This window comes from Nitratireductor sp. GZWM139 (genome assembly GCF_030068685.1).
GTDB lineage: Bacteria > Pseudomonadota > Alphaproteobacteria > Rhizobiales > Rhizobiaceae > Nitratireductor > Nitratireductor aquimarinus.
Genome location: NZ_JAMQML010000023.1, coordinates 1 through 42,560 on the forward strand (window position 1 = coordinate 1; position 42,560 = coordinate 42,560).

The 42,560-nt window shown below is 53.4% G+C and carries 49 protein-coding genes and 1 pseudogene; 25 read left to right on the forward strand and 25 right to left on the reverse strand.

Annotation, left to right across the window (positions count from 1 at the left end):
* Window positions 1-1,781: 1,781 nt before the first annotated feature.
* Window positions 1,782-2,921, reverse strand: a complete 1,140-nt coding sequence (gene trfA, locus NDI72_RS20415) for a plasmid replication initiator TrfA (protein ID WP_283801649.1) — start codon at window positions 2,919-2,921, stop codon at window positions 1,782-1,784.
* A 147-nt stretch (window positions 2,922-3,068) separates the two neighbouring features.
* Window positions 3,069-3,413 (reverse strand): single-stranded DNA-binding protein, encoded by a 345-nt coding sequence (locus NDI72_RS20420; protein ID WP_283801628.1) that lies wholly within the window; start codon window positions 3,411-3,413, stop codon window positions 3,069-3,071.
* A 99-nt stretch (window positions 3,414-3,512) separates the two neighbouring features.
* On the opposite strand from NDI72_RS20420, the gene NDI72_RS20425 reads away from it, so the two are divergent.
* The 20 genes from NDI72_RS20425 to NDI72_RS20520 all read left to right on the forward strand — a co-directional run bounded on the left by NDI72_RS20425 (window position 3,513) and on the right by NDI72_RS20520 (window position 18,717).
* Entirely contained in the window at window positions 3,513-3,896 is a 384-nt protein-coding gene (locus NDI72_RS20425; RefSeq protein ID WP_041646689.1) for a transcriptional regulator, read from the forward strand.
* Window positions 3,897-4,147: 251 nt separating this feature from the next.
* Window positions 4,148-5,107 (forward strand): P-type conjugative transfer ATPase TrbB, encoded by a 960-nt coding sequence (gene trbB, locus NDI72_RS20430; RefSeq protein ID WP_014579515.1) that lies wholly within the window; start codon window positions 4,148-4,150, stop codon window positions 5,105-5,107.
* 25 nt (window positions 5,108-5,132) lie between these two features.
* Entirely contained in the window at window positions 5,133-5,558 is a 426-nt protein-coding gene (gene trbC, locus NDI72_RS20435) for a conjugal transfer system pilin TrbC (RefSeq protein WP_014579514.1), read from the forward strand.
* 2 nt (window positions 5,559-5,560) lie between these two features.
* Window positions 5,561-5,872, forward strand: coding sequence for a conjugal transfer protein TrbD (locus NDI72_RS20440; protein ID WP_008929954.1), 312 nt, complete (start codon window positions 5,561-5,563; stop codon window positions 5,870-5,872).
* The gene (locus NDI72_RS20445) at window positions 5,872-8,409 is read left to right on the forward strand and encodes a VirB4 family type IV secretion/conjugal transfer ATPase (RefSeq protein ID WP_283801650.1); all 2,538 of its coding nucleotides are present in this window, start codon (window positions 5,872-5,874) and stop codon (window positions 8,407-8,409) included. Before NDI72_RS20440 ends, NDI72_RS20445 begins: the two co-directional genes overlap by 1 nt.
* The gene (locus NDI72_RS20450) at window positions 8,409-9,191 is read left to right on the forward strand and encodes a conjugal transfer protein TrbF (protein ID WP_269129290.1); all 783 of its coding nucleotides are present in this window, start codon (window positions 8,409-8,411) and stop codon (window positions 9,189-9,191) included. Before NDI72_RS20445 ends, NDI72_RS20450 begins: the two co-directional genes overlap by 1 nt.
* 17 nt (window positions 9,192-9,208) lie before the next feature.
* Window positions 9,209-10,114, forward strand: coding sequence for a P-type conjugative transfer protein TrbG (trbG, locus tag NDI72_RS20455; RefSeq protein ID WP_283801629.1), 906 nt, complete (start codon window positions 9,209-9,211; stop codon window positions 10,112-10,114).
* A gap of 2 nt (window positions 10,115-10,116) precedes the next feature.
* The gene (locus tag NDI72_RS20460; RefSeq protein ID WP_283801630.1) at window positions 10,117-10,626 is read left to right on the forward strand and encodes a conjugal transfer lipoprotein TrbH; all 510 of its coding nucleotides are present in this window, start codon (window positions 10,117-10,119) and stop codon (window positions 10,624-10,626) included.
* A 3-nt stretch (window positions 10,627-10,629) separates the two neighbouring features.
* Entirely contained in the window at window positions 10,630-12,057 is a 1,428-nt protein-coding gene (locus NDI72_RS20465; protein WP_269129287.1) for a TrbI/VirB10 family protein, read from the forward strand.
* Window positions 12,058-12,075: 18 nt separating this feature from the next.
* The gene (trbJ, locus tag NDI72_RS20470) at window positions 12,076-12,837 is read left to right on the forward strand and encodes a P-type conjugative transfer protein TrbJ (protein WP_269129286.1); all 762 of its coding nucleotides are present in this window, start codon (window positions 12,076-12,078) and stop codon (window positions 12,835-12,837) included.
* 9 nt (window positions 12,838-12,846) lie between these two features.
* Window positions 12,847-13,074: an entry exclusion lipoprotein TrbK gene (trbK, locus tag NDI72_RS20475; RefSeq protein ID WP_269129285.1), complete on the forward strand. Its 228-nt coding sequence runs from the start codon at window positions 12,847-12,849 to the stop codon at window positions 13,072-13,074.
* Between the two features lie 11 nt (window positions 13,075-13,085).
* Window positions 13,086-14,936, forward strand: a complete 1,851-nt coding sequence (gene trbL / locus NDI72_RS20480; protein WP_283801631.1) for a P-type conjugative transfer protein TrbL — start codon at window positions 13,086-13,088, stop codon at window positions 14,934-14,936.
* 19 nt (window positions 14,937-14,955) lie between these two features.
* Entirely contained in the window at window positions 14,956-15,438 is a 483-nt protein-coding gene (locus NDI72_RS20485) for a hypothetical protein (RefSeq protein ID WP_283801632.1), read from the forward strand.
* 11 nt (window positions 15,439-15,449) lie between these two features.
* Window positions 15,450-16,085, forward strand: coding sequence for a lysozyme family protein (locus tag NDI72_RS20490; protein ID WP_283801633.1), 636 nt, complete (start codon window positions 15,450-15,452; stop codon window positions 16,083-16,085).
* Window positions 16,082-16,810: a TraX family protein gene (locus NDI72_RS20495; protein ID WP_283801634.1), complete on the forward strand. Its 729-nt coding sequence runs from the start codon at window positions 16,082-16,084 to the stop codon at window positions 16,808-16,810. The genes NDI72_RS20490 and NDI72_RS20495 overlap by 4 nt, the downstream gene beginning before the upstream one ends.
* 13 nt (window positions 16,811-16,823) lie before the next feature.
* The gene (locus NDI72_RS20500) at window positions 16,824-17,249 is read left to right on the forward strand and encodes an OmpA family protein (RefSeq protein WP_014579501.1); all 426 of its coding nucleotides are present in this window, start codon (window positions 16,824-16,826) and stop codon (window positions 17,247-17,249) included.
* Between the two features lie 18 nt (window positions 17,250-17,267).
* A complete protein-coding gene (locus NDI72_RS20505; protein ID WP_283801635.1) occupies window positions 17,268-17,537 on the forward strand; it encodes a hypothetical protein in 270 nt (89 codons plus the stop codon).
* A gap of 24 nt (window positions 17,538-17,561) precedes the next feature.
* Entirely contained in the window at window positions 17,562-17,816 is a 255-nt protein-coding gene (locus NDI72_RS20510; RefSeq protein WP_283801636.1) for a hypothetical protein, read from the forward strand.
* A 4-nt stretch (window positions 17,817-17,820) separates the two neighbouring features.
* Window positions 17,821-18,327 carry a hypothetical protein gene (locus NDI72_RS20515; protein ID WP_283801637.1) on the forward strand — a complete coding sequence of 169 codons (507 nt, stop codon included), beginning with the start codon at window positions 17,821-17,823 and terminating at the stop codon, window positions 18,325-18,327.
* An 84-nt stretch (window positions 18,328-18,411) separates the two neighbouring features.
* Window positions 18,412-18,717, forward strand: coding sequence for a helix-turn-helix domain-containing protein (locus NDI72_RS20520; protein ID WP_283801638.1), 306 nt, complete (start codon window positions 18,412-18,414; stop codon window positions 18,715-18,717).
* 20 nt (window positions 18,718-18,737) lie between these two features.
* Here NDI72_RS20520 and NDI72_RS20525 read toward each other — a convergent pair whose 3' ends face one another.
* Both NDI72_RS20525 and NDI72_RS20530 read right to left on the reverse strand, forming a co-directional pair.
* Complete coding sequence (locus NDI72_RS20525) at window positions 18,738-19,361, reverse strand: recombinase family protein (RefSeq protein WP_283801639.1); 624 nt, start codon at window positions 19,359-19,361, stop codon at window positions 18,738-18,740.
* An 8-nt stretch (window positions 19,362-19,369) separates the two neighbouring features.
* The gene (locus NDI72_RS20530; RefSeq protein ID WP_269129278.1) at window positions 19,370-19,501 is read right to left on the reverse strand and encodes a hypothetical protein; all 132 of its coding nucleotides are present in this window, start codon (window positions 19,499-19,501) and stop codon (window positions 19,370-19,372) included.
* 143 nt (window positions 19,502-19,644) lie between these two features.
* On the opposite strand from NDI72_RS20530, the gene NDI72_RS20535 reads away from it, so the two are divergent.
* Together NDI72_RS20535 and NDI72_RS20540 are read left to right on the forward strand one after the other, a co-directional pair.
* A complete protein-coding gene (locus tag NDI72_RS20535) occupies window positions 19,645-19,998 on the forward strand; it encodes a hypothetical protein (RefSeq protein ID WP_269129277.1) in 354 nt (117 codons plus the stop codon).
* A 25-nt stretch (window positions 19,999-20,023) separates the two neighbouring features.
* The gene (locus tag NDI72_RS20540; protein ID WP_258508751.1) at window positions 20,024-20,872 is read left to right on the forward strand and encodes a 3'-5' exonuclease; all 849 of its coding nucleotides are present in this window, start codon (window positions 20,024-20,026) and stop codon (window positions 20,870-20,872) included.
* Between the two features lie 206 nt (window positions 20,873-21,078).
* Here NDI72_RS20540 and NDI72_RS20545 read toward each other — a convergent pair whose 3' ends face one another.
* The 8 genes and pseudogenes from NDI72_RS20545 to traJ all read right to left on the reverse strand — a co-directional run bounded on the left by NDI72_RS20545 (window position 21,079) and on the right by traJ (window position 31,968).
* Window positions 21,079-21,333 (reverse strand): hypothetical protein, encoded by a 255-nt coding sequence (locus NDI72_RS20545; protein WP_014579491.1) that lies wholly within the window; start codon window positions 21,331-21,333, stop codon window positions 21,079-21,081.
* A 15-nt stretch (window positions 21,334-21,348) separates the two neighbouring features.
* Complete coding sequence (locus NDI72_RS20550) at window positions 21,349-24,510, reverse strand: zincin-like metallopeptidase domain-containing protein (protein WP_283801640.1); 3,162 nt, start codon at window positions 24,508-24,510, stop codon at window positions 21,349-21,351.
* A 36-nt stretch (window positions 24,511-24,546) separates the two neighbouring features.
* A pseudogene (locus NDI72_RS20555) lies at window positions 24,547-24,756 on the reverse strand (hypothetical protein); the annotation flags it as partial.
* Between the two features lie 5 nt (window positions 24,757-24,761).
* Window positions 24,762-26,822, reverse strand: a complete 2,061-nt coding sequence (locus tag NDI72_RS20560; RefSeq protein ID WP_220979276.1) for a DNA topoisomerase III — start codon at window positions 26,820-26,822, stop codon at window positions 24,762-24,764.
* Between the two features lie 17 nt (window positions 26,823-26,839).
* Complete coding sequence (gene traF / locus NDI72_RS20565; protein WP_220979277.1) at window positions 26,840-27,376, reverse strand: conjugative transfer signal peptidase TraF; 537 nt, start codon at window positions 27,374-27,376, stop codon at window positions 26,840-26,842.
* A complete protein-coding gene (locus NDI72_RS20570; RefSeq protein WP_014579486.1) occupies window positions 27,373-29,280 on the reverse strand; it encodes a type IV secretory system conjugative DNA transfer family protein in 1,908 nt (635 codons plus the stop codon). The genes traF and NDI72_RS20570 overlap by 4 nt, the downstream gene beginning before the upstream one ends.
* Entirely contained in the window at window positions 29,277-31,565 is a 2,289-nt protein-coding gene (traI, locus tag NDI72_RS20575) for a TraI/MobA(P) family conjugative relaxase (RefSeq protein ID WP_283801641.1), read from the reverse strand. The genes NDI72_RS20570 and traI overlap by 4 nt, the downstream gene beginning before the upstream one ends.
* A 31-nt stretch (window positions 31,566-31,596) precedes the next feature.
* Window positions 31,597-31,968, reverse strand: coding sequence for a conjugal transfer transcriptional regulator TraJ (traJ, locus tag NDI72_RS20580; RefSeq protein WP_269129272.1), 372 nt, complete (start codon window positions 31,966-31,968; stop codon window positions 31,597-31,599).
* 346 nt (window positions 31,969-32,314) lie between these two features.
* On the opposite strand from traJ, the gene NDI72_RS20585 reads away from it, so the two are divergent.
* From NDI72_RS20585 to traM, 3 genes are read left to right on the forward strand one after another with little or no spacing between them, the layout of a single operon-like run.
* Window positions 32,315-32,746, forward strand: coding sequence for a TraK family protein (locus tag NDI72_RS20585; RefSeq protein WP_283801642.1), 432 nt, complete (start codon window positions 32,315-32,317; stop codon window positions 32,744-32,746).
* Entirely contained in the window at window positions 32,746-33,471 is a 726-nt protein-coding gene (locus NDI72_RS20590; RefSeq protein WP_014579482.1) for a PRK13886 family protein, read from the forward strand. Before NDI72_RS20585 ends, NDI72_RS20590 begins: the two co-directional genes overlap by 1 nt.
* On the forward strand, window positions 33,471-33,908 hold the full coding sequence (gene traM, locus NDI72_RS20595; protein WP_014579481.1) for a conjugal transfer transcriptional regulator TraM: 438 nt from the start codon (window positions 33,471-33,473) through the stop codon (window positions 33,906-33,908). The genes NDI72_RS20590 and traM overlap by 1 nt, the downstream gene beginning before the upstream one ends.
* A 50-nt stretch (window positions 33,909-33,958) precedes the next feature.
* Here traM and NDI72_RS20600 read toward each other — a convergent pair whose 3' ends face one another.
* The 13 genes from NDI72_RS20600 to NDI72_RS20660 form a co-directional block, all read right to left on the reverse strand.
* A complete protein-coding gene (locus NDI72_RS20600) occupies window positions 33,959-35,203 on the reverse strand; it encodes a phosphoribosyltransferase (RefSeq protein WP_283801643.1) in 1,245 nt (414 codons plus the stop codon).
* A gap of 105 nt (window positions 35,204-35,308) precedes the next feature.
* Window positions 35,309-35,653, reverse strand: a complete 345-nt coding sequence (gene kfrB / locus NDI72_RS20605; protein ID WP_283801644.1) for an IncP plasmid survival protein KfrB — start codon at window positions 35,651-35,653, stop codon at window positions 35,309-35,311.
* Between the two features lie 166 nt (window positions 35,654-35,819).
* On the reverse strand, window positions 35,820-36,851 hold the full coding sequence (locus NDI72_RS20610) for a DNA-binding protein (RefSeq protein ID WP_283801645.1): 1,032 nt from the start codon (window positions 36,849-36,851) through the stop codon (window positions 35,820-35,822).
* A 143-nt stretch (window positions 36,852-36,994) separates the two neighbouring features.
* Window positions 36,995-37,138 (reverse strand): hypothetical protein, encoded by a 144-nt coding sequence (locus tag NDI72_RS20615; protein WP_020933273.1) that lies wholly within the window; start codon window positions 37,136-37,138, stop codon window positions 36,995-36,997.
* 80 nt (window positions 37,139-37,218) lie between these two features.
* Window positions 37,219-38,241 (reverse strand): transcriptional repressor gene korB, encoded by a 1,023-nt coding sequence (locus NDI72_RS20620; protein ID WP_269129355.1) that lies wholly within the window; start codon window positions 38,239-38,241, stop codon window positions 37,219-37,221.
* Entirely contained in the window at window positions 38,238-38,996 is a 759-nt protein-coding gene (locus NDI72_RS20625) for a ParA family protein (RefSeq protein ID WP_269129354.1), read from the reverse strand. Before NDI72_RS20625 ends, NDI72_RS20620 begins: the two co-directional genes overlap by 4 nt.
* Window positions 38,996-39,292: a transcriptional regulator KorA gene (locus NDI72_RS20630; protein WP_041646701.1), complete on the reverse strand. Its 297-nt coding sequence runs from the start codon at window positions 39,290-39,292 to the stop codon at window positions 38,996-38,998. The genes NDI72_RS20625 and NDI72_RS20630 overlap by 1 nt, the downstream gene beginning before the upstream one ends.
* Window positions 39,293-39,410: 118 nt before the next feature.
* Window positions 39,411-39,761: a KleE stable inheritance protein gene (gene kleE / locus NDI72_RS20635; protein ID WP_014579473.1), complete on the reverse strand. Its 351-nt coding sequence runs from the start codon at window positions 39,759-39,761 to the stop codon at window positions 39,411-39,413.
* 132 nt (window positions 39,762-39,893) lie between these two features.
* Entirely contained in the window at window positions 39,894-40,130 is a 237-nt protein-coding gene (gene kleA, locus NDI72_RS20640) for a stable inheritance protein KleA (protein WP_283801646.1), read from the reverse strand.
* A 151-nt stretch (window positions 40,131-40,281) separates the two neighbouring features.
* Window positions 40,282-40,536, reverse strand: coding sequence for a hypothetical protein (locus NDI72_RS20645; RefSeq protein ID WP_014579471.1), 255 nt, complete (start codon window positions 40,534-40,536; stop codon window positions 40,282-40,284).
* Entirely contained in the window at window positions 40,529-41,605 is a 1,077-nt protein-coding gene (locus NDI72_RS20650) for a klcB (protein ID WP_283801651.1), read from the reverse strand. The genes NDI72_RS20645 and NDI72_RS20650 overlap by 8 nt, the downstream gene beginning before the upstream one ends.
* Before the next feature lie 40 nt (window positions 41,606-41,645).
* Window positions 41,646-42,080, reverse strand: a complete 435-nt coding sequence (locus NDI72_RS20655; protein ID WP_283801647.1) for an antirestriction protein — start codon at window positions 42,078-42,080, stop codon at window positions 41,646-41,648.
* Window positions 42,081-42,201: 121 nt separating this feature from the next.
* A partial coding sequence (locus NDI72_RS20660) for a hypothetical protein (RefSeq protein ID WP_283801648.1) occupies window positions 42,202-42,560 on the reverse strand: 359 nt, incomplete at its 5' end.

The window sequence follows — 42,560 nt, forward strand, 5'->3', positions numbered from 1 at the left end:
TTATAATAATAGGGCAAAATGCCCTATCTTGTCAAGGGCAAATTGCCCTAATTGATGGGTGGACCGAAAAAAAGGGGACGCGCCCCTTAGCTCCAGTTCCGCCACATACGGTTTAGTTCCAGGCTTCGGCCTCGCCACTGCTCCCCTAGCGCCTTAGTGGCCGCAGCTCTGTAGTTAATCCGCGTATGGATAGTGCATCCAGCTATAGCGTGCTTAATGCTGTCGTAACGGTCGAATGCTAGAGCTGTTTGGTAGCCAAACCGTTCAACACAGCGGCGATCCAGACTGGCCCGAACTCGCCCGCCCATTCGTTCCCACTCCCGAAACATTTGCATAAAAGTTTTCTGTTTCATAATGCCCCCTTGGCTGGTAGGGCAGGCTTTCGCCCGCCCCTCAAATGTCAATGAAAGTCAGGCTCAGCGCCGCATTCGACACAACCGGCCTCGTAAGGATCGGCCCCAGCTTCTCCGCATTCGTTGCAAATCCAAGTTGACTCTTCTGGCTCGGTAGCAACGCGGCTGAATCGTCCGCTCTTGGAGTCCTCCAACCATTCGCCCTCGCTCTCAAGCTGGAATGTGAACGTGTGACCGGCACGGCAGGTGCCTTGCCACGGTGTTTCTGGGGTGTCGGTATCTTGGGGAACAGGAGTGCCGCAAGTAGGGCACAGGGGGCGTGTTAGATCAGGGGTGTAAGTGTAAATCGTCATCGGAAATTCTCCGGTTGTTGACCTTGGCGACTTGCCCGGCCTTCTGTTTATAATAATAGGGCAAAATGCCCTATCTTGTCAAGGGCAAATTGTCCTACAAGCCCCATTTTTAAAGGGTTTCATTGACATTTGAGGGGCTGATTCAAGCTCCGATCTGGCCGCCTCCTTTCCTTGGCGTACAAACAANTCCTACAAGCCCCATTTTTAAAGGGTTTCATTGACATTTGAGGGGCTGATTCAAGCTCCGATCTGGCCGCCTCCTTTCCTTGGCGTACAAACAAACGAACTTCCCAGCTTGCTTAATAGTTTAGGATTGCCTCAGAGGCTCCAGGGGGCACGGCCTTTGACAATCGGGGAGTCCAGAGGGGCGGTAGCCCCTTTGGGCATAGCGCAGCGTAAACGCACGATTCAATGGGGTGAGGACGCGAAGCGGCCGAGGGGCTTGCCCCTGGGGGGATGGGAGGGAGCGAAGCGACCGGGAGGGATTGAGAAGGGGGGTTTCCCCCCCTTCGGGGGCCGGTTTTCGCTTTTCGGTTTTTTCTCGCCAAATGAGTATTTTTCGCCCAATTGGTTATAAATAAATGGTTATATTATTGGTATATAAAGGGTTAAAAGAAGGTTAGAGGGGCTAAAAAACGATTATAACGCTCTGTTTTTATTGGTTTTTTTGGATTACCGCCGCCCCTCAAGTGTCAATAAACCCGCCCCTCAAGTGTCAGTATTTTGCCCCTCAAGTGTCAGTAAACCCGCCCCTCAAGTGTCAATAGGTGCGCCCCTCAAGTGTCAATAGCGTAACGGGGTTACTAACAGGGTTATACCTATGAAATGTGGATAACTCTTAGCCAAGGTCTGGCTTTCGCCAGGTTTGGACGCCAGGGAAGGGGTGTTTTTCAAGCAGGCCCCTCAAGTGTCAGTAGTGCGCCTAGTCCGCTGGCCCCTCATATGTCAACTAACGCCCCTCATATGTCAACCAACAATATTTATCCCCATTGCCTACCCACAGGCTTAGCCCCTCATAAAGCAACAAAAAAGGGGCCGCAGCCCCTTTGTTCTCGATGCGTGGCCATGATGGCCATCAGCTTCGCTTGCAGTGCAATTGTTCCCCGGCAACCCAAGCATGGGCAACAAGGCCGCTTTCTCTCAGCTCGTCACACGCAGCCCCTACCTGCTCCCGCCACTTCTTAGCCCTGGTTGATTCTGAGCCGCACATAAGCCGGAAGGTTTCTAGTTTCAACGGGAACGGCTCCTTGTGTGAAGCAAAGTAATCGAACATACGGCGGGCCGTGGGGGACAGCTTACGGTACTTGTCCCAAATAAAGCGGGAATAGTAATCACCAGCGAACAGCACAACCATTTCTTCATCAATCATGACCTGGCATCGAGAATTGCGCTTGCCTCGATCAAGGACACGAAACCGGCTGATTAGTGACAGTGACTCAAGCCGTCCAACCCGTTTGGATTCAAATTGCATGGCCGATGCTTGCAGCCGTGACAAACACTCTTCGGCCTTTTTGTAATAGCGGCCATTGATTGACCATCCCAAGTCCTTACACAGCTCATAGAATGTAAAGCTGATAGGGTCGCCAATAGGCGAACGCTTGGAATACTCCATGACCTGTTGCCATACCAGCTCGTCATCCTCCGCCCGTAGCTCTACGCCTGTGTAAGTAATATTCACATCGTCACCGATGCTATAGATAGGCTCGTTTTGCAGGGCCAAGCGGGGCGCTCGCTTGTTCCGGACAGTGAACAACGCCGAGCGGGCGTAGTCGTTCGGCAGCGCCCGCATGTGATCGCCCCAAGGGGCAATATCGAACAACGATAGCTGAGCGTCTTTGATCTCTTGTTTAGTGTGTTTTAGCAACGCCGCTTGTCGGGCTTCGTCAACCTTCGAGGCCAGTGCATCCGTCGCGCCTTTTTTTCGCCCTGGCTTCTTGTCGCTCATGGTTTCTCCCTTGGCAGCAGGGGCCGGGTCGCTGGCCTCCGTGGTGTTCTGTTCGGTTTTGGTCGTATCAGAAGGGGCAGGCGCTTCGGGTTCAGGAATACCCGGCAGGGTAATCGCCTCGCCTATAGGGCGAAGCTCTGCTTTTGCTGATGACCTTCGATGATATGCTGTTCTGCTTGCTATCTCAGCAGCTTTTTCCAACTCAATGCCAGCATCAACCAATTTGCGGATATATTTGTTTTTAAGCAGTTTGGTTTCACGCTCTTGCATAGAAGCAGCATCGCGCTCGGCCATATCTTTCGCTTTATCTGGTTCAACGCCACTATCAATCAGCTTTTGGATGTATTCATGCTTGTTAAAGTTATCTGCCATTTAGTGCCCTCCTGGGAACACCCCGGCTAAGCCGGGGCAACCGCCTTACCCCTGTTGTCCTTCCGGGGCTTTTGTATCTAGGTAATCAATTTTTTCGGCAATGAAATCGGTGCCAAACTCGGTTTTGCCATCTTTCTCAAAACGAGTGTTTTCAATACGGCCCTGAACAAACACCTTGGAACCTTTCCCCAGGTATCGGCCTGCGTTGTCGGCTATCGCGCCAAAAGACTTGATGCGAAAAAAGTCTGTCTTTTCTTTCTTGTCAGTTCCCTTACCCCATGCACTGTTAACAGCGATGTCAAAAATTGCACGACTGCTGCCGCCTTGGCTGTTATGTAGCTCTGTATCACGGGTAAGATTTCCGATAAACTGAAACATGTTGTGGCTCATGGTAGAGTCTCCTTTCGTTATGACAAGGGGGAGTATAGCTATACTTTTAAACCAAGTCAAAAACTTTAGCGGCTAAAATCAGCCTACAAGAGAGGCAAGGTGTACAATTTCATCTTCTTTACTAACGTGCTGCGCATCCTAGACGAGCGGCACATGACCAAAAACGAGCTTGCGGAACGCTCTGGCGTTTCCATTTCGTTTTTGTCGGATTTAACAACGGGTAAGGCTAATCCGTCACTGAAAGTGATGGAAGCCATAGCGGCAGCCCTTGAAACGCCGCTTCCTCTTCTCCTGGAGTCAACCGACTTGGATCGGGCAGCACTAGACGCATTAGCGGGCGGGAAAATGCCAAATAGCTTGCCAGCAGGCTATGAACGTGTTTGTGCTGTACTTCCTGAGCATCGCGCCTTCCAAGTAAAGAAGTGGGGGGAAGAAACTAGAAAAAAATTGCGGGACATGGACACCACACAAAAGGACTATTGACTTTTTTGTAATAAATCCCTCCCTGCCGCTGCTAAATTTTAGCGGCTAAAAAGGCTGCCGGGCCTTTCAACACCGGAATCACCGAAAAGGATCGTTGCGTTACAGGCAAGATATAGGCTCGCGGGTGTCTCACTCGTGAGCCTCAAGGACGAAATTACCTAAACTTTTTTCTTCGTTATGTTGCACGGTCTTAATTTTCGGTATATCGTATGTACTAGAAACGGATTAACCGAAAATACCGGGGCAATTGAATGCAACAAAACGACATGACTGGCTCCATTAAGGACCGGGCAAAAAGAAAACTAGAGCGGGATATTGGGCCGGAGCTTCTCCAGGCTCTAAATCACTCTAAGACAGTCGAGCTTATGCTCAACGCAGACGGGAAAGTTTGGGTTGAACGTCTAGGTGAGGGGATGCAGTGCATCGGAACGCTTAGACCTGCCCAGGCTCAAGCTATTATCGAGACTATTGCCGGGTATCACGGCAAAGAAGTCACCCGAAGCAAGCCTATCCTAGAAGGGGAGTTTCCCCTTGATGGCTCCCGCTTCGCAGGCCAGCTACCTCCAGTAGTTCCGGCCCCTACCTTCGCCATTCGTAAGAAAGCCGTTGCGATCTTCACCCTGGACCAGTACGTGGAAAACGGCATTATGACCGCCGCCCAAAAACACGTCCTGGTTGAAGCTGTGGCAGCACACCGAAACATTCTTGTCATCGGCGGCACTGGCTCAGGCAAAACCACCCTGGTTAACGCCATCATCAACGAAATGGTGATTACCGATCCTACAGAACGGGTTTTCATCATTGAGGATACCGGCGAAATCCAATGCGCCGCAGAAAACCACGTTCAGTATCACACCAGCCTTGACGTATCCATGACGGCATTGCTGAAAACAACTTTGCGCATGAGGCCCGACCGTATCCTGGTCGGTGAGGTGCGCGGAGCGGAAGCCTTGGACCTTCTCGATGCTTGGAATACCGGGCATGAGGGCGGCGCTGCAACACTGCACGCTAACAATGCTAACGCTGGCCTAGCTCGCTTGCGGTCGCTGATTACACGTAATCCAGCGGCTCCAGCCGAGATTGAACCGCTAATTGGCGAGGTGGTTCACATCGTTGTTCATATCGCCAGAACCCCGGAAGGCCGCCGCATCCAGGAAATCCTAGAGGTTTCCGGTTATTGCGATGGTCAATACATCACTAAATCCCTTTAAACGTAGGAAACTAGGAGTAATACCAATGCAACTCACTCTCCCATCAATCCGCCTTAACCGTTCGGCCATGCTCTACTTTGGCCTGTTCGCGGCTTTGTTCCTGGTTATGGCTGTTCAACCGGCTATGGCTTCGGAAGGAACGGGCGGCTCACTCCCTTATGAAAGTTGGCTGACCAACCTTCGCAACTCTGTAACCGGCCCTGTGGCGTTCGCCCTGTCCATCATCGGTATTGTCGTCGCAGGCGGCATTCTGATCTTCGGTGGTGAACTCAACGGCTTTTTCCGCACGCTGATTTTTATCGTGTTGGTAATGGCTCTGCTGGTCGGTGCGCAAAACATGATGTCCACCTTCTTCGGTCGTGGTGCAGAAATCGCGGCACTGACTGACGGTGCAGTTAACCAGGTTAGCGGCGCGGCCATGCGTCTCGTTAACGGTATTCAGGCGGTGTAACTATGGCTCTGCGCACGATCCCCATTCGTAGAGCTGGCAACCGAGAAAACTTGTTCATGGGCGGGGATCGTGAGCTTGTGATGTTCTCGGGACTGCTGGCAGGGGCACTTATTTTTAGTGCTCAGGAAGTCAGGGCAACGGTCTTTGGTATTGGCCTGTGGTTCGGCGCACTTTTCGTGTGCCGACTCATGGCTAAGTCAGACCCTAAGCTGCGCCATGTCTATCTGCGGCACCGCCGCTACAAGGCATATTACCCAGCTCGCAGCACACCCTACCGTGAAAACACGACAAGCCAAGGGAAGCAATACAAATGATGATTCAAGCTATTTCATTTGCCATTGCTGTCTGCGGTGCGGCGCTGTTACTTATCCTTTTTGCCCGTATCCGTGCGGTCGATGCTGAATTGAAGTTGAAAAAGCATCGTTCCAAGGATGCGGGGCTGGCTGACTTGCTCAATTATGCCGCTGTTGTTGATGACGGTGTAATTGTCTGCAAGAACGGCGCTTTCATGGCGTCTTGGCTGTACAAAGGGGATGACAACGCCAGCAGCACCGACGAACAGCGGGAAATGGTGTCTTTTCGTATTAACCAGGCTCTCGCGGGCCTTGGTAATGGTTGGATGGTTCACGTTGATGCCGTGCGCCGTCCAGCTCCCAATTATTCAGAACGCAATACCTCGGCTTTCCCTGATCCGGTTTCTGCCGCGATTGACGAGGAACGCCGTCAGCTCTTCGAGGGCCTGGGCGCGATGTATGAGGGTTACTTTGTTCTAACCCTAACATGGTTCCCGCCTTTGCTGGCTCAACGCAAATTCGTTGAACTCATGTTTGATGATGACGCCGAGGTGGTTGGCAAAAAAGCCCGCACCAAGGGCTTGATTAACCAATTCAAGCGCGAAATTAGCAGCATTGAAAACCGTCTGACAACTGCGGTTAAGTTGACTCGCCTTCGCGGCCAAAAAATCGTGAATGAGGACGGCAGCAAAGTCACGCATGACGATTTTCTTAGCTGGCTGCAATTCTGCGTTACTGGTGTAAGCCACCCTGTTCAACTGCCTAATAACCCTATGTATATGGACGCCTATATTGGCGGTCAGGAAATGTGGGGCGGGGTAGTACCGAAAGTTGGCCGCAAATTTATTCAGGTCGTTTCTATCGAGGGTTTCCCCTTGGAGTCTCACCCTGGAATCTTGAGCGCCTTGGCCGAACTCCCGGTTGAATATCGTTGGTCGTCACGTTTCATTTTCATGGATCAACACGAATCCGTTAAGCACCTGGACAAGTTCCGCAAGAAGTGGAAACAAAAGGTGCGCGGTTTCTTTGACCAGGTATTTAACACAAATAGCGGTAATGTGGACCAAGACGCCCTAACAATGGTCCAGGACGCAGAATCTGCAATTGCAGAAGTGAACAGCGGCTTGGTTGCTGTTGGGTATTACACCAGCGTTGTCGTCCTAATGGATGAAAGCCGGGACCGTCTGGAACAGTCTGCACGCCAGGTAGAGAAATCAATCAACCGCCTGGGCTTTGCTGCACGAACTGAAACCATTAATACCCTGGACGCTTACCTGGGCAGCCTGCCGGGCCACGGTGTTGAAAATGTGCGTCGCCCGCTCATTAACACGATGAACCTGGCCGATCTGCTGCCTACAAGCACCATTTGGACAGGAAGCGCCGACGCTCCTTGCCCAATGTATCCACCTCTGTCACCGGCTCTAATGCACTGTGTTACCAGTGGGGCAACGCCGTTCCGTTTGAACCTTCACGTTCGTGATTTGGGTCATACCTTTATGTTCGGCCCAACGGGTGCAGGTAAATCGACACACTTGGCCTTGATAGCTGCTCAGCTTCGCCGTTACGCAGGCATGTCGATCTTCGCATTTGATAAAGGCATGTCCATGTATCCGCTGACCAAAGCGGTAGGTGGCCTGCATTTTTCTGTCGGTGCGGACGATGATCGCCTGTCCTTCTGTCCATTGCAGTATCTGGAAACCAAGAGTGATCGCGCTTGGGCAATGGAATGGATAGACACCATCTTGGCGTTAAACGGGGTTCAAAGTACGCCTGCACAACGAAATGAAATTGCCCATGCAATTGTAAGTATGCACGAAAGCGGGGCGCGTACTCTGTCTGAGTTCTCGCTGACTATCCAGGATGAAAGCATCCGTGAAGCTATCCGCCAATATACGGTTGACGGCTCTATGGGGCACCTGCTGGACGCCGACGAGGATGGCTTGTCACTGACCGACTTCACCACGTTTGAAATCGAAGAGTTGATGAACCTGGGCGAGAAATTTGCCCTGCCGGTCTTGCTTTACCTATTCCGTCGAATCGAGCGAAGCCTTAAAGGACAGCCAGCCGTCATCATTTTGGATGAAGCCTGGTTGATGCTTGGGCACCCTGCATTCCGCGAAAAAATCCGCGAATGGCTCAAGGTACTGCGTAAAGCTAACTGTCTGGTTCTTATGGCAACACAAAGCCTGTCCGACGCTGCCAACTCCGGCATTCTGGACGTTATTGTGGAGTCCACTGCAACCAAGATTTTCCTGCCGAACGTCTATGCCCGTGACGAAGATACTTCCGCTCTGTACCGCAGAATGGGCCTTAACGCTCGTCAAATTGAAATCCTGGCAACGGCTATTCCCAAACGACAGTATTACTACGTTTCTGAAAATGGTCGCCGCCTCTATGACCTCGCCCTTGGGCCTTTGGCTCTCTCGTTTGTCGGTGCTTCTGACAAAGAATCCGTGGCAGCTATCAAGCAACTAGAAGCCAAATATGGCGAACAGTGGGTGCATGAATGGCTCGCAGGTCGTGGCCTGAAACTTGATAACTACCTGGAGGCAGCCTAATGAGCTTTTCCGAGAAACTTAAAGGGCTGATTTTCAAAAAGCCCGCTCCTGGTTATGACCAGGAAGAAACTGCCGAAATCGAGGCGCAGGATAAAAAATCTAAACGCCAAGGGGATGATGAAAACCCATATCTGACCGCTCGCCGCACTTGGAATGAGCATGTTGGTTCTGTGGTGTCATCACGCCAAACGTGGCAGGTCGTGGGCATTCTATCGCTAATGATTGCCCTGGCCGGTGTCGGTGGTGTTATCCATATTGGCAGCCAATCCAAGTTCATCCCATACGTGGTGGAAGTGGACAAGCTGGGCGCAGCTCAAGCAGCGGGGCCGGTTACTGGTTCTGATGTTGCCGACTCGCGTGTTTTGGGTGCAACAGTGTCCGAGTTCATCGAAAACGCCCGCATGGTATCGCCTGACGTAGCTCTGCAACGCAAAGCGGTATTCAGTGTTTACGCACACTTGGCCCCAAACGATCCCGCAACCACGAAAATGAATGAATGGCTTAACGGTAACGCCGATGCCAGCCCGTTCAAACGTGCCACCAAAGAAATGGTGAGCATCGACATTACATCTGTTCTGCCGCAAACGCCGACTACGTGGCAAGTGGACTGGACAGAAACCACGCGGGACCGCCAAGGGGTATTGCAGGGCCAACCAGCCCAATACCGCGCCCTTATTACTGTGTACACCGCAGACACTTCAACGCAGACCACGGAAGAGCAAATGCGTAACAACCCGCTGGGTATTTACGTGCGCGATTATTCCTGGTCACGGCTGCAATGATTACGAGGCTATTAACCATGAAGAAACAATTTTCCGCTGTGATCCTGGGTGCTGCGATGTTGGTGCCCACTCTGTCAACGGTCGCACACGCGAACGGGCTTGAGGACAAGTATTTCACCAATGACAACCCGACCCTAACCCAACAAGAACGCCAAGCACTGGCTATTGCACAGCGTTGGCAGGCCGGGGGCGACAACGGTGGCATCCGTCCTTTTACTGGCCGTAATGGAGCCATCCAATTTGTATTTGGTGCGCAGTCTCCAAGCGTCGTTTGTGCCGTGCTCCAGGTCTGTGACGTTGCGTTGCAGCCTGGCGAATACGTCAACTCTATTCAGTTGGGCGATACCGCCCGCTGGAACGTCGAACCGGCCATTTCCGGCACCGGGGCAGGGGAAACCCAACACCTGCTTATTAAACCGATGGACGTGGGCCTGGAAACCAGCCTGGTCGTAACGACTGACCGCCGCGTTTATCACATTCGTTTGCGTTCTCACCGCACCGAATACATGCCGCAAGTTGCATTCACCTACCCGGAAGATGCCCTTGCCAAGTGGGATATGGTCCGCAGCCGCGAACGCCAGCACCGCGAGGACAACACTATTCCTCGAACCCGCGAGTACCTGGGCGACTTGTCATTTGATTACGACGTATCCGGCTCGGCCTCCTGGAAGCCCGTTCGTGTTTTCAATGACGGCCACAAAACCATCATTCAGATGCCGCGAGCCATGCAGCAAACAGAAGCGCCGACGCTCCTGGTTGTCCGTAAGGACGGCGGCCTGTTCTCTGACCCTGAAACCGTCATGGTCAATTACCGCGTCCAAGGGGATCGCTACATCGTCGATACGGTGTTTAACAAAGCAATCCTTATCTCTGGCGTTGGTAGCAGCCAGGACAAAATCACCATCACCAAAGGGGACGATTAATCATGCGTAAACTTATCGTCGCAGTTCTGTTTTCGCTGGGTTTGGCTGGGTGTGCCACGCACGCCCCATACGGCAACTTTGTCGAGAATCCAGCAGGACTAAATCAGCAAGAAATCGCCAGCGATACGGTCGAGAAGATTACCGAGCTGTACCCGCCTGCAAAAACTCGCTTCGAGCTGAAACAGCCTACACCTGACGCTTTTGGTACGGCATTGGTTCGCGGCCTGCGTGATCGCGGTTATGCCCTCCTGGAGTTCGACCCGGAAGCGGCCAAAGCGCAGCAGCAGGCTACACGTTCGACCAGAACAGCCCCGAACGTGGAAGCTACACCGGCCCCGGCTAACCCAGCTCCGACAGGATCAGGTTTGCCGCTTCGTTACGTGTTCGACCAATTCACGGGCACCAATATGTACCGCGTGACCATCATGGTCGGCAATGAGTCCTTGACCCGCCCATATTCGCAAGAAAACGGCGGCATCGTTCCAGCGGGCTATTGGGTTCGCAAGGAGTAAGACATGAGCGAAAACAACGATCAAATGTCCCCGGACGCCTCACCAGGTGAGGTGTCCAAAAAATCCGGGGTGCGTCGCGTCAATAGCCGCCCGATGTACATTTTGTTTGGCGTTCTTGGCCTGTTTCTTTTGGTCATGATGATGGTCGCCGCCGACCGTGCCGCCCAGCAAAACGCACCAAGCGAAGGTCCAAAGGAAAGGGCAGGCAATACCTCGATGTTCGCTAATGAGATCGCAGGCACTCAGACAGACGGTTTCATTCCGGCTGCCGAGCCTCCGGCTGTACCGTCTCTTGATGAACCTGTTGCACCAGATGCAGAGGCGCAGCAGGAAGAGAATCAAAGCACAGCGCCTGTAACGGTAGCTCGCCCGGTTAATCCTGACTTGCCTCCGGCACCGCCTCAAAATACGGGTTCGCAAGAACAGCGCGACGACGAGGCCGAGCGCATCCGCATGGCTAAGCTGCAAATGCTGGAACAGGCCGTGAGAGCCAAAACCGGCGTACAAGCAACCGCGCCGCGCAGCAGTGGCGACAGTGGTTCATCACAGCCAGTCAGCAACCGTCCAGAATCACGCCAGGACATGATTAACGAGATTGCCCGCGTCCGTCAGCAGATTGCGGCGAACCGTTCCGACGATCCAACTGCCGCGTATCAACAGCGCATGGCTCAGATTGAAGGGATGCGCAACGGTGGCGGCTTTGGTGGCAGTGGTGGCAGCAATAGCGCCCCGATGTTAATGCAGACCTCAGCGAACGGTGGCGGCAACGGTTATTCGCAGTTTGACGGCAACGGCGGTGATCGCTGGCAGCTTGGGGAGCAAGTACAGGCTCCGCGCAGCCCTTACGAGCTACGCGCTGGCTTTGTTATCCCGGCCACGCTGATTTCCGGTATTAACTCCGACCTACCCGGCCAAATCGTTGCCCAGGTATCACAGGACGTATCAGACACAGCAACAGGAAGTCATTTGTTGATTCCCCAGGGTTCGCGTCTTGTCGGCTCTTACTCGAACGATGTGGCCTACGGCCAAGAACGAGTTTTGATTGCATGGCAGCGCATTATTTTCCCTGACGGTAAGGCTTTGGATATTGGTTCAATGCCAGGCGCGGACGCAGCCGGTTACTCCGGTTTCCATGACCAGGTTAACAACCATTACCTGCGCATCTTCGGTTCTGCATTCCTTATGTCTGGTGTCACGGCGGGTGTAACGCTTAGCCAGGACAACGACAACAACAGCGACAGCAATAACCAACGTGCAAGCGACGCGCTTAGCGAGGCGCTGGGTCAGCAACTTGGTCAAGTCATGGTCGAGATGATCCGCAAGAACATGAACATTGCCCCTACGCTGGAAATTCGCCCCGGTTATCGCTTCAACGTGATTGTCACCAAAGACATGACGTTCTCGAAACCTTACAGCTCATTTGACTATTAACGCCAAGGAGTAAACGCCATGAAGAAAAGATTTTTAGCCGCTAAAGTTGCTCTGGTCGTCGCTATGACGGCCAGCACTTTGCAGCCCGTTCAAGCCGGTATTCCTGTTATTGACGGCACCAACCTGACACAAAACATTATGTCAGCCCTGGAAGCCGTTTCGCAGACCGCCAAACAAATCCAGCAGTATCAAACGCAGTTGCAGCAGTATGAGAATCAACTGCAAAACACGATGGCACCGGCTTCTTATATTTGGGACCAGGCACAATCCACGATTAATGACCTAAACCAAGCAACCAACACGCTTGCCTATTATCAAAACCAACTAGGAAGCCTCGATGCGTACCTGGGCAAGTTCCAGGACGTGGCTTACTACCGCAGCTCGCCTTGCTTCTCGTCTACGGGGTGCAGTGATGCCGAATGGGCGGCAATGGATGAAAACCGCCGCCTGGCGTCCGAATCGCAGAAAAAAGCCAATGACGCGATTTTTAAAGGTCTGGAACAGCAACAAGACAACCTGGAAGCCGATGCCCGACAACTAAACCGCCTGCAATCCGGCGCTCAAAGTGCAGACGGTCAATTGGCTGCCATTGGTTACGCCAACCAGCTCGCCAGCAACCAGGCCAACCAGCTCCTGCAAATTCGTAGTTTGCTGATTGCTCAGCAAAACGCTGTAGCGACCCGAATGCAGGCAGAGGCTGACAAAGAGGCCCAACAGCAAGCGGCATCAGAGCAAGTCCGAGCGGGCAGCTTTGTCGCCAGTCCAGCCCGGTCTTGGTAAGGGGGACCAATGAAATCAATTAACGCAATTCAATTACTCGGGGCCGCTTCTGTAGCGGTCCTCCTAACCGGCTGTTTTGACGAAAAGATGCCGGAAGTAAACGACATCAATTGTCAGCATGAAAACATTTTGAAAATCGAGGACAAGGCCATGCAGCAAGACTTTGCTTCTAAGTGCCTGCGTCGTGGCAACCCTCGGTCTGGCGAGTTTAAAGCCAGCCCTGAGAAAGATTGGTGAGGTACTGAATTATGAAACTGCCAGCCAACCTTAAATCCGCCATGCCGTTAATCGTCTGGCTGGCGTTTTTTGTTGCGGCTCCGGCTCATGCCGCAATCGACAACTCCGGCGTATTGGATAACGTCTTGGCCCGTTATTCGGCAGCAGCGGCCTCCTGGGCCGGTGTTATTACCGATGCTGCAACCTGGTTATTTTGGACGCTCGTTGTTATCTCGATGGTCTGGACGTTCGGCATGATGGCACTGCGTAAGGCCGACATTGGCGAGTTTTTTGCCGAGCTTGTCCGCTTCACTATTTTTACCGGCTTCTTTTGGTGGTTGCTGATTAACGGCCCTAACTTCGCATCGTCTATTTACGACTCCTTGCGCCAGATTGCCGGTAACGCTACGGGGCTAGGTTCCGGCCTGTCACCGTCTGGCGTGGTAGACGTGGGCTTTGAGATTTTCGACCGCGTACTGGATCAATCCTCGGTCTGGTCACCGGTTGATTCATTCGCCGGCATTCTCATGGCCCTGATTATTCTCGTCATCCTGGCGTTAATCGGTATCAACATGCTGTTGTTGCTCGCCGCTGGTTGGGTACTTGCTTACGGCGGGGTGTTCTTCCTGGGCTTTGGTGGCTCGCGTTGGACCTCAGACATGGCGATTAACTACTACAAAACCGTGCTAGGTGTTGCCGCCCAGCTTATGGCAATGGTGCTGTTAATTGGCATCGGCAAAACCTTCCTGGATGACTATTACAACTCTATGAGTGAGGGAATCAGCCTGAAAGAAATGGGCGTCATGCTCATTGTCGCGGTGATCCTTCTCGTTCTAGTGACCAAAGTTCCTCAAATGCTCGCGGGCGTGATTACCGGCGCAAGTGTTGGCGGTGCAGGCATTGGCTCATTCGGCGCAGGCGCTGCGCTTGGGGCGGCTGGCATGGCAGCAGCAGCAGCGGCCACTGGCGGCGCTGCTATGGCAGCAGGGGCGTCAAACATGGCAGGCGGGGCGCAAGCTCTCATGGCCGCATTCAATAAAGCTAACGAAAACGTGGCAAACGGTAGCGACATTATGTCCGCATTCTCTGGCGGCGGCGGTGACGGTGGCGGCGGTGGCGGCGGTGAAATGCCATCCGAAGAAAGCACAGGTGATACCCCGTTTGCTCAAGCGGCGGGCTTTGGTGGCGGTGAATCTTCTGGCGGCGCTCAAGCCAGCGGGGGCGAGTCATCCGGTGGCGGTGAATCTTCCGGCAATAGTGACCAGGGAAGCACCGAAACGGCCAGCGCAGACGCTGGAACATCAGACGACCAAGGTTCAAGTGAAGGGCAGGGCGGTAGCTCGTCCGTCGCTCAAGCAGCAACAGCGGCGGCCACTGGCGGCTTTATGGCCGGAGCTGCAAAGGCTGGCCGAGTCGCAGCGGATACCGGCGCGAACCTGGCAAAAGGAACTGGTGCAGTAGCTAAAGCTAAAGCCGGAAAAATGAAGGCTAAAGCCATGCAACGCATCGGTGAAACAACAGGCGGCAAGATCGCCGCTGCAATCAAAGGCCAAGGGGAAGCCCCAGGGCAAGGAGGTGGTGAAACAGGAAATGCAGGTGATAGCGGCTCGTCAGATTCTGGAGCTTCTGACAGCTCACCGTCGTTCGATAGCGATAGCTTGAGCGGTGGTAACGGCGGCGGCTGGGTAAACCAATCAGGCGGCTTTGATGCCCTGTCCAGCGAGGACCAGGACAAAGCCCGTCAATCACACGCTGAGTGGCAAGCACGCGACCCGGAAAAGCACACCTTCGACGTTGGGGATTACGTTTCGTATGCCCAGGAACGCCAGCAGGAGCGCAACGAAGAGGTTGCCAGCTTTGTCAACAAAGGCCGTTCGGCCTAACTAGATAGGAGTAATTGAAATGAAACAATTTTTCGTTGCCCTTAGCCTGTTTGCAGCCGCATTTGCGTTCACTGCACCGGCTCAAGCGGCTTCTCAAGATGAATGTGCAATTTGGATCTGCCTGCCGGGCGGATTCCCTTCCGGCTGCGGGGCGGCCAAGTCAGCGATGCGTGACCGCATCAAAGACATGAAATCACCGCTCCCTAGTTTCTCGTCCTGCGCGGTTAATCCGCCGTCTGGTAGTGGTAGCCACATGACCTCTGATTTTGGTTATGCCGCTTATATTCCCGCCCGAAGAGTGTGCAGCCAGTACCGCCGCTATGGTCGTGATAACGAAGAATGCGTTGCCTATGAAACGATCCCCGAACAATACGTGAAAAACACCCGTTGCCGCGTTGATCGTGACGGCGACCGTCACCCGCGTTACTGCACTCGCACGTACCGTTGGGCGGAAGTGTTCGTTGAAGGGCAGCTTGCAGGCCCAACTTACTACTGGAACTAAGGGGGGTCGTCATGCTGCCGTTCATTGCTGATATGCCACCTCTGGAACAAGAGCGCGTTGTGTGCTCGATCTCTGCTGCCGCGAAATATGAAGTGCCCGCCAATATCGTGCTGGCCGTGGCCGAGAAAGAAGGGGGCAAGCCGGGCCAGCGGGTGCGTAACTCGAACGGTACGCATGACGTTGGGCCTATGCAGTTTAATACTGCATACCTGGGCGACCTGGAAAAATACGGGATCACTGCGGACGATGTGGCAGCCTCTGGCTGCTACTCGTTCGACCTGGCTGCTTGGAGACTGCGCGGCCATATCTTGCACGACTCCGGGGATATTTGGACCAGGGCGGCCAATTACCATTCCCGCACACCGAAATATAACGCGATCTATCGCGCCGACTTGATGCAAAAAGCGGTCAAGTGGGCCGACTGGCTTGATGAACACTTTTCGACTGTGAACGTGACCGCCCAAGGTGGTGCTACTCCTGGCAACGGGACTGCTATGCAGCAAGTCATCCAGGAAGCGGCCAGAATCGAGACTGAAAGCACTAATAGACAGTCTGAACGCCAAGGGCAGGGGAGTTACAGCCCGAGCCAACAAACCGGCTATGTGCCGCGCACAATCACGTTTCAAAACACGGGGGCAGGGCAATGACCGATAGCACAGCCTCTTTAAAATCCTCTTGGTCCCTGCCTCGCCTGTTCGTTGCCGATGGCACTGTGGAAGGCTTGAAGTGGCTAGGGTTGCTGCTTATGACCGGGGACCACGTAAACAAATATCTTTTCAATGGCACGCTGCCTTTTCTGTTTGAGGCTGGCCGTCTGGCAATGCCGATCTTCGTCTTTGTCCTGGCGTTCAACCTGGCCCGCCCGGGCCAACTTGAAAAGGGAGTGTATCAACGAACAATGAAGCGGCTCGCGGTTTTCGGTGCCCTGGCTTCGGTCCCTTTCATTGCCCTGGGCGGCTTATACGCTGGATGGTGGCCGCTTAATATCCTTTTTACGCTTCTGGCCTTGACGGCCACGGCGTACCTGATCGAACGCGGTCACACAGTATGGGCCGCCCTGGTGTTTATGAACGCCGGGGCAATGGTCGAGTATTGGTGGCCTGCGCTCCTGTTCGGCTTGGCTGTATGGTCATACGCCAGAAAGCCGACCTTATCAGCGGCTGGCGTTGCAGTTATCGCCTGTGCCGCCCTGGGATTTGTCAACGGCAATATGTGGGCACTGGCTGTGCTCCCCTTACTGTTCGTTGCAACCTTTTTTGATTTGAGAATGCCCCGGCTTCGCTGGGCGTTCTACGCCTATTATCCGTTACACCTCGGCGCTCTGTGGCTCATTCGCATTCCAATGAGCCATGCCGGATACCTGTTTTTTTGATTTGGAGTAAGTCATGCGTAAGTCATTTTGCACACTTCTAACTATTGGCTGCTTGGCCTTCACTGGATCGGCACTAGCCGCCTCGAACGACTACCGCGAACCAGTATCAAGCTCTGTTTCTGTTTCTTTTGCTAATAGCAGCACCACTTTCCAACCAGGCCCAACAAATGCCGTTCTTCTGGAAGCGGCTAGGGACGCATCCCTGGTCACTATCAATGGCCGAACCAGCACGCTCCGCCCAAGTAAAAGGGATGAAAGGCTGGCTTTGGCTCGCGCCGTATCAGCCCGTGATTACTTAGTTGCTCATGGCGTTTCACCGCTCAAGATAATGATCAACTACGTGTCTGCGGCTGACTTTATAGCCGACAACGGTACGCCAGAAGGGCGGTATTTAAACCAGCGCGTAGATATTCAAATGATCTACGTTCCAATGTACTGAAAATAAGGATTAAACATCATGGCTGCACTTAATCAGACCAAAGAATTACTTTCTATCGTCAGCAACCAAAAGGGCGGGGTTATCCCCGGATGGATGGCAAAGGATGCCTCTAAAAAGCTCGATGGCGACCAACCCAACACCGAGCGGGCCGAGGCCGTTATTAAGAAGCTGAACGAAAGCGAAAATCACCCAGCTTTAGCGGCTAAAGTTCGGGAGGCTGAAAAAGAGATTTCACAGCATAAGAAGCTGAACCAAGACAAACCGCAAAAGCGCGGTGTGCGAATGTAATACACCAGGGAATAGGGGGCTGATATGAGAATACCCACGCCAGAAGAGACAAGGAACGCTCTAACACCAGAACAAATTGCGCTCTATGAAAAAATAGGCCAGCAACTCCAGCAGTCACATGGTGAAACCCCGCCAGGGTTTCACTTAACTGGATGGCTCTGGAAAAACATGGCCGAGGCTGAGCGAATTGGCTGGAGTGAATCTTTTATTATGGAATTGTTGGACCCTTCTTATATCCGCTTGCTAAATGATTTAAAGAAAGGAATCGACTGGAGATAACACCATGAATGACAAATTAAACCAGGCAATACAAATCGGCGCTGCAATCAATGGCCGCATCTATGACCTGGTTTCACTATGTATAAAATTTGCCATTGTTCGCCCGGCAGCAGTTTTATTTATTTTTGCCTTGGCGTCCATAGCCATTAATGGCGGCTTCCATCAATCAAGTAAATCGGTTATTGAAACGGTAGTAAGTCTGGTTGAGCTTGGCCCTGCCGAGCAGGGTTATATCAACCTAGAATCCTGCGCCGACGACAAGCCCGCTGTATCATCTGACACCATGCCTGTGCCGATCACTTGCGCTAATGTAGTAACTGAGGCGGTGCCGGTCGATCTACTTGCCGGGCAGCTCGTCAAAGTAATGCTAACCTGCTACCTGGTAGCGGTGGTATTTGGCATGGTGTTTTCTTTCTTCTTCTCGCGCCCGCTTCGTATCGCAGACGTTCGGGTACTTGGCACGGCAAGACTTTCCGAGGGTGCCGCTAAAATCGACAACAAGGCCAATTAGCCCAGGATGCCGATAACAAAGCGATGCCAGTTCACCGATAGCGAGATTAAAAAGGCGTATGAAGAAGCTGGAAGCCTTTCCGGCATGGCTGAACGCCTCAATATCACTTACCCCACGGCTGCGACGTGGGCACACGAGCTAGGCTTGACCTTGAAAAATCAAGGGTACAACAGGCCAGCACTGGAAATAACTGGTTTACAGTGCCGCCATGCGCGGGAATACCTTGGATTAACGCGGGATGTATTCTGCGCTGAATCTAACGTAAGTAAAACGGCTATCCGTGAGTTTGAGTTAGGAAATTCGACCTTGCGAAAAGGTAACATGGACAAAGTAATGGAATTATTTAAGCGTTACCGCGTCACATTTAATTCCGATGGCACATTTGAATAAAGCCCCTTTTCGGGGCTTTTTTATTGGTCCTTTTCCTTCTGGTATTTTGCCCAAACAAGTTTAACCTGGCTTTCACTACAACCGGCCAGCCGTGCAGTTTCTGCAATTGTATGGTTTGGCCGTAGCTTAACAATAAGCTCATTCCTTTTTTCATCAGGTTTCCGGCCCTTATATTTACCTCTTTTTTTAGCCTGGCTAATACCCTGCTTCTGGCGTTCCCTGCGGTCCTCGTAATCATCGCGGGCCATCTGCAAGGACAGTTTTAAAAGCAATTCCTGGACGGCCTCCAGGACGACCCTGGAAACGCCTTCGGACCCGGCTACAAGGTCGGATAGATCGACAACACCAGGAACGGCCAACATAGCCCCTTTGCTTTGTATCGTAGCAATCAGGCGCTCAGCCTCTGGCAGTGGTAGGCGGCTGATTCGGTCGATCTTTTCCGCAATCACCACGTCCCCAGGTTGCAAGTCCTCGATCATGCGCAGCAGTTCGGGGCGATCAGCTCGCGCCCCTGACGCTTTCTCTCTATACACACCGGCCACGTAGTAACCGGCAGCCTTAGCGCCCTGAATAACCCCCTCCTGGCGTTCCAGGTCTTGCGAGTCGCTACTGACTCGCAAGTAAATCCGGGCATTCTGTGTCACGCTCTTTTTCACTCCTGGTTCTCTGCAATCAAGTTAATCAAGTCCTGGTCTGGTGTTTCGTCCAGGCAATCCATTAGCTCATACCAAAGGCTGGCCGGGCACACTTCTTTTGCCATTGCTTCCAGTTCTGTGCGTTCCATTTTCTTTTGCTCCCGATATGGTTAATTTGGGTATACTCTATTTGACTATTATAGACCGATGGGCCAATATAGACAATCAGCAACTCTATTTGGCTAGTATTTTTTAGCCAACCCAAATTAACCGAAAGAAAGGAAGCCATTTTATGAAATTGAAATTTATCGCCGCTTGCTCTGTTGCTCTAACCGTATTGTCTGGCTGTGGGATAATTGAAAAACAGGTTGCCAGTGACGAAAGCCTGCAAGAGAAAGCCGCGTTTGCTATCGGTACTCAGCCAAGCAACATTTCAATCAGCAACGTACAGTCTGGCCTTGAGAAAATCACGTTCGATGCCGATGCAAACGGCTCGCAATATAGCTGTTACTACACAACGGTAATTGCTGTGAAATCGGACGCTATTTGTAAAAAAATGGGGCCGCAAACTGCTCCTAAACCAACAACGGAAGAAAGTCAGGGCGAGTGTAATGCGCTCCTGAAAGCTGCCGGTCGTTGTGAGTAAATGAGTTAAGTCTATGGACAAAAGCATGGAAGAGCTGGAAGCGGCCAGGGCCGAAGCCCTCGAAAAAGATCAATGCTTTTCAAAAGGCCGCCTTCGGGATGAATTTAGAATGAAACCCAAGCCCGACGCCGAGCCTGTCACGTTCTATAAGAACGGTTACGGCGGCAAGTTTGGGGTTTATAAAATATCCGATTGCGTCCCCATGAAGGCACGTAGCACCAAGCCGCCGAGCGAAAAGCAAAAGCGTGCTAGGGCGATTCTGGCCGTCAAAGCGAAGCTGAACAGCAAGGAAGCAAAAACCTCCAGTAAGGCGGTACGGTGGCTTGATGAAAACCCGCTTTTCCTGGACACCGAGACAACCGGCCTCGATGACCAGGCGCAAATCATTGAGCTGGCTATCAGCGACTCCCAGGGAACCATTTTGCTTGAAACGAAATTGCGGCCATCTGTGTCGATAGACCCGGAAGCCGAGGACGTACACGGCCTAACAATTGAATTTCTAGCGAATGCACCAACTTGGCCGGAAGTATCGGACCAGGTGCGAAAAATCCTCTGTGGTCGCGCTCTGGTTATCTTCAATGCTGATTTTGATACGCGCATGTTCCGGCAAACGGCTGCTGCTTATGGTGAGCCGGTCGAATGGGTTAGCGAACTAAAAACGCATTGTGCGATGTATCTGGCTGCCGATGCGTTTGGACCGACTAACCGGCATGGTTCAATCTCTTTGGCTGATGCGGTAGATTTTGCCGGGGTAACTTGGCGGGGGGCAGCTCATGGGGCTGTTGCAGACACTTTAGCTACGGTTGACCTGGTGCAAGCGATCGGAAGTATCAGGCGTGACCTGGAAACCGAGCTGGCCGCCCTGGAAGAATGAAAAAGCCCCGCACTAGGCGGGGCTTTTTGTTACCGGCTCCGGCTCTTCGTCCTGCTCTGCACGGTATCGACAACTTTGGCATCCGGGTAATCCTTCTGAATCTCTTTCAGGGACTGCCCCGAAAATAAGCCTATCCACTCCCCATCCTTTTTAACTGCTGAGTCGATTGGCTTGGCCGCTCTCGATGATCGTATTTCGTATCGCATCTATACCCCTCCATTAATATAAGTTTTAAGCTCTTTTTTGCGTTTTCTACATTCCTTCATCTGTGCGGCAAACTCTTTGCGCGTAATGTCTCGATTTTTTAGAGACATTTTTAGCAAATCAATATCCTGTCGCAGCTCGTTTTCATTTATATGCGAGTAATGCCACGGGGCCACACCAGTCGCTGCTGCCTCTGATATTGCTTCCTCGCCATACCCTTCCGCCCTCATGTCATGTAAATAATCCCAATCGCTCATATGTCACTACCTCTCTTAATAACCAATACGGGCCGACCGCTTTTGTTTATGAACTTGTTGCTCTGCCTGTTTCTGCTCACGTTTTCGTTCCGCTTCTTGGACAGCTTTGCCAACGGTAGCCCTTACCTGGCGTTCAACTCCTTCACGGCCAAGGCTGCTCTTGGTAGCCAGGTCGTTGAAGTCGGTGTGCTTCTTCATGTGATCCAAGGCTGCCAACTGTTCCTTGCTGAGCAAGGCTTTCTGTAGGTCTGCCTTGCGCTCTTCCGGGGCCGTCTCCAGGGCCTTAGATGCTCGCAAGTGTTCCCGATAGCTTTGGGGAGTGATCGGGGCAACGCCAGCCGGATACTCTGCCTCTCCTGGAGCAAAAACCGGGAAGGCTGCCTTACCGCCGACCACTTTGGCCGCTTCCTGTGCTTTCGTCTTGCCTGGGTTCGTTCCTTGGGTCAGCTCCTGGTGTCGATCATCGTCACCAAGGATCACAACAGGCTTGTCGGGGAACTTGTCATGCAGGGCCTTCGCTACATTGGGAAGGTTGCCGGAATCAAACGCGGCCACGGTAGCAAACCCCAATGCCTCGGCATTGGTCGCGGCGGTCGCATAGCCTTCCTGAAGGACCAGGGCCGGGGCAGCTTCCAAGGACTTCATATCGCCGCCGACGATATGAAAACAACCTTCCTTGCGTGAATCCTTGGCGAAACGCTTGGTGCCGTCCTCCTGGATATATTGCATGGTCCACTGTTTGCCGTTCTCGTCGTGCGCCGGAATGTAGGTCTTTTTGCCTTCGGCATCGGTTAGAACGCCAGGATGGGGCTGGATGCCCTTATTTTGCATGTACGGCGTCTGTTCGGTGACTGGCATCAAGTTGGCCGTCTGCTTGCTGACGCGCTCCGCTGTGGCTTCCTGTGCCTGCTCCAGCTCTGCCGCTCTAGCTGCCAGCTTCTCGGCTGCTTCTGCTTGGAGCTTGGCTTTCTCTGCTGGATCGAGCGAATACCCCTTAGACTTCCATTTCATATCAACGCCGGTACGGTTGTTGGAAATGTAACCGGCAGGGTGGCCGTCAAGGTGGCCGACATAGAAACCAGCTCGCTCGCCTTTCTTGTCTCCTTCTACAGATACCCGGTGTTTTTTACCGTCCATGATTGGATGATCACCACTGACAACACAGCCCAATGACTTCATGGCTTCCGCAAACTCTTCGCGGGGTGACATGGCCGGGCCTTGTTGGCTCTTGACGTTATCAGGCATCCAGCGGCTTAGGCGTTCCATATCGCCTTTAGGGCCGACATACCAAGACTTGGCCGCTTTATCCCACTGTGCCCCGGCTGCCTTCGCAGCGCCGCGCTCACCATACGGCACAGCCAGGTATTGCTTTTGCTGTCCTGCGGTTTGAGTCTGGCCTTGTTCCTGCTGTGGGCGTTGTTGCGCCGTGGCTTCCTGAGCGGCCCCCTGGGACCATTTGGCAAAGGGGGCAGTGTCTACGCCAGGCGGAACAAACCAGGACTGTTGTTGACGGTCCCAGCGTGCTCCGAGGCCCTTTGCTTCGTCCTTCTCGCGGTATGGGACATTGATATAGGTTCGCTCCTGCTTCTCTGGCTCTGCCTGAGCCTGCTGGCTGCCCTTCACCTGCTGGGCCTGCTGCCGTTCGTGTTCGGCAATACGGCGCTGCATATCGCTGTCATTGAGCGTGGCCGTTGCTTCTGCGGTCTTGCGAGCTTCTTTAGCCGCTGAAATGTCGTCGTCCGTGCTGTTCGGGTCTAGTCGCACGCGAACTTCATTCACCCTGGACAGCTTGGCCGCCTGTTCGTGCTCGTTGGTTTCGGACAGTGCATCAACCAGCCCTAGCAGGTTCGCCAGCTCGTCGGCTTGGTTCTGGCTGTTGAGATCCGCAACCCATTGGTGCATACCGTTTTCATGTTGGGCATAAACGCCCCAAAACTCGGGTTCACGGCCAACCGCGTGCGCGGGTTCTACGAACTGTTCCCCGCCATCCTCGATGACCACGTTACCTTGAACTTGAACAGCTCCGTTCCAGTCTGCCGGTAAGTCAAAGCCGAGTACCTGCCGGGCTGTTTCTTCAAATGCCTGGGCGTCCGTTTCTCCGGCAGCTAGGCGGCGACGTTCGTTAGCAACCTGGTTGATTGCCTGGGAATCTTCTTGTGATAGCGCGGAAAGCAACTGATCGCGCATCTGTTGGTTGTTGGTGGGTAATTGCATCCCGGCCTCCTGTGTTTGCTCCGGGGCGGCCTCCAGCTTCTGCGTTTGGGCCTGGTCTTGCTCCTGGACTAGCTTTTGTTCAAATGCCAAAACGTAGTTCGACATTTTCTCTGCATCAGACGTTGCGCGGAAAATCTCCAGCGGGTCATCCTGGAGCGCCTTAATCCAGGAACCTACATAAGCGGCGTGCTGTTCTGGATCGTGACCAATTCCCAGCTCGTCCCCCATGATCAGGCTAAAACACTCAGCCTTTAGCTCTTCCTTGGCGTACCCTTCCGATCCGAAAGGATGGGCCATATCTCGGTCAAGCCGTGAGCTGTGGCCGGTCCAGTGCCCCAGCTCATGCAACGCGGTTGCATAGTAGTTATCTGCGGTCGGGAACTGCTCTTTATCTGGTAGGTGTATGCTATCGGTCGCAGGACGATAGAAAGCCCGGTCATGCTCGCCGTGACGAATATCAGCGCCTGACGCCTTCAATATATGTTCGGCTCTCTCTACTGCGTCCCAGGTCTGCGTTTTCTCTTTCTGCTCAAGTGGGGGCATACCGTCTATTTGCTCGCCGTTGAAAACGGTGGCAAAGAACACGCGGGGGCGCTCTAACATGACGGTTTCTTTCACCGGCTTGCCTTGTCCATCTAGGACAGGCTTGCCGTTGTCATCGAGCTTGTTTTGTTCCTCGGAAAATTTCCAATACTGAACCGGCGTCCCTTTCTCGCCTTTGCGTACCTGAGCACCGGCGGCCTTCGCTTGCTTGTAAGTCAGCCAACGATTATCACCGCGCCCTTGGGCCATGAGGTGAATGGCGTTAACACCCTTATAACGCTTGCCGGTCGTTGGGTTCATCGGCATGAAGCCTTGGGAACCAGGTTCCCAAGGTTTTTGCCAAGGTGCGGTGCCTGCTTTGAGTTGTTCAATCAGGTTTTCCGCTACTGTTTCGTGAAATGGTTTTTTCTCGGCAGCCATCGGTTAGCCCTCCTTGTCATCCTCTGGCACTGTCGCGTCTACCAGGTCCGCGTCACTTTCGGCGGCGTCCTCTTCTGACAGTGCATCCTCAACAAACGCCCCTACGGTTTCGGCTTCTTCCGGGTCAAACTCGGTTTGATAGCCAGGGGTCATTGCGTCATCCAGCTTTTCGCGCAAGGCTTCGGCTGCATTCGCCTGGTCGTCAAAAGTGCTCTGTTCCAGGTTGTCATTGGTTTGTGTAGTCATGGGTATTACTCCTTGTCGGTATTGTTGCGTCCCTTGCTGTAGTTGGGACGGCCTTTAACATCGGGATAGGTCTGCTTACAGGTTGGGTAATTGGAGCAACCCCACCAAAAGTGACCCTTCTTCTTCGGTAGTGGTCGGCGGGACAAGCCAGCACCGCACGACATGCACTTGAATACATCGGAAACCGGGGCTGCCTCTTTGCCGCCTGCAATAGCAACCGCGCCGTCATTGGCTTTGGCAACCTGCTCCCTAATAAACGCCTCTTGTTTGGTGATAAACGCAGCCAAGTCGGCCTTGCCTGATTCAACGCTTTGCAGCATTCGTTCATAAAGGGCAGTAAGCACCGGGCTTTTCACTACTTCTGGTAGGGCGTCGATCATGCTTCGGCCCAAGGTAGTGCTAATAATTTGCTTGCCCTTAGTCTCCAAATAATTGCGGCGTTTTAATTCGGAAATGATGGATGCCCGTGTTGCTTCGGTGCCGATCCCGTCACCTTCGCGCAGCATCTTCTTGTGCTGAGGGTCAGTAACAAAGCGGTGAATATTCACCATTGCAGTGATCAACGTACCTTCGGTGAATCGAGCCGGGGGCTTCGTCTTGGCGTCCCTTCTTGCGGCTTGGCCGCAAGTAATCGCGTCACCTTGGCCCATCTTGGGGAGTGACTGGCTTTCGTCGTCCTGGTCGCTGTCGTCATCGTCTGAATTGTCCAGGTACACGTCATGCCAGCCGCTTTTAGTGACTACCTTGCCTTTTGCGCTAAACGTCTCGCCTTCAACATCGACGGTAACGGTCGTGCTCATAAACTCATGAATCGGGTAGAACTGTGCCAGGTATGCCCGCACAACCAGGTCATAGATATTGCGCTCTTTGTCATTGAGCTTGTTTAGATCGCCTTTGTGCATCGTCGGGATAATCCCGTGGTGCGCCGACACCTTTTTGTCGTTCCAGGTACGGGACCGGATACTGGTATCCGCTCCATCAACAATGGACGCCAGGCTAGGGTTCACAGCTCTTACCGATGCCAACACGTCCGGGGCGTCTGCAAATTGAGATTCCGGCAAGTAGGCACAATCGGTTCGCGGGTATGTGGTCAGCTTGTGTGTCTCGTACAATGACTGACAGGTTTTAAGCACGTCCTCGGCGCTATAACCGAAGCGTTTTGACGCCAGGGCGGTCATGTCGGACAGGCTGAACGTCAGCGGGTGATTTTGCTTTTTGGCTTCCTGCTTGTACTCGCTGATAGAGCCAGGCTTACCAGTGAGCGAGTCAACCAGGGCATTCGCAACGGCAGTGTCTACAAGCCTGCCTTCCGCATCGAGGCCCGCTTGCTCTTCTTTTGCCTTCCAGCTTGCCCAAAAAGCGCCGTTAGGGTGCTGAATTTCGGCACGAATAGTATGGAAGGGCACCGCCTTGAATGACTCAATTTCGCGGTCCCTGGTGACAACCAGGGCAAGCGTAGGGGTTTGCACTCGTCCAACGGTCAATAACGCCCTGGAGCCGCCCCGCTGCGCTCTCAGGGTGTAAGCACGGGACAGGTTCATACCAATAAGCCAGTCAGCCTTGCCGCGCCCTTCGGCTGCGTCTGCAAAGCCGTGGTATTCCTGGTTGTCTTTCATGTTCGCCAGTGCTCGCTTAACAGATACCGAGTCAATGGCGTTCGACCAATAGCGGATCACCGGCTTTTTGTTGTTGAAGTGCTCCAGCAGTTCATCAACCAGTAACTGACCCTCGCGGTCGGGGTCGCCAGCGTTCACGATTTGCGATGCGGATTTAAGCAGACCGCCGATAACTCGAACCTGTTTCTTGGCGTCGTCCTTGGGCCTTAAAATCCATTCATCCGGGATAATTGGCAGTTCATCAACACGCCAGATTTTGCGGCCCTTATCATTTGTTGGCACATCATCAGGGGTGTATTCATCAGGACCGGCTTGCTCCAGCATGTGGCCGAAACACCAGGTAACTTTGTCACCGCCGCATTCAATGTAACCGTCACCCTTTCCGGTAACTCCTAGCTCGGCGGCAATGGCTTTTGCTACCGAGGGTTTTTCTGCAATAAATAGTTTCATGGTGGTTCCCCCCTTCCCTACCAGGTAATAACTGGACGAATGACGCTCTTAACTTGCGAGCGACTGACTGGCCCGAAGTAACGACCATCAAATGAGGTATCGCTTACATCAGACATAAGCAGCAGCTCAGAGCTGCCGAGTGTGTATTGATTGGATTGGTAGCGCGGTAACTCGCGGCCATCGAGGTCGGCCTTAATGGGTTTGCTATGCGGTAACAGCTCACCATCGACGGCAACGCCGTTATCCGTAACCGTTACCGTGTCGCCTTTAGCGGCTAAAATTCGCTTCATCATGTAGCCGTAATCACCAGGGCAGAAACCTCCAGCGATATAGTCGCGCTCTTTGGCTGTGGCAAAAACGCCAACGTCCGGGGGGCAAAACAGGACATAGGCCCCTTTTTCAATAGGGGCGTCCGTTGTCCAGTAAAGTCCTACCGGAATGCTCTTAGTGGTATTGATACGCGCACCGGCTGCGTAACTAATGGCAGCAAGCGACATTGCCGCAACACCGGCAATGGCTACCCCTGCATATATTTTTTTCAGGCTGATTTTCATATTGTCACGCCCTCCCCTTCCGGCTCCGCAACGATGCGCAGCTTGTCGCTGATTTTCGGGGCATCCACGCTTGCGCGAGCCTGAAAAACAGGGTCTTTGAAGTAGAGCGGTTGCTTGCCATAAACGGCGGGATACCCGGCAACGTAAATCACCATGTCACCGGCTTTTTCAATGTCACCGGCTGCATTCTTGGTAGGCCCCGGCATACGCAAACATTCATCAGGGGTGAGCAATGGGCGCTGTACTTCTTGAATGGTGCGAGAAACCTGCCCGAGCATGGCCGATGTGCGGCGGCCACTGGTAGTGATTTGCTCTTTAACAACGGTGGTTTGCCCGGTCAGGCGTGACAGGTGTTCCGCTGTTTCAATACGGTTCGGTGGGTAAGCATTTTGAACGTGGCAGTTAGACGTTATGGTTTCGTCTGGACCATAGCCAGTTTCACGGCTTTTGAGCTGGTTCAAATCTTGGCATATCAGGTAACACTTGATGCCATAACCGGCGACGAATGCCAGCGACTCTTGCAGGATTTCCAACTTACCCAGGCTTGGGAACTCGTCCAGCATCGCCAACAAGCGGTGCTTGTAGTGCGCAACTGGACGCCCTTTCTCAAACGACATTTCATCTGCCAGCAGGCGGATAATCATATTGGTGAGAACGCGAACCAAGGGGCGCAAACGGGCCTTGTCGTTCGGTTGAGTCACGATATACAGGCTCACCGGGTCATCGTGATTCATCAGGTCTTTGATACGGAACTCAGACTTGCTTACGTTGCGAGCAACTACCGGGTCACGGTACAAAGCCAGGTATGACTTGGCTGTTGAAAGAACGGAACCGCCTTCCTCTTCGGGGCGGTCCATCATGTCACGGGCAGCAGAGCCGACCGCTGGATGGTTTTGGCCGTCAACGTGGCCGTAAGTCGCCATTTCCATCCAAAGTTCGCCAGTGTCTCGCTCAGGATCGGCCAGCATGGCATCAACAACCGGCAAGGTTGCCGGGGTGCCTTCATTCTTTGATTTGTAGAGCGCGTGTAGAATGACGCCAACCAACAAGGCATAGGATGTTTTCTGCCAGTGCGAATCCATGCCTTTGCCATCAGGATCAACGATTAGCGTTGCGAGGTTCTGCACGTCCCCAACTTCGTATTCCGTGCCAATCCTGATTTCATCCAAGGGGTTCCAGCACACGCCGCCGTTACTTGATGCAGGCTCAAAGCGAAGCACCTTATTCTTGGCGTGCTTTTGCCGCCATCCGGCGGTCAAAGCCCATAGCTCACCTTTAAGGTCGGTAATAACGCTACTCTGAGGCCATGAAAGCAGGGTAGGAACAACCAGGCCGACACCTTTACCCGAACGGGTTGGGGCATACGTCAATACGTGCTCAGGCCCGTTGTGTCGCAGATAGAAAAAGTTGCCATCTTTATCTTCCCAGCCACCAACATAAACGCCGGTTGAAGTAGGGGCGTCTTTACCCGTTACTACTTCCAAGGCTGTGCGCTCACGCGGCAATAACCCCGCTGCCTGAATATCCTTTTTTTCAGCCCAACGGGCCGAACCATGCAGGTATTCACTGGCTTTAGAGCTGTTCGACGTGACTACCTTGGCAATGGCTACACCCAGCAAGCCAACGGTCGTGACAACCATTCCGATGCTACCGGACCGCATGAACTCGTCGGGATAGATGCTGTACCAGTCACTAGCCCAGCTCAGAATTGACCAGGGGGCATATACATGGTTGATATGACCGCCAAGGTTGTCCTGGTAATTAAATGTGTAAGCGAAAAACTGCGTTGCTGCTTGCAAGCCACCAAGTACGGATACCGCACCCAGGGCAGGCAATAGGCGTTGCTTCTTCGGTTTTCGGTCCCGCACTTGCGGGCCGACTGCGTTGTTTATTTTTGGCTTCATCTGCTCCTTCCTTTTGATCTCTTGAGCGAACCTTGCGGAGTGACTGTCACGGCTTCCCCGATACGAACACGCTTCATTCGTTGCGCCGTGGCTTTGTCGATTGGCAGCACTAAGACTTCATCCCCGCGATTTAATAGGGCCAGTGCCTGCCCCTGAACATTCCGAGTGCCGCCATAAGTAACCGCACCATCCTGGTTAGTATATCGTGAATGCTTCGGTATATCGAAACCTTTTAGGCGTTTTGCCTCCCGCTCGGCAATGTATTTATCTGCTGCGTTGGTCTGATCTGGCGTTATTCCTCCTGACCCAGAAACTCCCCATCGCAGTTGGTTATCTGGTTTGGCTCCTTGGTGCTCCAGCTCACCAGGTGCATTACCCGGCAAAAGCACTTCACCTCCTCGGGCGAAGCGAACCACACCGAGTGAGGACAGCGTTCGCAGACGGTTTTTTGCGAAGGACGGCGGTTCTCCTCCAATGCGCCCAACGTGGGGCTTGTTGAGGATAGGGCGGCCTCCATTTCCGGCGTCATTTCGACCGCCTGCTGTGGTGCTGCCGGTGCTGGTTGACTGTCCGCGTCCTCGCTGGCCGTCTCCGGCTCTGCCTGTTGTTGCTGCTCGACTGTCGGCGGTTCCTCGTCCTCTTCCGTTGTCGTCGGCAGGTCCCCGCTCAGCGCGGCCATTGCTGCGTCTATCAGCTCGTCCTCGCTCATTTCCTCTTCTGGCTTGCTCGTTTCGTCGGTCATTACTGTTCTCCTGTTGCAATAGCTGCTGCCTGCGGCGCTCTAGGCCCGCATCAGCAAAAGTGATTGGTAAGTTTGAAGTGGCGGCGGCAACGATCACCTGGGCTTTAAATTGAGGTGAACCAGTAACTGTGATCCGACTGCCATATCGTTCCATTGCCACGCGCAAGGCTTCGGTCACGGTGTCGCCGTTAGCTGCCTTGGAAACCTGTAATTTGTCGCCATCATCCCGAACGGCACTTTTGCCGGTGCGGAAAATGATGGTTCCTTTCTTGGTGATATTGTCCGTAACAGGGGCGTGACCAGGCTTTGAACCACCTTCCCCTTTGATAGTGTCGCCCTGTAGTCCCTTTGATTGCTCCCGCGCTCGTAGAGCCTCCAGAGCCTTCTTGTCACCATTAAGCACCTGCTGTTTCAGCCAATCCGCCCAAGCTCGACGCTTGTACTGGTCGTATAGCTCCTGTTTCTCGCGCTTGTAGTCCTTGTTAATCGACTGGATTTCATCTTTCAGGGCTTTATGGGCTTGCGCGTAAAGCAGTTTCTTAGAAATACGACTGCCACCCATGAGCTTGATGGCCGAACGGCGCAGACGGTTTGACCTTTTCGCGGCTTCTATCCGGCGATCCTTTCTACCCCTGGCGTTATTCCATTCAACTTTACGCGCAGCGGTCAGGTTCTTTTGTTCTTCCTGATACCTGGCGTACAACTCGGTTGTATTAACCTTGAAGTGAGTAGGGCGCTTGTCGTATCGGCGTTTTGCTTTTCGCTCTGCTTGCGCGGCTGTTTCTTCAAAAGCCCCAAGTCGCGCTTCCAGCTTTGGCTTGGATAAGTCACGGGCGACGGTACTGGCCTTAACTTGGGTTCCGTCCTCAGACTCAATAACAAATCCATTGGCTCGCTGGCGAATCTCCAGCCCGTTATCGCTCATAACCTGGTGCAGCTCTTCCCAGGTCTTAGCTGTCTTTATTTCTTCCAGGCATTCCCGCTTAATCCAGCTCACCAAACTTTCAATGCCAGCGTGCCGCTCCATGTCAGACGCCCGACCCTGAGAGACACTTTTGCGGCCCTGGTGATTGTCCTTCTGCAACCCATATTCATCTTCGAGCGCGTCACACAATCCGCCCAAGGTTCGATAATCCTGATAAGGCTCGTGCATCGTGTTTCTGGTTGGATGAATCTTGTTGATTGCGATATGAATATGGACGTTATCAGTGTCGTGATGTACAGCACTGACCCGTTGATGGTCCGCATAACCAAGCCCTGCACAAATCCGCTCTTCTACCGCTTTCAAAACGTCATCCTCGGGCTTTTCTCCAGCCGGGAAGCTGACTATTAGATGGTATGTTTTATCGCCCTTAGCGCGTGTGTTGCCCTGCTGCGTGGCAAGCACCTCACCAATTACGGCCTGCATGGTGTCAGCCTCGCAATTGGTCGCATTCACCAGACCAAGACGCTCGGTTTTGCTTTGCTCGTCAGTGATGTACTTCACTAATCCCGCGAAGTCGGATTTTTTCAGCGAGCGCATAGGGACGTGCTTTGCTATCAAAGGCCACCCCCTGGAGTTTTAGCCGCTAAAATCATGGCTCGGACCTCGGCATTACAACCTTGGTCATGACCTTGCCCATTTCCTCCTGCGTCGCTTCAATCTTGCTGAGCACAGCAAGGATTGTTGATTGGCCGAACTGAGCCGTTCGCACGTCATCCGTTAGCCAAAGCTTTAACAGTCCACCTAAGCGGCCAAGGTCGCCATTTATTCGGGCCAACTCTCGGACCTGCTCATAATCGACCACCCCTTTTATTTGATAGCCCTGCCCGACTTCACGCAGATAACGGGCAACACTCATGCCCGCCCGGGCAGCTTGCGCCTCGATTGTTTCTTTTTCGTCGTCAAAGACTGGCACCCGCAAATGATGTGATCGCTTTTTGCCAGGCTTCTTTTCCTCACTCATATATATGCACCTCTCTATCAACCGGCGGCAGCCGGTAGCCTCGCAGAGCAGGATTCCCCGTTGAGCGCCCCCGGCGCGAATAAGGGAGAGTGAAGATAGTTAATCGGCTCCGCCGATTAGCTAACTTCACCTATCCTGCCCGCCTTACGGCGTTGTTTACACCAAGGAAAGTGTACACCAGCCATTGTGTTTTACCATGTTTTTCGTTGAAAAATTGCGGATATATCGTAAAATGCGCTAAAGTAAAGGCATAACAGAAGAAACCCGCATGTTTCCTTGCACTAAAACGACGCTTTACGCGATAACATGCACAGGAATACACAGGTTTACTTTCACAGGTTGATAAATGGGAAAATTCACTGACGGGCTAGAAAAGTGGGTCCAGGAGCGCGATAAGCGGCAAAAAAAGAGACGGCAGGACGCATCTGCCGTCGAGTTTTTGGCCGTAAAAAAGGATGTGGCCGAGGCGATAGAGGCAGGGTATTCGCTCAAAACGATTTGGGAATACCTGAAAGAAGGCAAAAAGATACGGTCTACTTATGAGACATTCCGCCGCCACGTTAAACGCTTCATCAAGACCGCGCCGAAGGACCAACCAACTTTAGCCGCTAAAAATGAGGCCGACGCCAGCCCCGCGACCAACAAGCAGCCCGACGGCAAACGGGATGCGACACAAAAGGCGGATAAGAGCGAACCCGAAGAAAAGGAAAAGCCGCAATTGCCAGGCACTGGCGGCTTTAAGTTTGATGCTAAACCCAACAAAGAGGATTTAATCTAATGGCAAAAGTACATCTAGTTCTACAAGGAAAGGGCGGCGTTGGTAAATCCGTGATCGCTGCCCTTATTGCTCAATACAAAGCAAACAAGGGGCAAACGCCGGTTTGCGTGGATACCGACCCGGTTAACGCTACGTTTGAAGGCTATCAGTCACTGAACGTGAAACGCCTTAACATTCTTGAAGAGGACGAAATCAACACGCGAAACTTTGATGCCCTGGTTGAGCTGATCGCAACCAGTGAAGATGATGTGATTATAGACAACGGGGCCAGCTCTTTCGTCCCGCTGTCTCACTACCTAATCTCAAACGAGGTTCCTGCCCTGCTCCAAGACATGGGGCACGAAATGGTTGTTCACACCGTTATCGCTGGTAGCCAATCACTCCTTGATACTATCAACGGCTTTTCACAGCTTGTAAGCCAGTTTCCAGCCGAGTCACTTTTTGTTGTGTGGCTCAACCCCTATTGGGGGCCAATCGAACACCAAGGCAAGACGTTCGAGCAAATGAAAGCCTACACAAACAACAAGGCTCGCGTGACGGCCATCATTGATATGCCAAAACTGAAAGATGAAACCTATGGCCGAGACTTTGCAGAAATGCTTGAAAATCGCAAAACTTTTGCCGAGGCCCTGGAAGATAGTTCGCTTTCAATCATGACCCGGCAGCGCCTTAAAATCGTTCGCGGCCAAGTGTTCGGCCTACTGGATAACGCGGCGGTGCTGTAATGTCCGATAAGATCGAGGAAACCATTAAGGAAATCGCAGCCAAGCACGGCATAGCCGTGGGCCGCGATGACCCTATATTGATCCTGCAAACCATCAATGACCGACTAATGCAGGAAAGCACTGCCGCCCAGCAAGCCAACCTGGACGCCTTTAAAAGCGAACTGGAAGAAATTGCGCATCGGTGGGGGGATGATGCAAAAAACAAAGCTGAAAGGACGCTGAACGCCGCTCTGGCGGCCAGCAAAGAGGCAATGGCCGCAACCATCAAAGAAAACGCCAAGGCAACGGCAGCGGCAGCCAGGCAGCAAGTAGAAGAGGCGATAGCCCAGGAACTCAAGCCCTCGATCCGGGAAGCCCGCAGGGTGTCTTACATGAACTTGATTGCGGCAGGAATGGCCGTTTTCGCGGCGGGCCTTGCGTTATGGGCGTCATGGTAAAGGTGTTGCAGCAATACAAAGAAAAGCCCGGTCATGCCGGGCTTTGTTGTCTATTGAGGCGGTCGATTCAACCCAAGGGATAAGCCCCTGCTTTTCTCTTGGGTTTGCTTCTTCTCCTGCTCCTGTTTTTTCATTAACGCCTGGTGCTGTCGCTCGGCCTGCTTCATTGAATCCCAATCCGCAGCCAGCTCGGGGTTCTCTGCCCGCATCTTCCTGGTCGCCAACTCTTCAACACGCGGCGAATGCAACCCCATACCTTCCTTAATTTCCCGGACTGTCTCCAGGCGAGCATGAAGCGTCTGGAGCCTGCCTTGCTGTTGCGCCTGGGAAGCCTGCCAGGCTTTCCGGGTTCCAGGCATAGACAGAAAACCGGGGCGGTTTGATTGCGTTTGTTGCAATCGAGCTTGCTGCCGGTTGATCAAGTTTTCTAGCCGATCCTCGATGGTTTCAACCTGGTCATGTTTGGCCTGGACATACATGGCAAGGGTTTCTTGATAGCCCTGCTCAACGGACGCCCCTTCAATCATGGCCTGCTGTTCGACTTCCAACCCCTCAGCAGACGAAACTAGACTTTCTCCGGTTAGACCCGAACGCCCCGCGCTTTTTGAGCGCGGCGGCGCTTCAACTCGGTTCGCGCCCAATCGCTCGATGCCTTCATGTCTTGCCGCAGTGATTCTTTCTCTGATTGCGTCAACGGTCTTGGCTGATTTGAGGTGTCCAGCTTCACCTTGTGTGAGTTTGTCGGTTCCATAACCAAACGTCTCCTGCCAAAATTGATTCATACTCGGGCCGTGCTTATTTTCAATGGCTGCCAGCATGGAAGGCTTAACCGGCAGGTTAAGCGCCCCTTCATGCGCAGTCATCACCGAAGCAGCGACAACCTTGCCGCCTCGATTCTCCACATAGCCCCGCAAAGAGGCGACCGTTCCCCCCATTGTCAAAGTGTCGTCAACAACCAGGTACTTTTGACCCTGTTTAACGTCACCCTCGAATGTAGGATTGAACGCCAGGCGATGGTCTGCGCCAGTATCAGTTCGACCTACCTTGTCGCTCTGGATTATCCCCAGCTCAACATCAAGGCCCAACCGATCCGCAAGCGCCTCGGCCATTGCCAACGGTATTTTGTTGTTGCCAGCCGCCTCAACGGCCAGAACTGGCAACACCAGGGGCTTGCTGTCCCCCATTTGCTCCCTGATCTTCTCAACCGTTTCATCGGTGAGAAGCCTATCTACTAGCTCGATAGCAGCAGGCATGTCGCCAGACTTGGCTGCCTGGTACTCGGGTTCGTTTTTCAACGCTCCCAAGTCTCCATTCCTTATCACTTGAGGAAAGTCACCCCAAGGGGCACGCTCCCCGATTCCTAGCTTACTCAAAGGCACCTCCCGTTTTAGCCGCTAAAACTATCGGGAGCGTCCTCTGCTAAGTTTGACAGCCTGGGCGACTAATGCCTTGCCCTGGGCGTCGTAGCTAATGCTTTTTGCACTCCCAACATCAGGTACTATATCGAAATCTGACTTAGAGTGCATGACAAAGTTTTTGCCTATTTGCTGGTATATTTTATTGTTATCGGCATGAACAATCACGCCATCATGGCGCTGTGACTTATCGGCTTCCTTAGCCATGTAAAGGTTGTATATGCCGGGTTTCAACGCTCCGGCTTTATCAACCTTCTGATTAGCCCATGCGCCACCCTGGTCGGTTTGAACAATCCGCTGACCGTTCATAACCAAAAGGCGTTGCTTCATTTGCGGCGCTCCTTATGTATCTTCTTCTACTTACTGCTACAGGTTGCAAAGCACCCACCCATAAAAAAGCCGACCTCGGCAACCAAACGAGGCCGGCTTACGTTCTGGCCGGGAAAATCTGTCAAGGACGCCTTTAATAGTACGGTAAAAAACCCGATTTATCAGGTTATTTCTGCGAACCGTCGCCTTTCTCCCCGCGTGAAAGCGCAATTTCCAGCCCTTCAACACGTCCGCGCAGGACCGCCGCTTCCTCTCTGGCCGTCGCTGCCGACGCCAGGGCAGAATCGCGCTCCGCACCTGCTTTCTCGACTTCACCTGTCAATACAGCAAGTTTTTCCTCGGCTTGCGCCTGTTTGGACTCCAGGGAAGAGTTGACGGCAGCCAGTCGCTCAGCCTCGGCCTGTGCGGCTGCTTTGGCCTCCTGGGCACTCTCCAGCGCCTGACTGTGCTGCGCTCGCAACGCCTCGACTTGCTCCTGGTACTCTTTAGCCGCTTGCTTCGCATCGGCTTGAGATTGTGCCAACTCTGTCTTGTGATCCTTGGCCGCCTGCTTTGCATCAGCCTGGGCTTGTGCCAGCTCGGCTTTATGGGTGTCGGCTGCTTTCGCTGCGGCCTCCTGGACACGCTCCAGCGCCTGACGGTTCTTGTCTGCCTCCTGGTGCGCCCGATCCAGTTCGGAACGCAAGTCATTGGCTCGCCGCTCCATTTCACCACTACGGGCCTCGGCGGTAGTGGCTCGCTCGGTGGCCGTGGTCAGCCTGCCTTTCAAGTCGTCCACTTCTGCCCGCAACTCCTGGGCCACGCCCTCCAGGCTCGCAACCTGATTGCGCGAGTCGTCCAGGTCTGCCGATAGCTGATCTGCCAGTTCGACAGCCTCAAGTCTGGAAGCCTCCATTTCCAACCGGGCCGCCTCCAAGCCTTCGCGCTCACTAGCAAGGCGACCGTTCGCCAGCTCCAGGGCGACGCCCCAAATCTCGGCCCCAACCTCCGACAGCTTATCCATAACACCAGGCGGGGGCGGCTCTTGAATCGGCGTAGCGTCGGCAGCCTTGGCCGCTCGCCATTCCTTCATTGCTTCACTGATCGTGGTGTAACTGCCGCCGTCTAGGGCCTTGCGTACCGCTGCAAGGGTAGGGTTTTGACCGGCTGCGTCCAGCTCGTCGGCCACCTGGAAAATCTGCTCTTTGCTGATTGCCATAATGTTCGCCCTCTGTAGTATGTTGTATTGTGTATAATACTACAACATACTACAAAACTAAGCAAGAATACATTTCGTGCAGGTAAAAAAAAGCCCCGCAAAAGCGGGGCAGGGTGGGTGTGGTTCATGGCCGTGTCACGCTGTCACGCGGCAGCTTCGGCCCTCTGCAAGTGATCGAGGACGTGCGCCAGGTCGGCCATTGTCATCAAGGGAAGGGTAAATGATTTCTTTTGCTCCAGGGCGGCGCGAATCCGGCCTGCAATCATGATACAATCGTTGCTACTCATCGCTAGTACCTCTCAACTGGTTAGCGTGGGTTATGGCCCTGGATACGGTTGCCGCCGTGCCCAGGGCTTTCTTTTTGGGGTTAAGCTCCGTCCATCAAGGCCATCAGCTCAACCGTTCCAAGGTCCGCTTCAAACTCGTGGCCGTCGTCCTCGTATTTGATCCAGGCCCAGCCCTCAGCAGTAGGACGACGATTAAGCATCAGTCGGCCCATGCGCTCGTCATGCTTGACCATGATAATCGCTTTTTTCAGCTTGTCCGGGTCTTGCTCCTTCGGTTCCTTCTTCGGCGGGGTTTCGTCCTCTTCCTCTTCCTGGTCGTCGCCTTCGGCATCAGTCTGGCCGGTGAAAGCATCCACGGTGTTCGGGTCGCGTTCCTCGTCCTCATGCTTGCGCTTGTCGTCCAGGTACTCACGCAGCAGCTTCACCGATCCGCGTGTTATCTCCTGCTCGTCGTCGGCCAGCCAGGCGACAACCTCGTCCGGGTTCTTCTTGTACGCCTTAACCAGCTCGTTAATCACGGTCACGTCATTAACGCGGCCAGTGTTGAATGCCTCAGCAATCGGTTCCGGCAGGTCCAGCAAGGTAACGTGCTGGCTCACGAACGCAGCGGATTTGCCGATAGCTGCCGCAATATCTCCCTTCTTAACGTCCTTAGCCAGTTCGCGGCCAATGTAGTCGGCAATCTCGCGGGCCGTCAGCTCATTGCGTTGCAGGTTTTCAATCACCTGGTCCGCTTCGTTGTAATCGTTGTCGATAAACGCCGGGATAGTTTCCTTCTCAGCGATACGGCTACCACGGAAGCGGCGAGCGCCGTGGTTGATGATGAAGCGGCCCGGTTCGTCCTGGTTCTCGCGCACTGAAATAGGCGTTTTAACGCCTCGATGGCGAATGGTAGCGGCCAGCTCTTCCAGGCTCGATTTTGAAAAGCCAGGGTTGTCCTCGGTACGTGGCTGGTTTGGATCTTCATCTATCAGGTCCAAGGCCAGTTCCAAGGGGCCAGCGCCGCCGCCGTTGGTGTTTTCGGGGTCGTTCAGAAGCCCGGACAGGTCGCCAATACCCTCCAGACCCAGCCCCTCCATTTTCTGTTCTTTTTGCGCGCTCATGCGGTGATCTCCATTTTTGTAAACACAAGGTCAGCCAGGGCGCGAACTTCTTTCGCGGCTTTTCTGGCAGCCGTTTTTTTGATTTTCCAGACCGGCACCCCGGAAGCGAGTGCGTCCGCTATGCTGCTACGCAGGCCGATTGTGGTAGGAAGCATAAGTTGCGGGAATGCCTGCTGGAGCTGTTCCAGGTGGCGACCGTGGCGGGGGTTTCGTCCGTCCACCTTACTCGGCACCATGCCCAAAAATTGCAGCTTAGGGTTAGCCTTGCGCACGTTCGTAATGGCCGCATTCATTTTCTTGATGCCTTGAATTGAATAGGCTTCCAGCTCAATAGGGGACAGGACATAATCCGCAGCAATCAGCGCGGCGGCCATACTCACACCAAGGGAAGGGGCCGTGTCGATCAAGCACACGTCAAAGCCTTGTTCTGCAAGGCTCGCAATACCTGCTCTGAAATGTTCACCAGCGCGACCAAGGGACATGGTTTCCATGTTTGCCAAGGCGGCGTCAGACTCAATAAGAGCCATGCCAGGCGCGTCCCCGCCGTTCACAACGTCGAACGGGCCGCCATTGAAAAAGTTGCTTGCTACAACGCCCGTGCGGAACTCCTGAAGCGTGTAAGAGGCGTTACCCTGGGTATCCAAGTCGATCACGGCCACCTTTTTGCCGCGTTCATAGAAATCAAACGCCAGATGCACCAAGGTTGATGTTTTGCCGACGCCGCCTTTTTGGTTTGCCGTGACCAGTGTTTTCATTACGTGTCCCTTTTCTTCTTGGCGTCCTCCGCCCATTTCTTGACGATGAACGCTTGATGTTCCGGCAATATTGCCGTGACTCGCTCGTACCCCTCCGGCGTCAGCGCCTTGTGAGCGTCCCAAATTCTCTTGACGGCCTGATTGACCGCCCCTTTTGTCACTCCCAATAACGCTACGAACTCGGCTTGAGTTTTCCCCTCCACCAAGACGCCATGCGCTATTTCGAGCGTTTGTTGTCCTACTCCCAAACCCTTGATTGCAGCTTGAAATTGGGACTCCGTTAGTTGTTTCTTCATGGATTGCACCCATACCAACTCCACACCCTAGTTATTGACTGAATGACGGTGACAGCCGCCGAATACATAAAAAGTATAGCTATACTTTAAGATCAGGTCAACACTTTAGCGGCTAAAATTAAACGCCTTTGGGTTTGAATACCGACACAAAATAAGTGAGGACAGTCAGCACGGCAAAATGAGCCAGGAACGTCCACCCTGCATGTACCGTTGGATCATCCCAGTAGTACACGGCACGGACACCCTGAAAGAAAACGTCGATAGAGATAACCCATTTAAGCAACGGCCACACCAGAACAACGCCTATCCATACCCAACGCAAAATAGCCGCCAGAAATCCCCCGCCTTTCTTCGGGTTGCTCTGCGGCTTGCTAGGCTGTTGCTTGGCCTGTGCTTTTGGTTGCGGGTCCGGCGGCCCTGAATCAGTAGGGCCAGCTTTCGGAAACTTGATAATATTTGACTTTGACATATTCTTGACCCTCCACGCCTTCCGTGCTCCAATTATCTATTGCTCTGCAAATAGGGCCACACCCTAGAGAGCATTGGTTTCGGTGTGACAGCGCCGGGCCAAGCGCCCCGGTCTAACCGGGGCGTATCCTTTCTAAAAGTCAGCCCGGTGTTTTGCCTGTTCTACGGCCTCAATCGACCATTTCCCTTTGGCGTCACCTTCCAGTTTAAGACTGGCAAAATAAGCCTCTTCACGCAGTTTTGACGCCCGCTGCTCCAGCTCCTGAGCTTCTGCCATCTTGTCCGCAATGGAGTCACGGCGAGCGGTGAAGTCAGTCGCGGCTACGTTCGGCAGCGCATCGACCCAAGACATGATTTTGCTAGTAGTCATCGGTATTCCTCGGTTATTGACCTGGGCAGTATGCCCGGCCTTCACTTAATATATTAGGGCAAATTGCCCTACCTTGTCAAGCGGAAAATTCCGATTTATCGAAACATTTTAGCGGCTAAAATCACAATTCCAAGCATTTCCTTCCTGGCGTTCAACTCTCTTCCCAAATTTTTCCCAGCCCGGCCATGTCACAAAGCAATGCCCACGCGGCATAAGGAATGTGCGTTTCCTCGCCAATCCAGCGGCGCACCGTTCTGTCTCCCTTCTGCCCAAGCCCGACTTTTCTGGCCGCTCCGCCGCCTGTCAATTCAGCCAACCGCAACACTTCGCGGATTTCCTCGCCTGTCGGGCGCTCCCACTTTTCAGCAGGGCGCAGGCATTCAAGTCTAATATTCGGGTCACTCATTGTTTGTTTCTCCTGTGTCTATTACGGGGCGCAATTGATCAAAGCTGTAGATCGTATGCACCGATTTAGGGTTGAACTGAACAACGCGCCGCCCGTTCCGATTAATGCGGTACTTTGTCGGCTCGTCGTCGTGCGCCCATACCTGGGAGGTGTGAGGGGACAATTTCGTGATAATAACGAACTTGCCTATATCCTTTTCAAATACAGGATGATGGACGCTAACAATCTGGCATCGCTGCCCAGGTTTAAATCGTCTAGTTTCTTCCCTGGCGTTCATTTTCGCGGCTTTAGCCGCTCTTGGTTTTGCGGCCTCCGGCTCTATTTCCGGCAGCTCCTTTGTTGGCTTGGCCGCTTCGATCTTTGCTTGTGCTTCCTTGGCCCATTTCCGCGCAATAAATGCCTTCTGTGGAGGCAGCACAACGTCCACAAGAGCGTGACCAGGGGGTACGTCAAGGGTTGCTGGAGAACGTCGCGCAGGCGGCTCCAGGGAAGCCAGAACGGCGGGGAAGGGGGATCGAGCAAGCCGGTCCCTATCTTCCACTCCAATCTCTGGCCGTTTGTCCTTGAGGTAATCAGCCAGTATGGCTTTTGCAGCCTCTTCCACTGTCGAGCCAAACCGCAGGCCGTCGAAGTGGGACCGATACCCTGTCTCTGATATAAACCAGGCGTCCAGGTCTACCGCATGAAAAGAAAAATGAGCGGTTCCCTGGCTGCCAAGGCTGCCAAACTCGACCAAGACACGCATACCATCGACAACAGAAACAAACGCCCCTTTTTGACCCCATTTAGGAACCGCCCCGGTATCAGCCTGGCAATGTCTTTCAACCACGTTACCAGGTGAATCAGAATCCGCGTTGCATCCAAAGAAGGTGCCGCCGTTCATTTTCCAGATAACCGCCTCATACCGGGCCATTGCCCCGGCAGCCCTTTCTGCATCATTGACCAATACAGCAGCGTGCAGGTCATTCACGGCCCCTGCTGCCAAGTCCAGCAACGCGGTTTGTTCGTCGGGCATCAAGGCGGCCAGCTTCGCCGCTTGCTCGTCTCGCTCGTCTCTCTTATTCATCATCGCCACACGATGGCCCCAGCTTACGCCGGGGCCTCTCCTATCAGTCGATAGCGCCAAGGATCGCAGCGGCTTCCGCGTGATCAAGGGCGTACTCTCTCAGGAAGTGATAGCGGTCAATCAGGGCGTCACCCTCGGCGGTGCCCTGGGCTTCGGCTGCAAGGTGTCCAAATGCGAACAACGTGGCTACGACCCCCGCCGCGTCAGCCGACATAGAGCCAGAAAACCAGTTACCTGAAACCTCCAGGTGCATTTCGGTATCAATCGCAGGGGCCATGTAATAGCCGCCGTTCGATAGGGTATAAAAGTGCCAGAACGCGCCTTTGTAATCCTGGGAAAGATTACCCATATAACCCAACACCAGGGCTTCGCCGCGCATCATGCGGGCTTCACCAAATGCAGCAGGGTAAAACCCCATGCGGTTATCTTCTGCGACCAGGGAAGCAGTAACAGGGGTGTAATCGGTTGTATCAGTCATCGGAAATTCTCCGGTTATTGACCTGGGCGGTGTGCCCGGCCTTCGATATGTATAATAGGGCATTTTGCCCTAATTAGTCAATAGGCAAGCATAAAAAAACCCGGTTAAACCGGGCTTTTTTTTAGTGAACACAAAGGGTTAGTGTCGGCTTCTTCGGTTCGGGCTGCTCCAGCTCCTGAATCCGTTTCGCGGCTTGCTCTAGGCGTTTGTGAGCCGCTTCCAAGCTCTTCCCGTGCTCTTCTCGGTCGGCAGGCTTCGCCCGTTTGCACTCCAGGGCTTCGACAAGCCCAATAACGCGCTCGACACGCTCAACCCAATAGCGAAGCTCCTGGGCACCAACGCAGGCGTGATAATCCACGTTTGCCATGCGGTACAGGTGATCAACTGAGTTGCGAAATTCTTTAACTGATACGTTCATCGGAAATTCTCCGGTTATTGACCTTGGCGACTTGCCCGGCCTTCTGTTTATAATAATAGGGC

Coding starts and splice junctions, on each gene's coding strand:
- NDI72_RS20530 (WP_269129278.1), bottom strand. CDS start 19,501: ATGGAACGCACAGAACTGGAAGCAATGGCAAAAGAAGTGTGCCCGGCC.
- NDI72_RS20615 (WP_020933273.1), bottom strand. CDS start 37,138: ATGAGTAGCAACGATTGTATCATGATTGCAGGCCGGATTCGCGCCGCC.
- NDI72_RS20460 (WP_283801630.1), top strand. CDS start 10,117: ATGCGTAAACTTATCGTCGCAGTTCTGTTTTCGCTGGGTTTGGCTGGG.
- kleA (WP_283801646.1), bottom strand. CDS start 40,130: ATGACTACTAGCAAAATCATGTCTTGGGTCGATGCGCTGCCGAACGTA.
- traF (WP_220979277.1), bottom strand. CDS start 27,376: ATGAAAATCAGCCTGAAAAAAATATATGCAGGGGTAGCCATTGCCGGT.
- NDI72_RS20445 (WP_283801650.1), top strand. CDS start 5,872: ATGATTCAAGCTATTTCATTTGCCATTGCTGTCTGCGGTGCGGCGCTG.
- NDI72_RS20655 (WP_283801647.1), bottom strand. CDS start 42,080: ATGACTGATACAACCGATTACACCCCTGTTACTGCTTCCCTGGTCGCA.
- NDI72_RS20450 (WP_269129290.1), top strand. CDS start 8,409: ATGAGCTTTTCCGAGAAACTTAAAGGGCTGATTTTCAAAAAGCCCGCT.
- NDI72_RS20570 (WP_014579486.1), bottom strand. CDS start 29,280: ATGAAGCCAAAAATAAACAACGCAGTCGGCCCGCAAGTGCGGGACCGA.
- NDI72_RS20510 (WP_283801636.1), top strand. CDS start 17,562: ATGAGAATACCCACGCCAGAAGAGACAAGGAACGCTCTAACACCAGAA.
- kfrB (WP_283801644.1), bottom strand. CDS start 35,653: ATGAAGCAACGCCTTTTGGTTATGAACGGTCAGCGGATTGTTCAAACC.
- trbB (WP_014579515.1), top strand. CDS start 4,148: ATGCAACAAAACGACATGACTGGCTCCATTAAGGACCGGGCAAAAAGA.
- NDI72_RS20560 (WP_220979276.1), bottom strand. CDS start 26,822: ATGAAACTATTTATTGCAGAAAAACCCTCGGTAGCAAAAGCCATTGCC.
- NDI72_RS20485 (WP_283801632.1), top strand. CDS start 14,956: ATGAAACAATTTTTCGTTGCCCTTAGCCTGTTTGCAGCCGCATTTGCG.
- NDI72_RS20590 (WP_014579482.1), top strand. CDS start 32,746: ATGGCAAAAGTACATCTAGTTCTACAAGGAAAGGGCGGCGTTGGTAAA.
- trbC (WP_014579514.1), top strand. CDS start 5,133: ATGCAACTCACTCTCCCATCAATCCGCCTTAACCGTTCGGCCATGCTC.
- trbJ (WP_269129286.1), top strand. CDS start 12,076: ATGAAGAAAAGATTTTTAGCCGCTAAAGTTGCTCTGGTCGTCGCTATG.
- NDI72_RS20625 (WP_269129354.1), bottom strand. CDS start 38,996: ATGAAAACACTGGTCACGGCAAACCAAAAAGGCGGCGTCGGCAAAACA.
- trbK (WP_269129285.1), top strand. CDS start 12,847: ATGAAATCAATTAACGCAATTCAATTACTCGGGGCCGCTTCTGTAGCG.
- NDI72_RS20495 (WP_283801634.1), top strand. CDS start 16,082: ATGACCGATAGCACAGCCTCTTTAAAATCCTCTTGGTCCCTGCCTCGC.
- NDI72_RS20585 (WP_283801642.1), top strand. CDS start 32,315: ATGGGAAAATTCACTGACGGGCTAGAAAAGTGGGTCCAGGAGCGCGAT.
- traM (WP_014579481.1), top strand. CDS start 33,471: ATGTCCGATAAGATCGAGGAAACCATTAAGGAAATCGCAGCCAAGCAC.
- NDI72_RS20490 (WP_283801633.1), top strand. CDS start 15,450: ATGCTGCCGTTCATTGCTGATATGCCACCTCTGGAACAAGAGCGCGTT.
- NDI72_RS20620 (WP_269129355.1), bottom strand. CDS start 38,241: ATGAGCGCGCAAAAAGAACAGAAAATGGAGGGGCTGGGTCTGGAGGGT.
- NDI72_RS20645 (WP_014579471.1), bottom strand. CDS start 40,536: ATGAGTGACCCGAATATTAGACTTGAATGCCTGCGCCCTGCTGAAAAG.
- NDI72_RS20550 (WP_283801640.1), bottom strand. CDS start 24,510: ATGGCTGCCGAGAAAAAACCATTTCACGAAACAGTAGCGGAAAACCTG.
- NDI72_RS20440 (WP_008929954.1), top strand. CDS start 5,561: ATGGCTCTGCGCACGATCCCCATTCGTAGAGCTGGCAACCGAGAAAAC.
- NDI72_RS20520 (WP_283801638.1), top strand. CDS start 18,412: ATGGCTGAACGCCTCAATATCACTTACCCCACGGCTGCGACGTGGGCA.
- NDI72_RS20535 (WP_269129277.1), top strand. CDS start 19,645: ATGAAATTGAAATTTATCGCCGCTTGCTCTGTTGCTCTAACCGTATTG.
- NDI72_RS20540 (WP_258508751.1), top strand. CDS start 20,024: ATGGAAGAGCTGGAAGCGGCCAGGGCCGAAGCCCTCGAAAAAGATCAA.
- NDI72_RS20515 (WP_283801637.1), top strand. CDS start 17,821: ATGAATGACAAATTAAACCAGGCAATACAAATCGGCGCTGCAATCAAT.
- trfA (WP_283801649.1), bottom strand. CDS start 2,921: ATGCAAGAGCGTGAAACCAAACTGCTTAAAAACAAATATATCCGCAAA.
- traJ (WP_269129272.1), bottom strand. CDS start 31,968: ATGAGTGAGGAAAAGAAGCCTGGCAAAAAGCGATCACATCATTTGCGG.
- NDI72_RS20420 (WP_283801628.1), bottom strand. CDS start 3,413: ATGAGCCACAACATGTTTCAGTTTATCGGAAATCTTACCCGTGATACA.
- NDI72_RS20505 (WP_283801635.1), top strand. CDS start 17,268: ATGGCTGCACTTAATCAGACCAAAGAATTACTTTCTATCGTCAGCAAC.
- NDI72_RS20500 (WP_014579501.1), top strand. CDS start 16,824: ATGCGTAAGTCATTTTGCACACTTCTAACTATTGGCTGCTTGGCCTTC.
- NDI72_RS20545 (WP_014579491.1), bottom strand. CDS start 21,333: ATGAGCGATTGGGATTATTTACATGACATGAGGGCGGAAGGGTATGGC.
- trbG (WP_283801629.1), top strand. CDS start 9,209: ATGAAGAAACAATTTTCCGCTGTGATCCTGGGTGCTGCGATGTTGGTG.
- NDI72_RS20630 (WP_041646701.1), bottom strand. CDS start 39,292: ATGAAGAAACAACTAACGGAGTCCCAATTTCAAGCTGCAATCAAGGGT.
- kleE (WP_014579473.1), bottom strand. CDS start 39,761: ATGTCAAAGTCAAATATTATCAAGTTTCCGAAAGCTGGCCCTACTGAT.
- NDI72_RS20465 (WP_269129287.1), top strand. CDS start 10,630: ATGAGCGAAAACAACGATCAAATGTCCCCGGACGCCTCACCAGGTGAG.
- trbL (WP_283801631.1), top strand. CDS start 13,086: ATGAAACTGCCAGCCAACCTTAAATCCGCCATGCCGTTAATCGTCTGG.
- NDI72_RS20610 (WP_283801645.1), bottom strand. CDS start 36,851: ATGGCAATCAGCAAAGAGCAGATTTTCCAGGTGGCCGACGAGCTGGAC.
- NDI72_RS20650 (WP_283801651.1), bottom strand. CDS start 41,605: ATGATGAATAAGAGAGACGAGCGAGACGAGCAAGCGGCGAAGCTGGCC.